This is a genomic window from Paenarthrobacter ilicis, from assembly GCF_016907545.1.
GTDB classification, from domain to species: Bacteria; Actinomycetota; Actinomycetes; order Actinomycetales; family Micrococcaceae; genus Arthrobacter; species Arthrobacter ilicis.
In genome coordinates this window covers 2,006,142-2,062,544 of the sequence record NZ_JAFBCD010000001.1, presented here as the reverse complement: position 1 = coordinate 2,062,544, position 56,403 = coordinate 2,006,142, and the positions used below count along the sequence as shown (strand labels likewise).

Here is a 56,403-nt window from a genome sequence, read left to right as displayed (position 1 = left end):
TCCAACGCCATTTTCGCCAACAGGTAGCCGCGACGATCCACGTTCCTTTTGGCGTAGTACACCACGCCGGTGCGCCGTTGCGTGGTGAGCAAAAGCCGGTATGCGTCCGTGTCACACCCAAAGGGAACAGTAAACGCGGGTTCCTGCCCGAGCTCGGCTTTCATTACCTCGCCGATCATTGAACCAAGGGCCATGGCCGTCAGCCCCAGCTTGTAGCTGTCCTCGGCCAGCGAGTAGAGGAACCCCCGGGGGTGGAAGTACGGCTCGTAGTCCTGGATGAAATAGAAGGAGCGGACGCCCACAGGCGCCCGGGCAGCCACCACGTGCGCGGTCTGCCACGAGCTTGCCACCAGGGCGTCCACTCCTTCCATCCCTTGTGTGGCGCTGCGAACCCCTGCACCCAGCGCCGGCCAGTTGCTTCTGATGGTCTCTTCGTGGCGGTCCACGTCATCTGCATTGCGGTCATAGAGATAGAGCGTGCACTGATGCCCTCGCTCCTCCATGCCGCGGACCATGCGGAAAAAGGTGGTGTGGCCGCCGGAGCCCGGAGCGGGTGGCGTGCACACCCAACCAAGCCGCAAGGCACCTCCACCAGGCAGAGCTCCGGACCGTTGCCCGTTGACGTGCCGCACCTGTACCCGCTGCGGATCCATGATGTCCTGTTCGCGCAGTGGCAACACAGGCTCTTCCAGGTTCCATTTCCCGCTGACAGCCGCCAGGGCCCTGGCAGCCACCAAGCGCGACACCGTAGGCATGCCATCCCTGCTGAGACGGTCGCCGAGCGTCCGGACCCTGCCCCTTGAGGACGTGATCCACTGGGAGTTGGCCCACTGCGATTTGGCCCGCTGCGAGTTGGCCCACTGCGAGTTCATCATGAGCGTCCAGCTCCTGGCACAACCCGGCTGGCCAACCCGGATGGTGCAGGCGATGAGTCCCGTTGGCCCAGCAGCGCCCGGACTTCCCCGGCAAGGCGCTTCCCCGGGACGAACATCAACAGTGCATAAAGAACCACGCCAACGATCGCCCCGGCCGCTACGGCTGCGAACGGATCCGTCATGGTGCGGCTGACCAGCCAGGCGCCACCGCCCGCCGCAGTTGCGGCCAGGAACGCCGGTACGCTCCCCCGCAAAAGGTCCCAGGCGCTGATACCAAGCACCGACGTCAGGGCAACGACATACAAAGGGATCACTACTGCACACGCCACAACAGCGTGGGCCACACCAGCACCGGCAATCCCCCACCGGGAAATACCGATATACAGGGCAGGAGCAAGCGCAACAAGCCAGGCGACCTGAACCCAGAAAAGCCAGACGGTCCGTCCGGCGCCAACGCTGAGGTCAGCGAAGAGCTCCACCAGGATACGGCTGGCGCCGAAGACTCCCAGTGTTGCCAAGGCAACGCCCGCAGGGGCCCAGGCCTGCCCATAAGCGGCAACCACCAGCGGATGGGCCAGAGCCACCACCATTGCCGAGATGGGGAAGGCACAGAACGACACACCGGCCACGAATCGTCCAGCTACCAACCCCAACGAGCCTTCGGTGAAGAGCCTCCCGAAGGTGGGGACCGCCGTCGCCCTGATCACCGCAGTGATCACCGAGCTGGGCAACCCGGCCAGGTTGAAGGCCAACAAGTACAACCCCAATGCCGCGGGATCAAGCATCCGCCCGATCAGTACGTAGTCCGCGTTCAAAGTGATGAACACCACCAGGTTGGCCATGGCCAACGGCATCCCCAGGCGTAGGATCTCCTTGGCCACGGAGCCATCAAAACCCGGCGCATACCGTCGCGGGGTGATGATCCAATAACCCACCAAGGAAACCAACTGCCCGCCCACGCGGGACCACGCAAGAGCCATGGCACCCCATCCGTCCAAGGCCATGGGGATTACCAACACCAGGATGGCCAGCACACTGCAAAGATCGACGACGACCCTGGGCTTCTGCAGGAACTCCCGCCACACCATGGTGGCCGGGACAGCAGAAAGGCCCTGCAGGAAGATGGTGATGGATAGGACCTGGATCACCGGCGTCGCTGCGGGGTCATTGAAGGCCCCTGCGAGCGCCGGGGCCAGTAGGAGAGCGGCAGCGGTCATGGTGGCACTGGTTACCAGGGCAATGCTGAATACGGTGGGGGCTATCTTGTCCGGGTCGCCGTTGCCCCTTGCCAGTGCAGCAGTGGCGCCCAATTCAGCCATGTTGGTTGCGATGGTCTGAACCACGATGGCAACCGCGAGCGCCCCGAAGTGCTCCGGGGCGATCAGCCTGGCCACAATGATGGTGGTGGCGAACTGGACGATCCTGCCCAGCGCCATGTTGACCGCGCCCCACACGGTGGCGCTTGCGGCACGGTTTCCCAGGGTGCGGGCAGGACTGCCGGAGGCCGTCACGATATTCCTGTCATTGCCCACAACCGCCAGCGGATCCGGTCGAGCTGCCCGCGAACATAGCGGGAGGCCGTGATGTCGGCCCTTTGTTTCCTGCCGTTCGAGGCACGGTTGATCCGTGATTGCAGGCTGTTGGCCCTGCGGACAGCCCCGGGAACATCGTGCAGGGATTCTATGAAGTGCCGCAGTTCAACCGCGGAGTCCAGGGAGCCTCCCGCAGTTTCCGTGTAACCCAGTTGCGCGGCCTCCCTGCTGAGTGCGTGCTTGGCCCTGCGAAGCTGCCTGACCCGCTCAGGGGACTTGCCTGGGAAGCGCGGATCTTCCAGGACACGGAAAGCCTCCAGCCGGTGCGCCAGGTCAACGGCGGCCGCTGCGAAGTCCACCTGGTGCATGTTGGAGCCATGCACCCGGTAGAACGCCTGGACCGGTCCGTTGATGCGGCCAACGTCCCATGAGCCGGCGGTCCTCAACCAGTACTCCAGATCGCCCGAGTGGGGGAGGTCGGACCTGTACCCGCCTGTCTCCAGGACAGCGGCGGTCCGCATGACCACTTCCGGCGAGAGGATAAAGTTCCGGCCGCGCACGCAGGCCAGCCGTATCCAACTGCTCCCACTCCATACTGTCCAGGTGCTGCGCTGGTGTTTGGGAAGGGGCGGTGGTTGATCTGTGAAGTCCTTCGGCAGGCCGTACACCATTCCCACGCCGGGGTGGGCTTCCATCAGGGCAGCTGCCCGGGCCAAGGCTCCCGGCGCAATCAGGTCATCGGCGGACAGAAGAGTCACGTAGCGGCCGTTGGCCCGGGACAGGCCGTCGTTGTAGGTGGCGATGTGGCCTTTGTTCACGTCGTGATGGACCACGGAGATCCGGGGGTCTCCCGAGGCCAGCCGCGTGGCTACTGCGAGGCTTCCATCAGGGGAGGCATCGTCAACCACAATGACTTCCACCTCAACGCCCTCCTGGGAGAGTGCACTCCCCACGGCGTCCGGCAGGAAGTGGCCGTAGTTGTAGCAAGGGATCACTACTGTGACCAGCGGACGGCTGGCCAGGGGTGCAGGACGCTCCAGCTTCATAGGGCGCCCTCCAACGCAGGGAAATCGCCGCGCCGTATGACCCGTGCAGGAACCCCGGCCCACGTCTCATTTCCGGGAACATCGGTGAGTACTGCCGCTCCCATGCCGATGGTGGCCATGGGGCCGATGGTCCGGCGCTCGCGGACGCTGGCGTTCATGCCGATGTAGGCGGCGCGCCCAATGCTGACGTTTCCTCCCAGGGATACCCCTGAGGCGAAGGTTGCGAAGTCGGCGATCACATCGTCGTGGGTGAAGGTGACTCCCGGCATGGCCACTACGTGGTTGCCTATGGTGACTGACGCCGTCATGCTGACGTGCGCCAGGATAATGCTTCCCTTGCCGATCCGGCATCCTTCGGGCACGTGGACGGAGGGATCGATGGCGGTGGCATAGCGGTCCTCGGCCAGTCCCAAGGACCGCAGCCTCATCACCACGCTCTCCCTGCCGGAGCCGGACCCGATGCAGACCAGAAGCAACGCGTGGGGGAACTTCAAGGCGTCGCGGATGGGGCCCAGCACGTGGGCGCCGTCCACCACGCGCCCGAGCTTGTCCTCGTCGTCGTCGAGGATCCCGATGACGTTGAATGGTCCGCTGCTCCTCACCATTGCCAGGACCTCCCGCGCCAGCCCGCTGGCGGCTATCAGGAGAAGTTCGCTCATTGTCCCTGTCCCGCCGCTCGAAGTACCGAATCGATGACCCGTACCTGGTCGCCCAATGCGAGCTGGTGGTACAGCGGAAGGATGAGGGTGTGGTCGGTCAGCCATTCCGTGGCGTCCAGTGCTGCGCTGCCGGTGTCTTTGGTGCTGTAGGCGGGCTGCCGGTGCGCTGCCATGATGCCGCGGCGGGCGGAGATGCCGTCCTCCGCCAGGTGGCTGATGAGGGCATCGCGGGACAGCGGGAACTGCGAGTCAACTTCCAGCCAGCATGACTGGAAGTTGGTGATCCCGTACTCCGGATCTGCCACCAGCCGCAGCCCGGGAACTCCGGCAAAGGCCTCGGCGTACGTGGCCGCAAGCTCCCTCCTGCGCTGCACGGCCTGGTGCAGCCGGCCAAGCTGGATGATTCCGACGGCGGCCTGAAGGTCGGTCATGCGGTAGTTGAACCCGACGTCGAGGTACTCTTCGGCGGGTGCAAGGACGCTGGCGTGCCGATCGGCGGCGGATACGCTCATGGCGTGCTCCCTGAGGAGGCGTGACCTGTCTGCTATGTCCTGGCGGGAGGTGGAAAGCATTCCGCCCTCACCTGTGGTGAGGATTTTCCGGGGGTGGAAGGACCACGCCACCACTTCGGCTCCTGCACCCACGGGGCGCCCATGGTAGCGGGACCCAATGGCGCAGGCGGCGTCTTCCACCACGATGATGCCCAGTGGATCGCACAAAGCCCGGATGGGTTCCAGATCCAGGGGAACCCCGGCCTGGTCCACGGCGATGACCGCGGTGGTTGCCGGTGTCAGCGCAGCCTGAATGGTACCGGCGGTGACGCAGCCGGTGCGGATGTCGACGTCGGCAAACACCGGCCGCGCACCCACGTAGGTCGCCGCGTTGGCAGTGGCTATGAACGAAAAGGACGGAACCACCACGTCATCGCCGGGACCTACCCCGGCGGCCGCGAGCGCCAAGTGCAGGGCGGACGTGCAACTGGAGGTGGCAACAGCAAACGTCGCCTGCTGTTCCCTGGCAAAGGCTTCTTCGAATTCACGGACTTTGGGGCCCTGGGCAACCCATCCAGAGGCAATCACCTCCGCCACTGCCTGCGCTTCCTCTGCCCCCAGCCACGGCTTCATCACGTCAATCCGCGCCAGGCTGGTCCTGGCCCCGGTCATCGTGCACCTGCTGCGGGAACTTCTGAAGCAGAAGCCGTCCGGCCGGCTGCTATCTCCCCGCGGAGGGGACGCCACCATGACACCAGGGACCTCAAGCCGTCTTCAAGCCCAATTGCTGCTTCGAAGCCCAGGTCCCTGCGTGCGGCAGAAGTGTCGGCCAATCGTCGCGCCACACCGTTGACGGCCCGTTCCGGTCCGTGCTCCAGATGCAGGGGCGAGTCCATGACGTGAAGCAAGGTCCGCGCCAGTTCCGCCAGGCTGGTTTCTGTTCCGCTGGCTACGTTGTAGGTGCCCTCGTTGACGTCGCTCATGGCTGCCAGGACATTGGCGCGCGCTACGTCCGCGGTGTGGATGAAGTCCATGGTCTGTTGGCCGCTGCCAAAGATCAGTGGCGGCAGACCATCAACGATCCGTTCCATCCACCGGACAAGGACCTCCGTGTACAGGCCGTGGACATCCATTCGGGGACCATACACGTTGAAGTAGCGCAGCATGACGCAGTTCAGGCCGGACATGGCACGGAAGCTTCTGGCCATTCCTTCGTTGAAGGACTTGGCGGCTCCGTAGAACGTGTCGTTGTTGTGATGGTGGTGGTTCTCCGCGGTGGGGAATTCCTCGGCCATGCCGTAAACGGAGGCACTGGAGGCGGCGATCAGCTTGGACACCCTGTGCTCGGCCGCGGCTTCGAAGACGTTGAAGCTGCCATCAACCAACACTTCAAGTGCCAGTCGCGGCTCTTCCGCGCACTGGGTGATGCGGATGGCCGCCTGGTGGAAGACGAGGTCCTTTCCGCGCGTCATGTCATGGATCAGGTCACGGTCGCGCAGATCTCCTTCCACCAGGTTTACCCGGCCGCCGTCGAGGGCGGGCCCGAGGTTGGCACGGCGACCTCTGACGAGGTTGTCCACAATGTCAATGTGCCCCGCACCGGCGTCGAGCAGTTGATCCACCAAGGTGGAACCTATGGTGCCGGCTCCACCGGTCACCAGGATGGTGGCACCCAGCAGCTCTTTCACCGTGCCACCTGCAGATTGACCTCGTTGCCGGCCACCACTGTGGATTGTCCGTCTGAGCTGAGGCTTTGGTTGACAGCTTCGAGGACCGACAGGACACGGAGTCCCGATTCGCCGCTGGTCCGGGGAATGGAGTGGTTGCGGATGGAGGCAGCCAGTTCAGCCACCACCTGTCCCAACGGCTCACGTTCCTGAAGGGCAGGCGACCACGTATCGCCCAGGCGGTAGGAGATGGCGGTGGTACGTTTGTCCGCTGCAGAGCGGGGCTGGTGTTCCAGGCTGACCCCGCGATCGTAGACGCTGAGGCGCTGTTGGGGATTGAGGTCGTCCCACACCAGGGTGCGTTTGGATCCACCGATGATCATTTGCCGGATCTTGGTGGGACTGAGCCAGTTGACGTGGATATGGACCATCGCGTCGTTGGGCAGTCCAAAGGTCAGGTGGCCAACGCAGTCCCTGCCGGTCCCCAGTGGGTCCGCGCCATGGGCTGCTATTTCGGTGGGGTGCAGGCCGCCGGGAAGCACGAAGTCCAGGATGGCGAGATCGTGCGGTGCCAGATCCCAGAAAACATTCACATCCGGTTGCACCAGGCCCAGGTTAATCCGGACTGAATCCACGTACAGGATGTCCCCCAGTGCGCCAGTGGCCACGAGTTCCTGGATTTTGAGGACAGCCGGCGTAAAGCAATAGGTGTGGTCAGCCATCAGGACCAGTCCACGCGCCTTGGCTTCCTCCACCATTTCCATGCCCTTGGCGCGGCTGTCAGCCAGGGGTTTCTCCACCAACACATGCTTGCCGGCACGCAGCGCTGTCATCACCACGCCGTGATGGGTGTGCGCCGGAGTCGCCACGGCTACTGCGTCCAGGTTGTAGGTGTCCAGCAGTTCATCCAGGGATTCCACCACGGGGACATTCCCCACCGCTTCGGCGAGCTTCATGCCGCGTTCAACGTCAAGGTCGCAGATGGCCACGAGTTCCCAGTCCGGGCTGGCTTTCAGGTTCCTCGCCAGATTGGGTCCCCAGTATCCGGCGCCCACCACTGCTATTTGCAATTTTTGCTTCAGGACATGGCCGTTCAAGGGTCCTGACGGGATGGTTCGTATGCTCATTTCCCACTCAACTTCTGTGCTGGTTGCCGGGCCTGGTTTTGCTTGTTGCTCTGTGTTTCGGTGTGACTGCCGCTAGTAGGCGCCTGCGGGGCGTGTCATGGCCCGGAAGGTTCGCCACATGATCATCAGGTCCCCGGCAATCGACCAGTTCTCCACGTAATAGAGGTCCAGCCGGACGGCCTCATCCCAGGGGAGATCGGAGCGGCCATTGATCTGCCACAAACCGGTGATTCCGGGTTTGATGAGGAGCCTGCGGTGGGTGTGCTGTTCATAGGCGTTGACTTCGCGGGACAGCGGAGGGCGGGGGCCAACGAGGCTCATCTCACCCCTGAGCACGTTCCAGAACTGGGGAAGCTCGTCCAGCGAGTACTTCCGCATCCAGCGGCCGCACCGCGTGACCCGCGGATCGCCGCGGATCTTGAAGAGAACCCCGGCGCCCTCATTCTGCTGGGCCAGGTTTTCCAGGTGGGACTCGGCGTCGACCACCATGGACCGGAACTTCAACATGGTGAACGTTGTGCCACGCCTGCCGATACGTTCCTGGCGGAACAGGACCGGGCCGGGGCTGTCCGAGCGGACAATGACCGCCAAGGCAAGCAGCAGCGGCGCGAGCAGCGCCAGCGCCGTCGCCGCCACCGCCATGTCCATGAGCCGTTTCAAGGTGTGCTTGCCGCCTGAGTAATGGGGAATGTCCACGTGCATCAGCGGAAGGCCTTCCACCGGCCGCCAATGAATCCTGGGACCGGCAACATTGGTCAGGGTTGCCGCCAGGACCAGTTCTGCGGCGTTCTCCTCCAACCGCCACCCCAGTTCCTGGATGAACCGGTGGCCGCCCGGCACAGGGCCGGCCACGATGACCGCATTGGCGCCGGTTTGTTCCACCGTCCGGGCGATTCCGTAGATGGAGGACAGCACAGGTACCCGAAGGTGGTCAACGGAGATCACGGTCCCCCGCCGGGCGCCGGGAAGGCAGGCTCCCACAATGCTGTAGGCCGCTCCGGACTTCTTGTTGATCTGCTTGATGACATAGCGGACATCCTGGGCTTCACCAACCACCAAGGCCCTGGACAAACAGCGGCCCTTGGATTTTTCCCGGCTCAACCACCGGCGGAAACTCCACCTGCTGGCCGTCAAAGCCGCCAAGCCAACCGGCAACGACACCACCACGAAAGTACTGAAAGCCTCGATCCGGACAATGACGGCCAGCAACGCCAGGAAGCCGAAAACCCGGACGGTGGCGGAAAGGACCCGCTTGTACTCCTCCGGCCCAATGCCCAGGACTTTAGGATCGCGGGTCCGGTAGATCTCCAAGGCCGCCATCCACGCAGCCCCCAAGAGCAGGGCGATGGCCGGATGCACCACGGGGCCTGCGTCAGAGGTGTTGCGGGCGGTGTCCAGAAGCATTCCGGCCGTGACGGCAGCCGCCACCAGCACCGTGTCTGCCAGGCGAAGGCTGTGGGTCAATACCAGCGTCCATGGTTTCCGGACTTTGTCACTGCTGGTGGCAGAAAGGTCACTGGGAACGGCAGCAGCGCTGGCTTGGGTGACTGACGGCGCGGGGTCCATGGTGATGTCCGGTCCCCGCGCCGCCAGTCCCGCCTTTTCAGTCCGCTGTGCAGCAGCGGACTTGTCAATCCAGGGAGACAACGGCGGATTGACGTCGATGGCAGCAGGGACAGCAGGGAGGGGCGTAGCGCCATGGGGGACCCTTGCACCCTTGGATGCCGTGGCCCTGCCCAAATGCAAGACGGGAACTTTTACCATGTCAGCCTTCTCCTGCAGACCTGCCATTGCCTACCTATCAGTGAAGCTTTGGCCTGGTGACGACGCACCAGTAGTCGGTACTCAAATTTGCCGGTATTTACCTGCAGTCCCTACGTGCGAGTACTCGGCTTGGTGGGCAGGGACTACGTGTTCCGGTACCCGGACGGAGCCACGGCCATGGCGGTTCGGGGCCTGGTTCCAGGGCCTGGCGAGCCGTTTTTGGGCAGAAGAAAACCGGCCACATCATGTGGCCGGTTTGGGGTGGTCCTAGTCCTCCGCTGTCTCCAGGTCTTCGTCCAGCGATTCGTCCTCGTCTTCGTCTTCATCGTCAAAAACCTGAAGCGGGGTCACCTCGGAGAATGCCTCGTACAACGCGTCCTCGTAGACTTCGAAAGCATCCGCTACGGCGAAGAAAGCTGCTTCGACAGTGGGGTCGCCTTCTCCCCTCCGCGCCGAAGCTGCGGCAAGATGTTCTTCCAAGGCGGCGGTCAGTGATTGAAGCGCGACACGCGGATCGATGCTCATGACTTCACGTTAGCCCGAAAAAGACGAAAATGGAGAGGGATGAGAGAACAATTTCCGGGCAGCTCCGTGGAGCGCCAACGAGATTACGCCCGTCAGTACGAGTACCTCGTACTGACGGTTGGACCTGACGACTCACTGCCCGACGCCAGGCGAAGGCTTGCCGAGCACTCCGAATACGGGAAGTGGGAACTCGAACGCAGCGTGCTGTACTTGGGCGGCGGCCGGCGTTTCTGGCTCCGGCGCAAGGTCTACTCGGTGCAGCGGACCGTCTAGGCCTTTCCGGCGTCGGGCTGGGGCTCCAAGGGGCCCAGCCAAGCACTGGCTACGGTGTTGTGCGCGGATTCGTCATTGGAAGGATGGAAAATCCCTGCCAGGACGTCACGGTACAAGCGCTCCATTTCCGAACCCCTGAAGTAACTCGAGCCACCGGTGACCCGGATGGACAAGTCCACTACGTAGCGGGCGTTCTCCGTTGCCCTGGATTTGATGCCCACCAACTTGGGGAACCACTGCGCCCCATGATCCACCAGGGCATCCACGTCCCGGGCCACGCTGGCGATCTGCGGCTGGATCCCGTCCATGGCAAGGGCAGCGTCGGCTACCTTCCACCGGATATCCGGGTCCTGCGCCAGGCTCCGTCCCCCGTACTTGGCGGACACCCGCCGTTTGACGTTGTCCACTCCCAGCCAGAAGGCGCGCTGGGCCACTCCTGTATAGACTGCAGCAAGCAGGGTCTCGAAGCAGGCGAAAATAGCGAAGATCAACAGGTCCCTGTTGGGGCCCACCGGAAGTTTCCGGAAGATGCGCTCCGCCGGCACCACTGCACCGTGGAGCAAGGTGGTGTTGGAAGCACTGGCCCGCATGCCCAGGGTGTCCCAGTCGCTGAGGGTTTCATGGCCCGGGTCCTCGCGATGAACGAAACCGAACACCAACTCCCCCGCACCGTCCCGGGCACCGGCATCTTTCCCGAAGGTGCCCAGGCGGGTCCACCCTTTGGAGAGGCTGGTGAAAATTTTGCGGCCGGTGAAGCTGTAGGCGCCATCCTCCAAGGGCTCGGCCACGGTGCCGGAGTCAAACAACATGGAGTCGTTGCCGGCTTCCGATATGCCGAAGGCAAAGATTTCCCCCTTGCCGGCCTCGCTGAGGACAAAGTCCAGGGAGTCGTCGCCCCGCGCCGCCATGACACGCGCGACGCCGGTCCACACCAAGTGCATGTTCACCGCCAACGCGGTGGCCGGCGCAGCCGTCGCCAGGCGCTGCTGCAGCGCCGCTACCGCTTCGAGCCCCAGCCCAGCACCGCCGTCGGACTCCGGCACGAAGACCTTGAGGTAACCGACAGCAGCCAGCTCCTCCAGGTCCTCATGGAAGAACTGATTGTTCTGGTCATAGCCCGCTGCCCGCCCACGGAGCCGTTCGAGCAGTTCGTCGGGCAGTATTTCTTCGGGTGCCATGGTCGGACCCCTAGTAGTTGGTCAGGAGGGTGTTGAGCACCCGAGCGCCGAACTGGAGGGACTCCGCCGGAACCCGCTCGTCAACGCCGTGGAACATGCCCGTGAAGTCGAGCTCATCCGGCAGCATCAAGGGTGCAAAACCGTATCCGGTGATGCCGATCTTGCTCAGTGACTTGTTGTCCGTGCCTCCGGAAAGCGTGTAGGGCAGGACCTTGGCGCCGGGATCCTCGGAGTGGAGGGCATCGATCATGGAGTCCACCAGGTTGCCCGCGAACGGAACTTCCAAGGAGACGTCCTTGTTGACGTAACTGATGTCGATTCCATCGCCGGCGAGCTCCTTGATGGTCTGGAACACCAGTTCCTGCTGCCCGGGCAGGGTGCGGCAGTCAACAAAGGCTTCGGCAGACTCGGGAATGACGTTGTGCTTGTAGCCGGATCGCAGCAAGGTGGGGTTGGAGGTGTTTTGCAGGGTGGCGCCCACGAAGCGCGCAACTGTGCCCAGTTCCTTGAGGAGGATATCCGGATTGTCGGGGTCGAATTCGACGCCGGTCAGTTCCGTCACGCCGTCCAGGAACTGGCGGGTTGTGGGAGTCAGTTCAACCGGCCAGTTGTACTCCCCGATCCGGGTGACAGCAGCAGCGAGCCGGGTGATGGCGTTGTCCGTGTTGATCTGCGAGCCGTGGCCGGCCCTGCCGTGGGCAACGAGCCGCAACCAGGACAGCCCCTTTTCTGCCGTCTGCAGCAGGTAGGTGCGTTGGCCGCCGATGGTGGCGGAGAAGCCGCCCACTTCGGAAATGGCCTCCGTTGCGCCGTCAAAGAGCTCTCGGCGATGCTCCACTGCATACCGGGCGCCGTAAGTGCCTCCTGCTTCTTCGTCAGCGAAGAAAGCGAAAATGATGTCGCGTTTGGGCTTGCGTCCGGTCCGTGCGAAGTCGCGCATGACGGAGAGGATCATGGCGTCCATGTCCTTCATGTCCACGGCTCCGCGGCCCCAAATCAGTCCGTCCTTGAGTTCCCCACTGAACGGGTCAACGCTCCATTGATCCTTGAGGGCAGGAACAACGTCAAGATGGCCGTGGACCACCAGGGCGTCAGCTGATGGGTCCTCACCGGCCATTCGTGTCACCACGTTGGCGCGGCCCGGGGCGGACTCGAAGATTTCGGCCTCCAACCCCACCTCCGTGATCAGCCCGGCCGTGTACTCGGCGGCAGCGCGCTCACCCGGGCCGGTATCGTCACCGAAGTTTGAGGAGTCAATGCGGATCAGTTCCTGGCAGATCCGTACGACTTCGTCTTCGGGGCGGATGACAGACATGTGGAGATCTCCTTGCTTTGCCGGGGTGCAGCTTCCCAGGACGCACGCCAAGGATTGGCGCTGCTATCCCTGTTTCCTCCAGCCTACTCACCAGCGGCGGCCCGCGTCAGGACTTCGTTGCGCTGTGGGTCATGTCCCGGGATTCGTCAAGAGCCGATTTTTCAGCCACCCGAAAGCGTGTTAGAGTTTTTCTCGCTGCTTCGGAGGAATGTGAAGTGCTTTAGTGCACGGAATGCTTCATCTGAACACCACCTGCGCGGGTGGCGGAATGGCAGACGCGCTAGCTTGAGGTGCTAGTCCTCGAAAGGGGGTGGGGGTTCAAGTCCCCCTCCGCGCACCACAACAAAGTCTGGGATCCACGGATCCCAGGCTTTGTTTCGTTAAAAAGAGTGGCTGGCGGCCCGGGCCGCCAGCCACTGGACGGGGCGGCCGACTGAACAGGGCGGCCGACTGAACAGGGCGGCCGACTGGACAGGGCAATCGGCCGGACAGTTGTCAGGCGGCCAGCGCAGTCACGCTTCCCGTAAAGTGCCGCCGTCCACTGCGTGGGTTCCACGCCACGTAGTCTGACCGTTCCCAGGTCCCGGACGCTGTCTGTGTGGTGGCGATGTCCAAAGCGACCCGGGCCGGAAGAAAGACGGGCGCCTCAAAAGCCACGGTCCACGTGAAGGGGCCGCTTTTCGCCGACCCTACGTCCGCCAGGGCCCGTGACGCCAAGTACATGCCGTGGGCAATGGACCCCCGCAGGCCCAGGGCCTTTGCGGAAAGCACGCTCAGGTGGATCGGGTTGAAGTCCCCCGACACGGTGGCGTAGCTCCTGCCGGTGTCCAGGCCCAATTGCCACAGGGCAGTGGGATTGGGCGGCCTGAAATCCGCCGGCGCACCGGTCACGGCACCCGCCTTGTCGATGCCCGGCAGGAACACGCCCTTCGCCAGGTACGTTGACACGCCGCGCCAGAGCAACTCACCGCTGCTGCTGGAACGCACCTCAGCCAGAATGTCCACCTGCGTTCCGGCTCTGTGCGCTGACAGGTTCTCTGCCCAGGATCTGATGTCCAGGGTTTCCGGGAACTGGATGGGCACCAGTTGATCCACCGTGTTCCTCAGGTGGATCATTCCCAGGAGGGGAAGGGGGAAATCGTCCCGGCTCATGACGCTCATGGACACGGGAAAGGCCAAGGCGTGCACATAGCCTGCGGGAAGCACGTCACTTGCTGTCTCCCCCACCAAGTGCTGGAAAGCCGTGAGGTTTTCGACATCCGCACGAATGCCCTTCACCTCGTGGCTGAAGGACGGCAGCTTCCGGCTGCCGTTCGAGTTGCCCAAAACCCGACGACGGGCGGCGGCTGCGGCGGCATTGACGTACAGCTTGGGCAGGGACGGCAACTCCCCCAGCAGCAGGGGCTCGGGGACGGTCATGCCCCCACCAACTGCTGGCCACAAACGCGCAGTACACCGCCGGAAATTCCCCCGGCAGCATCGCTGGCAAGGAAGGCGATGGCTTCGGCAACATCCTGTGGTTGGCCCCCCTGCTTGAGGGAGTTCAGCCTGCGGGCTGCTTCACGGATGGCCACCGGCATTTTGGCAGTCATCTCGGTCTCAATGAATCCGGGGGCAACTGCGTTGATGGTTCCGCCACAAGCGGCCAGGAGTGGCGCCGTGGCCCTGACCATGCCCATGACGCCGCCCTTGGAGGCCCCGTAGTTGGTTTGGCCCCTGTTGCCGGCGATGCCACTGGTGGAGGCAACCGACACGATACGCGGCGAATCCTTGAAGTGTTCCGACGCCAACAGGGCTTCATTGATTCTGAGCTGGGCCGCGATGTTGACGTTGATCACGGTCTGCCACCGCGATTCGTCCATGTTGGCCAGGAGCCTGTCGCGGGTGATGCCTGCGTTGTGCACCACGATGTCCAGGCGGCCGTGGCGTTCCACCGCGTGGTCGATGATGCGGTGGCCGGCGTCGTCCCTGCTGATGTCCAGTTGGAGGGCTGTACCCCGGATCTCGTTGGCCACCGCTGCCAGATGATCGCCTGCTGCAGGGATGTCCACGGCAACCACGGTGGCGCCGTCCCGATACAGGGTCCGCGCAATTGCGGCACCGATTCCGCGTGCTGCCCCCGTCACCACAGCCACCTTGCCTGCCAGGGGTTTACCGGCGTCGGCGGGCAGATGACCGGAGGTGGTGCCGACCGTCAGGAACTGACCGTCCACATACGCCGAGCGCCCGGACAGCAGGAACTGCAAAGCTCCAAGAACGGACGGGCTGGTGGTAGCGAGGTCTTCGGCCAGGAGGATGCCGTTGGCAGTCGCTCCCGCCCGCAGTTCCTTTCCGAGCGAGCGAACCATGCCATCAATCCCCTGCCGGGCTGCAGCGACAGCCGGAGTGGCCGCCGACTGCGGGGTCCGCGAAACAGTGATGACGCGGCCGTTGGTGGCCAGGTCGCGAAGCGAGGCGGCCACCGGCAAGACGGTTTTGCCGAGGTCGCCGGGGTGCTGGACGGCCTCGAGGACCATGATGATGGCTCCCAGTTTTTCCTTCGGCAAGGCGTGGCGCCTGATGTCCAGGCCCCAGCCCACCATGGTGGTGGCCAGGTCATCAGCGCCCGGCCCATCGCCTGCCACCAGGACAGGCCCGGTCACCAGGGGCGCTCCCGGCTGGTACCGGCGGAGCTCCACTGGTTGCGGCAAGCCCAGTTTCCTGGCAACGCTCTTGCCAAGCCCGCGGTTGACGAGTTGTGTATAGGTATCAGTCACTGCTCCCCCTCAGGCCGCTTCCAGAATGGCAACGACGCCTTGGCCGCCTGCTGCGCACACGGAGATCAGGCCGCGGGCAGGGCGGCCGTCAACGGTGCCCTTCTCATGCAGCATTTTCGCAAGGGAGGCCACAATCCTGCCACCCGTGGCAGCGAAAGGATGGCCCGCAGCCAAGGACGATCCGTTGACGTTCAGCTTGGCCCGGTCCACCTTGCCCAAGGCACCGTCGAGTCCCAGCCTGGTACGGCCGAATTGTTCGTCCTCCCATGCTGCCAACGTGCTCAGCACGGTCCCGGCGAAAGCCTCATGGATTTCAAAGTAGTCAATGTCCTCGAAGGTCAGGCCGTGGCGGGCAAGCAACCGCGGCACGGCGAAGACGGGAGCCATCAGCAGGCCGTCCTTTCCATGGACGAAGTCGACGGCGGCCGCCTCGCCGTCCACAACCGTAGCCAGGGCGGGCAGGCCGTGGGAGTCTGCCCAGTCCTTGCTGGCCAGCAGGACCGTGGAGGCACCGTCCGTCAACGGTGTGGAGTTGCCGGCGGTCATGGTTGCCTCTGCTCCCAGGTTCTTGCCGAACACAGGTTTCAGGGCGGACAGCTTTTCCAGCGAGGTATCGGCGCGGAGGTTGGAGTCCTTGGAAAGCCCCCGGTAGGGCGTGATCAGGTCATCAAAGAAGCCCCGCTCATATGCAGCCGCCAGATTCCGGTGGCTGTGGAAAGCCAGCTCGTCCTGGGCCTCACGGGCGATTTTCCATTCAGCCGTGGTCAGCGCCTGGTGTTCGCCCATGGAGAGTCCCGTCCGGGGTTCCCCGGTGGAAGGAGCATCCGGCGCAAGATCCTTGGGCCGGAGGCGGCTGAGAACTTTGATCTTCTGCACGGGCGTCTTCGCGCGATTGAGGTCCAGCAGGATCTCGCGGAGCCCCTCGCTGACGGCGATCGGGGCATCGGAAGCTGAGTCCACGCCGCCGGCAATTCCGGAGTCAATCTGGCCCAACTTGATCTTGTTGGCCAGGCCCAGGACCGTTTCAAGGCCGGTGGCGCACGCCTGTTGGAGATCGTAGGCAGGGGTTTCGGGAGACAACGCGGATCCCAGTACTGCTTCACGGGTGAGGTTGAAGTCCCTTGAGTGCTTCAGGACGGCGCCGGCGGCGACTTCTCCAATGCGTTCATCCTGAAGGCCGAACCGTGCAACCAAGCCGTCCAAGGAGGCCGTGAGCATGTCCTGGTTGGAGGACTTCGCATACGCGCCCCCGGACCTGGCGAAGGGAATACGGTTGCCGCCTACAACCACTGCGGCCCGCAGCGGCGTGGTGGTGGCTTGTTCCCGGGGTGCGCCCTGGGTGGCATCTGCTGCAGCCATGGTGGTCTCCTTCGATCGTGGCCAGTTACTGATACCCAGCGTACCTGATACGCTGGGTATCGTGAACATCCCCCACGAGATATCCAGTCCCCTGAAGCCGGCCGGCGAGGATGCGGCAATAGACGGCCGCACGGCGCGCTGGAATTCACACCGCCAGGAGCGGCGTGGAGAACTCATCAAGGCGGCCCGCAAGGCAGTCCACCGGCTGGGCAGCGAGTCTTCCATGGAGGACATCGCCAGTGCCGCTGGAACCTCCAAGTCAGTGTTCTACCGCTACTTCGGAGACAAAGCGGGCCTCCAGCAAGCCATGGGAGAAGTGGTACTGGGGCAAATGCAACGGCGCCTCCAGGAAGCTGCGCAATTGGCGCAGACTCCCCGGGAAGGACTGTTTGCCATGGTCTCCGCGTACCTTCAAATGGCCGAGTCCAGCCCCAACGTCTATGCCTTCATCACCAGGCTGACTCCCGGAGAAGCGTCAGCGCAGGACGCCATTGCGGCCTCGGGCGCCCTGGGAAACTTCTTTTCGCAGATCACCGGCATGCTGGCAACGCCCATGCGGGAACATCTGGCCCCGGAAAACCAGGCCGTACTGGTCTACTGGCCAACGGCTGCGATCGGGCTGGTCCGGAATGCCGGGGAAATGTGGCTTGGCAGTCCGGAGAGCGCTGACAAGCCGGACCAGGCCACCATGGCCGCAAGGATCACCGACTGGCTTTGCCTGGGCATAGCCCCGGAACTCAAGACCACCACCTGAAATTCAACAACTTATCCCCTGTCCGGAACCACAGAAGGAAAACACCATGACTGACGTAGTGGCCAAGGCCGCATCGGCCTCCCAGTCCACCAGCAGCGATGACGCTGCACCCGGCGCCGAACCCGCCGTTGATGTGGCCGCCCTGGGCGAGCAGCTCTTGGGCAAATGGGCCCACATCAGGCACCAGGCACGTGCCGTTGCCGGCAATCCTGCTGTTCAGAAGATCGAAGGACTCCACCACACTGAACACCGTGCGCGGGCTTTTGAGCAGCTGAAGTTCCTGGTGGAAAACAACACCGTGCACCGCGCCTTCCCCACCCGGCTGGGCGGCGCGGATGACCACGGCGGAAACATTGCGGGTTTTGAGGAAATCGTCACCGCTGATCCTTCGCTGCAGATCAAGGCAGGAGTTCAGTGGGGGCTCTTCGGCTCTGCCGTCATGCACCTGGGCACCACTGAGCACCAGGACAAGTGGCTTCCGGGCATCATGAGCCTTGACATTCCGGGCTGCTTCGCCATGACGGAAACCGGACACGGTTCCGACGTTGCCAGCATCGCCACCACAGCAACCTATGACGAAGCCACCGGCGAGTTCGTCATCAATACCCCCTTCCGTGCGGCCTGGAAGGACTACATCGGCAACGCTGCCAACGATGGCCTGGCCGCCGTCGTCTTTGCCCAGCTGATCACCAGGAACGTCAACCACGGTGTGCACGCCTTCTATGTCGACCTGCGGGATCCCGACACCAAGGAATTCCTTCCGGGAATCGGCGGCGAAGACGACGGCATCAAGGGCGGACTCAACGGCATCGACAACGGGCGCCTCCACTTCTCCAATGTCCGCATCCCCCGCACCAACCTGCTCAACCGCTACGGTGATGTTGCCGCGGATGGCACGTACTCATCGATCATTGCCAGCCCGGGACGCCGCTTCTTCACCATGCTGGGCACGTTGGTCCAGGGGCGCGTGTCACTGGACGGAGCGGCTGTGGCAGCAAGCAAACTTGCGCTGAAAACCGCCATTCAATACGCCACCGAGCGTCGCCAGTTCACTGCTTCCTCAACCACGGATGAGGAAGTCCTGCTGGACTACCAGCGGCACCAGCGCAGGTTGTTCACCCGGCTGGCCACCACCTATGCAGCCAGCTTTGCGCACGAACAACTCCTCCAGAAGTTCGACGACGTCTTTTCCGGAGCGCACGACACAGATGCCGACCGCCAGGACCTGGAAACCCTCGCCGCAGCGCTGAAGCCGCTGAGCACGTGGCATGCCCTGGACACTCTCCAGGAATGCCGTGAAGCATGTGGCGGCGCGGGGTTCCTGATCGAAAACCGGTTTGCGTCGCTTCGCGCCGATCTTGATGTCTACGTGACGTTCGAGGGCGACAACACCGTGCTCCTCCAATTGGTGGCCAAGCGTCTCCTGGCGGACTACGCCAAGGAGTTCCGCAGTGCCGATTTCGGTGTCCTGGCCCGCTATGTGGTGGACCAGGCTGCAGGCGTGGCGTTCCACCGGACCGGCCTGCGCCAGGTTGCGCAGTTTGTTGCCGACACCGGCTCAGTCCAGAAGGCGGCGCTTGCCTTGCGGGACGAAGAAGGCCAGCGCACGCTGCTGGCGGACCGCGTGCAGTCCATGGTGGCTGAAGTGGGTGCTGCCCTCAAAGGTGCCAACAAGCTTCCACAGCAACAAGCTGCGGCATTGTTCAACCAGCACCAGCATGAGCTCATTGAGGCCGCCCAAGCCCATGCCGAACTCCTGCAGTGGGAAGCCTTCACTGAGGCCCTGACCCATGTTGCCGATGACGGCACCAGGCGCGTCCTGACCTGGCTCAGGGATCTCTTTGGCTTGTCGCTGATTGAGAAGCATCTCTCCTGGTACCTGATGAACGGGCGGCTCTCCATGCAGCGCGGCCGGACCGTGGGTGCCTACATCAACCGCCTGCTCGTGAAGATCCGCCCCCACGCAGTGGATTTGGTGGATGCCTTCGGTTACGGGCCCGAGCACCTGCGTGCGGCGATTGCCACGGGGGCCGAGGCCAAACGCCAGGATGAAGCCCGCGAACATTTCCGCCACCAACGCGCCAGTGGTGACGCTCCCGTCAACGAAAAGTCCCTCCCGGGAGCCAAGGCTCCCCAGCAGGCCAAGTAACTGACATCAGACGACGACGGCGCCGCTCCCACCAAAGGGGGCGGCGCCGTCGTCGTTGGCTGGACCGGCCGAAGCGGCAGGGTCAGCGGAGAACCGACCTGTACACCTCAAGGGTTGTTTCGGTGATCGATTCCCAGGAAAAGTGCTCCTCCGCCCGGAGGCGGCCGGCCCGTCCCATCTCGCGTGCCCGCGCGGGATCGGCTACCACCTCGTTCAGGGCGGCGGCGAAATCGCTGACGAACTTTTCCGGATCCAACGGCGTACCCGTGCCATCCGTTACCTGCTCCAGTTCCACCAGAAGGCCCGTTTCGCCGTGCTGGACAACCTCGGGAATGCCACCCGTGGCGCTTGCCACAACAGCGGCTCCACAGGCCATGGCTTCAAGGTTCACGATTCCCAGCGGCTCGTAGATGGAAGGGCAGGCAAAGGCCGTGGCGTGGCTGAGGACCTGGATCAGCTCCCTGCGCGGCAGCATGCGTTCGATCAGCACCACGCCCTCGCGCTGGGACTGGAGTTCCTCGATCAGGCGTGCCGTCTCGGCAGCAAGTTCCGGCGTATCGGCCGCACCGAGGCACAGCACCAGCTGGACGTCCGCCGGCAGGCTCGAGGCGGCGCGCAGGAGATAAGGGACACCCTTCTGGCGGGTGTTGCGCCCGACGAACACCACGCTGGGCTTCGCCGGATCAATGCCCAGGGCCCGGATGGCATCGTCCTCTTCGTCGCGCTCCCAGAGGGAAACATCAATGCCATTGTGAACAACCCGCACCTTGGCCGGGTCCACGTCCGGGTAGCTGCGCAGAATGTCCTGTCGCATGCCCTCGGAGACGGCGATGATGGCAGCGGCGGCCTCATAAGCGGTCTTCTCCACCCAGGAAGACAACGCGTAGCCGCCTCCCAACTGCTCAGCCTTCCACGGACGCAACGGCTCCAGGCTGTGGGCGCTGAGCACATGGGGAATGCCGTGCAGCAACGAAGCCAGGTGTCCGGCCATGTTGGCGTACCACGTGTGCGAATGGACAAGGTCCGCGCCGGCAACGTCAGGCACGATCCTCAGATCCACGCCCAACGTCTGGACGGCAGCGTTGGCCGAGCCCAGGTCCTCAGGTGTCCCATAGGACTCAACAACCGCACCGTGGTAATCCGTGTCACGCGGGGCGCCGAAGGCCCGCACGCGAAGATCGACGTGCTTTGCCAGCACCCGGCTGAGCTCGGCCACGTGGACACCGGCACCGCCGTAAATTTCCGGAGGGAATTCTTTAGTCACAATGTCTATTCGCACGCTAACCAACGTAGTCGTTCCGGCGTATGTGTTCTAGTGTGAAGGGGTCCGGAAAATCGGACTTTTGGGGGATACGAAGACGTACGGGGAGCAGTGACCATGGCGTTGAAGAAAGTATTGGCAATAGTTTTGGCAGGCGGAGAAGGCAACCGCCTCATGCCGCTGACGGCGGACCGGGCCAAACCCGCGGTTCCGTTTGCCGGCGGTTACAGGTTGATTGACTTTGCACTGTCCAATCTTGTCAATTCGGGATATTTGAAAATTGTTGTCCTGACGCAGTACAAATCACACAGCCTGGACCGGCACATCTCCGAGACCTGGCGGATGTCCACGCAACTTGGCCGCTATGTGGCCTCGGTTCCTGCGCAACAGCGGGTAGGCAAAAGCTGGTTCCTTGGCAGCGCCAATGCCATATACCAATCACTCAACCTCATCCACGATGACGCCCCGGACATTGTGGTAGTGGTCGGTGCCGATCACGTTTACCGCATGGATTTCTCCCAAATGGTGGAGCAGCACATAGCCAGCGGAGCCAAGGCCACAGTTGCCGCGGTGCGCCAGCCACTCTCCATGGCAAACCAGTTCGGCGTGATCGAAGTGGACCAAAACGACCCCCAGAAAATTGCGGCCTTCGTGGAAAAGCCCGCCAGCACCCCCGGACTGGCAGCAGATCCCACGCAATTTCTGGCGTCCATGGGCAACTACGTTTTCAACGCGGATGCCCTTGTTGAGGCCCTGCATGTTGACGCCGAACGACTCGACACCAAGCACGACATGGGCGGGGACATCATTCCGTACTTCGTGGACCAGGGCGAAGCCGGGGTCTATGACTTCACGCTCAACGACATCCCCGGAGCCACGGAGCGGGACCGGACCTACTGGCGCGACGTCGGCACCATCGATTCTTTCTACGACGCCCACATGGACCTTATCTCCCCCGTTCCGGTCTTCAACCTCTACAACTCCGAATGGCCGATCTTCACCCGGCAGAGCATTTCGCCGCCCGCCAAGTTCGTGCGTGGCGAAAACAACACCGTGGGTACCGCCCTGGACTCGATTGTTGCCAGTGGCGTGGTCATCTCGGGCGGCATTGTTGAAGGTTCCGTGTTGGCTAACGATGTCTACGTCGCTGCGGGAAGCCGCGTGCATGACTCGGTCCTGATGGACAAAGTACGCGTGGGTGAGGGTGCCGTCATCCGTCGCGCCATCCTGGACAAGAACGTCAAGGTTCCGGCAGGTGCCGCGATCGGGATCGACCCCGCCCTGGACAGGGCCCGTGGCTACAAGGTCACCGAGTCAGGGATTACCGTCCTCGCCAAGGGCCAGACCGTTCCTGAGCCCGGCGAGGCGGAACTTGCCCTCTCGGCCGAGCACCGCAGAAGCCTGCCCGAGGCCGTGAAGGCAGCAACCCACGATGATCCGGACATCCGCGGCTCCGCCGAGCGGGTGGCAGCAGGTATCCAGTCACGGGTGGCTGACGCGGCCTCGCAGGCAGCGTCACGCTAGCCACGTTGCCTGCGGGGGCGGTTACTGACTGTTCCCGCAGGCAAACCGGCGTCCAGGGTGCTTCCAAGGCTGTAAAATCAGGTCAATGAGCTCCACCGATCTGACGCCTGAAGAGATCCAGGCCTGCCTCAAGGTTCTGACCACGATCCACGTCTACGACGAAGAGCACCCGGACTATGTAGCCGTCCGACGTGCTACCGGAAAGATGTTCAAGGCCGTCAAGCGGCACCGGCGGGTCACCAAGCGGGATTCCATTGCCGAGGCGGACCGCGCGGTCCTGGCGCTCACTGCAACTGCCGCTCCTGACCGGATCGATGACGAGACCCGCGGCAACAAGCTCGCCACCTCGGCCACGGGAGAGATTGCCGGGCACCTGATCCGCTCCCGCCCGTGCTACATCTGCAAGACCCACTACACCCAGGTGGATGCCTTCTACCACCAGTTGTGCCCGGAGTGTGCAGCCTTCAGCCACAGCAAGCGTGATGCCCGCACCGACCTCACTGGTCGCAGGGCACTGTTGACCGGTGGGCGGGCCAAAATCGGCATGTACATCGCGCTGCGGTTGCTCCGGGACGGCGCACATACCACCATCACCACACGTTTCCCCAAAGACGCAGCCCGGCGCTTCGCCGCAATGGAGGACAGCGCCGAGTGGCTGCACCGCCTGAGAATTGTGGGCATCGATCTCCGCGATCCCGCCCAGGTCATGGCGCTGACGGACTCCCTCAACGAGGCCGGCCCCCTGGACATCATCATCAACAATGCCGCCCAGACAGTGCGCCGGTCAGGCAACGCCTACAAGCCCTTGGTGGACGCCGAGGATGAAGCGTTGCCCTCGGCCTTGGAGCCGGCCAACGGTGGCCCCGAACTGGTGACGTTCGGCCATGCCCATGACAAGCACCCGCTGGCCCTCGCCAGCAGCGTCACCGAGCACCCGGTGCTTGCCGGAGACGCCATCACGTCCCTGGCCCTTTCCACGGGATCGGCGTCGCTGGAGCGGATCGAGTCGGGTACAGCGATCGACGCCGGTGGCCTGGTTCCGGACCTTGCCGCCATCAACAGCTGGACCCAGGTGGTGGACGAAGTGGATCCCCTGGAAATGCTGGAGGTCCAGCTGTGCAACGTTACCGCGCCGTTCCTCCTGGTCAGCCGGCTTCGTGGAGCGATGAAGCGCTCCACAGCCCACAGGAAGTACATCGTCAACGTGTCCGCGATGGAAGGCCAGTTCTCACGCGCCTACAAGGGCCCCGGGCACCCGCACACCAATATGGCCAAGGCCGCCCTGAACATGATGACGCGCACCAGCGCCCAGGAAATGCTGGACTCCGATGGCATCCTCATGACCGCTGTAGACACTGGGTGGATCACCGATGAGCGCCCGCATTACACCAAGGTCAGGCTCATGGAAGAAGGTTTTCATGCACCCCTTGACCTGGTGGACGGTGCTGCACGTGTCTATGACCCGATCGTGATGGGCGAAAACGGCGAGGACCAGTACGGTGTCTTCCTGAAGGACTACAAACCGTCCCCCTGGTAGACACCGCCTGGTCCATGATGGCCCGATCCTAGGCCAGCCGGGTGATCTCCACCGACACGGAGAGGCCCGAGCCACCGCCACCGGACAAGATGCCCTTCAGCGGTGGTACGTCGCGGTAATCCCGCCCCTTGGCGACGGTGACGTGGTAGTCCCCTGCCGGTTTGTGGTTGGTGGGATCCCAACTGCGCCATTCACCGTCCCACCACTCCAGCCAGGCATGTGATTGCCCGGCAACGGTCTCGCCGATGTCGGCCGAGGCCCGGGGGTGGATATAACCCGAAACGTAACGGGCCGGGATGCCGCTGCAGCGCAGGGCTCCGATGGCCAGGTGTGCCAGGTCCTGGCACACACCTTGACGCTGCAACCACGCCTGCTCGGCATTGGTGGTCACACCGGTGGTTCCCTTCATGTAGGTCATCTCACCAGCCATCCAGCCGAAAACCGCCATGGCTGCCTCGTGGGGATTCTTGCCCTTGACGATCTCCGGAACGATGCCCAGCACTTCCTCGCCGGGACCGCTCAGCCTGGACTGCGGCAGCCAGTCACTGAATTCGTCCTGGATCTTCCCTGAAGCGATGACGTCCCAGCCCACAATGTCGTCCTCGGAGGCAACGCGCTCGGTCCGGTGGACCTCCACGGTGGCTGTTGCCAATACCTCGAGGCTCTCGTGCGGCATTTGCATGTCAAAGGCGGTGACCCTGGTACCCCAGTAGTCCCTGTAGGTACTCACGGAGGCTTGGTTGGGCGAGACCTTGGTGGAGGACTCCAGGACAACCTGCTGGCTGTCGGTCAGCGGAGTCATCCGGGCCTCGTTGTAGGACAACGTCACGCGGCGGTTGTATTTGTAGGCCGTCTTGTGGACGATGCTCAGCCGGGTCATGAAACTTCTCCCACCCAGGCGTGTTCGTCAGCCTGATTGAAGTACTTACGGGAAATGGCATCGGATGCCTGGGTCACTGCCTTCTGCACGCGTTCCATGTGCTCGGGAAGCTCCGACATGAGATCGTCCGTGCGATGGAACTCAAGGAAGGTGCGCGCTTGGCCCACGATGCGGCGGGCATCGTTAATGAAACCAACACGCTGGGCCGAGGGGTCCAGTTTGGCGAGGCATTCATCGGCGTCGCGCAACGCGTACACGATCGAACGGGGAAACAGGCGGTCCAGGAGGAGGAATTCCGCAGCGTGCTGATCCCCGAAGGCTGCCCGCCGTGTGCGGATGAAAGACTCGTAGGCGCCGGCGCACCGGAGCATGTTCACCCATGACATGCCTGCTGATTGCACGTCGCGCGTGGAGAGCATCCGAGCCGTCATGTCGGCGCGCTCAAGGGAGCGGCCCAGCACCATGAACAGCCAGCTCTCGTCGTGGCTGACAGTGGTGTCCGCAAGGCCGCGAACCATAGCCGTCCGCTCCAGGACCCAGTTGCAGAAACGGTATGTTCCCACCACGTCTTTACGGTGCTGGTTGAGTCCGTAGTAGGTGGTGTTCAAGCTTTCCCACAAGGACTGGGAGACGGTTTCGCGTGCACGGCGGGCGTTTTCCCTGGCTGCGCCAAGTGAACCGGCTATGGAGGACGCGCTCTGCTTGTCGTAGGCCAAGGCGTGCAGCAGTTCAGGAAGGCCGAAGTCTTCGCTCTGCGGCTTGGCGCCCATGACGGCCAGGAGCTCACGGGCCACGCTGCGCTGCTCATCCAAGGGAAGGTGGTTGAGGCGCTCCAGGTGCACATCCAGGATGCGCGCGGTACCGTCAGCGCGTTCTACGTAGCGTCCAATCCAGAAAAGGGACTCAGCAATACGGCTCAGCATGGAACTGTGCCTCCTTTGCGTGGTGCGGGTGAAGGATCAAAGTGGGTAGGGGCGGCGTTCACTGCTGTTGCTCCGACTGCCTGTCGCGCCAGTTGCTTTCGACCGGCCACACGGACACCTGCTCACGGATGGTGACGCTTTGGCGGGGAATTTCTTCCACCGGCATCTGGGGCGAGTTCGCCAACACCCATGTATCCTTCGACCCGCCACCCTGGCTGGAGTTCACAATCAGGGATCCCTCTTTCAACGCAACGCGGGTGAGGCCGCCCGGCAAAACCCAGACGTCGTCGCCGTCGTTCACTGCGAACGGCCGAAGGTCCACGTGCCGGGGACCGAACTTGTCGCCGGAGAGCGTCGGCACCGTTGAGAGCTGAAGGACGGGCTGCGCGATCCACCCTCGCGGATCGGCAATGACTCGCTTGCGCAACGCGTCGAGTTCTTCCTTGGAAGCATCCGGACCGATCACCAGGCCCTTGCCGCCGGAGCCGTCAACAGGCTTGACCACCAGTTCATCGAGGCGGTCCAGCACATGTTCCCTGGCTTCCTTTTCCTCGAGCCGGAAAGTGTCTACGTTGGCAATGATCGGCTCTTCGTGCAGGTAGTACCGGATCAGGTCAGGGACGTAACTGTACACGAGCTTGTCATCGGCCACTCCGTTTCCCACGGCGTTGGCGATGGTCACTCCCCCGGCGCGTGCTGCGTTGACCAATCCCGGGCACCCGAGCATCGAATCGGAGCGGAACTGCAGGGGGTCCAGGAAGTCATCGTCAATGCGCTTGTAGATAACGTCCACCCGCTGCTCACCCGCTGTGGTCCGCATGTAGACGCGGTTGCCGCGGCAGATCAGGTCCCTGCCTTCCACCAGTTCCACACCCATGAGGCCCGCCAGGAGGGTGTGCTCAAAATAGGCGCTGTTGAAGACACCCGGTGTCAGGACCACCACGGTGGGATCGTCGACGCCGGCAGGTGCGGTTTTGCGAAGGGCCGACAGGAGACGGCGCGGGTACTCCTCCACGGGACGGATGTGCTGCTGGCCGAAGGCTTCGGGGAGGCCCTTGGCCATGGCCCTGCGGTTTTCCAGGACGTAGCTGACCCCGGACGGAACGCGGACGTTGTCCTCCAGGACCCTGAAGGTTCCCGCGGCGTCCCGGACCACGTCGATGCCGGAGACGTGCACCCGCACGCCGCCGGAGGGCTCGAACCCGTGGACGGCGCGGTGGAAGTGCGCGCTGGTGGTGACCAGTTGCCTGGGTATCACCCCGTCCGCCACCACTGCCATGCGCCCGTAGACGTCGTTCAGGAAAGCCTCGAGGGCTTTGACGCGCTGGGCGACCCCGCGCTCCAGGACATCCCATTCGTCAGCCGGTATCACGCGGGGAACAATGTCCAGGGGAAACGGACGCTCCTCGCCGGCATAGTCGAACGTGACACCACGGTCGAGGAAGGTGCGGGCCATGGAATCCGCCCGGGCGGTGACATCGGCCAGGGACAGTTCGTGCAGGGCCTCCGATACCTGACCGTAGGATCTCCTTGCTTCGTGGCCCTGGGTGAACATCTCGTCGTAAGCGCCGCTGCGGGCAGCGGCCTCGGAGTAATCCTGAAATAGGTCAGACATGGGAAATAGACAATCACCTTTTTGGGTCCAGCGCATTTCGTGCTGATTATGTCGCCGTTTCCAGGGGTTCCCGGTTCGCCTTCCGGGCCCGTGTCCGGCAGGGTTGTGGCATGCCCTTTTCCAACTCCGCGCACCCCGTGTTCCGGCTGGGGGCCGGACTGGCGACGAGTGCCGTCGCCACTGCGCTGGCGTTCGCCCTTCACGCCGTCCTGCCGGCCATTCCCGCCATGACGTCAGCTGTGGCCTTGGGCCTCTTGGCCGCCAACATGCCGGGTACGGCAGTATTTACCGCCGGACGGGCAAGGCCGGGGTTGGATTTTGCCGGCAAGCACCTGATGCGTGCCGGAATTGTCCTGCTGGGCCTCAAAGTCAGCATTGGTGACGTCCTGGGCCTGGGCGTTCTGTCTTTGCTGCTTATCGTCGTCATTGTCCTGGTGAGTTTTGCAGGGACCTACGGCCTGGCCCGCCTGCTGCGGCTGCCCGGTGATGCTGCCCTCTTGATTGCCACGGGTTTTTCCATCTGCGGTGCTTCCGCCATCGGAGCCATGGCAGCTGTCCGCAGGATCAAGCATCAGGACACCGTCTTGCCCGTTGCTTTGGTGACCTTGTGCGGGACTCTGGCCATTGGCGTGCTGCCCTTGCTGATGCATCCCCTGGGCCTGAATGCGGAGCAGTTCGGAGCATGGACCGGCGCTTCCGTGCACGATGTGGGACAGGTGGTTGCCACGGCGCAAACTGCCGGGACAGCGGCGCTGGCTGTCGCCGTCGTGGTCAAACTGACCCGGGTAGTACTGCTGGCGCCCATTGTGGCGGCGGCTGGGCTGCATCAGCGGTACGTGCACCTGCGCCGGCGCAATGGCCGTGGGCTGGAAGGGGGCGGGGCCGGACAGTTTGAGGCAGCGGAAGGTAAGTTCCCGCCAATAGTTCCCCTCTTCGTGATCGGGTTCATTGCCATGGTTGCTGTCAGGTCGTTGGGGTGGGCCCCACCGGGAGTTCTGGAAGCCGCTGCCACGGTGCAGGACATCCTCCTGGCCATGGCGCTGTTCGGCCTTGGCTCGGCAGTGCGTGTCCGGCATTTGGTCCATACCGGCGGGAGGTCCGTGGTGGTGGCCTTGGGCTCCTGGCTGCTCATCGGCTCCCTCGGCCTGGGGGCCGCGTGGATCATGATTAGATAGCTGTGTGTCGAATCACAACCTGTCACGCGACGAAGCCGCCAGCCGCTCATCCTTGATCACCACCCACAGCTACGACGTCCTGCTCGACGTCCGCGATGCTGAAAATCCCGCCACCAGCGGATATCCCAGCATCAGCACGATCGTGTTCTCCGCGGACCCGGGAAGTTCCACTTTCCTGGACTTCATCCACGGCTCGGTGGCTTCTGTAACGTTGAATGGCCGGGAACTGGACGTGGACCACGTGGTGGACCAGGACAGGATCGTCCTGGAGGAACTGGCTGCCCACAACACAGTGACGGTCAGTGGCACAGCACTGTACAGCCGTTCAGGTGAAGGGATGCACCGTTTCTTTGATCCCGCGGACGGCCAGTGCTATCTGTACACCCAGTACGAACCGGCGGACAGCCGGCGGGTCTTCGCCAACTTCGAACAACCGGACCTGAAGGCGGCCTTCACCTTCCACGTCTTGGCCCCCGCTGAGTGGGAAGTGGCGTCCAATGGCGTGGAAGTGGCCAGGACACCGGTGGAGGGAGACCCCGCATCGGCGCGGTGGGACTTTGCCACCACGGAGCGGATGTCCACCTACATCACCAGCGTGTTGGCCGGTCCATACTTCAAGGCCACTGATCACTGGGGTGCAACGCTCGACGGCGGTGAGCGGCTCGAGGTTCCGCTGGCCCTCTACTGCCGTGCATCCTTGGCTGAATTCTTCGACGCCGACGAGATCTTCAGGCTGACCAAGAACGGCCTGGCCTTCTTCAACTCACTGTTCGCCTATCCCTATCCCTGGGGAAAGTACGATCAAGCCTTCGTCCCCGAATACAACCTCGGTGCCATGGAAAATCCAGGGCTGGTCACGTTCACCGAGAAGTACGTCTACGCATCCCGGGCAACCGACGCCCAGTACCAGGCCCGCGCCAACACCCTCATGCACGAGATGGCCCACATGTGGTTTGGCGACTTGGTGACCATGAACTGGTGGGATGACCTGTGGCTCAAGGAGTCCTTCGCCGACTTCATGGGAACACTTGGTGTGGACCGCGCCACCGATTGGGATACGGCCTGGATCACCTTTGCCAGCAAACGCAAGGCGTGGGCCTATGTGCAGGATCAACTGCCCACCACCCACCCCATCGTGGCGGACATCCCTGATCTCGAAGCGGCCAAACAAAACTTTGATGGAATCACCTATGCCAAGGGCGCCTCGGTCCTGAAACAGTTGGTGGCGTACGTCGGGTTCGAAGCCTTCATTGACGGCTCCCGCCAGTACTTCCGTGACAACGCTTTCGGCAACACCTCACTCGAGGACCTGCTGGTGGCACTCAGTGCAGCGTCCGGCAGGGACCTCACGCAGTGGGCCCGCCAATGGCTGCAGACCTCCGGAATCTCCACCATTTCACTGGACATCGTGGACGACGACGGTGTCCTGGGAACCGTCGCCGTCAACCAGGACGCCGTGGACCCACTGACCGGCGATCAGCAACCGCGGCCCCACAGGATGCGGTTGGGACTCTACGACGCAGATCAGACGGGGGCTTTGGTCCGCACTGACAGCGTGGAAGTGGACGTCACCGGACCCAGCACCGTTGTGACAGAGCTGCAGGGGAAGAAGAGGCCGGCCCTGTTGCTGGCCAACGACGACGACCTGAGCTATGCCAAGGTGCGGCTGGACCCTGTTTCCGAGGCCACGGTCCGTGCGGCCCTGGACAGGATCCAGGACCCCATGGCGCGCGCCTTGTGTTGGACGGCGCTCTGGGACTCAGCCCGGGACGGCGTCACGCCTGCCGCGCGCTACGTGTCCGCAGTGGAGCAGTTTGCCGCCTCCGAATCAGGGATCGGGGTGCTGCTCAACGTATTGGGTAACGCGGCCGCGGCCATCGAGAAATTCGTCCCGGCTGAAGGGCGGGAAGGAGTCCGCAGCGACTTCCTGGGCGTCGTCGCAGACCGGCTGCATTCCGCTGAACCGGGCTCGGACCACCAGGTGGCGTGGGCCAGGACGTTGGCCGATGTTTCCCGCCACGGCGGCAGCCATTTGACGCTGGTCAGGGCCATCCTGGATGGCACCACGGTGGTCCCTGGCCTGTCTGTGGATGCCGAGCTGCGGTGGAGCTTGTGGCAAGCGCTGGCGGCCAACGGCAAGGCCACCCCGTCCGAGCTGGACAGCGAGTTGGCCAAGGACCGGACTGCGACCGGCAGGGAGGGCCACGCCCTGGCATCGGCCGCGTTGCCTGAAGCAGCCGCCAAGGCCGCAGCCTGGGAAGCGGCAGTCACTGATGACCAGCTCTCCAACGAGATCCTGAGCGCCACCATTTCCGGCTTCTCCCTGGGTCCGGCCGCGTTGCGGGAACCCTACCTCGAACCCTATTTCGAATGCCTTGACCGGGTGTGGACCGAGCGCAGCATCGAGATCGCCGGGAGGATCGTCCGCGGCCTCTACCCGTCATCCCAGGACCTGGATCCCCGGCACTCTCCCGAAGGCCACCCCCTGGTGGTCAGGACAGACAGCTGGCTGCGGGATCACCCTGATTCACCGCGGGCGCTCAAGCGCATCCTGATAGAGCAGCGGAGCCATCTGGTCCGGGCACTGACGGCGCAGGCCGCTTCCTGAAGGATCCGTTCTAGGGGACGCGGTGCAGCCACTCTTCTGTTCCGAACTTCTCCGCTACCCGCTTTCGTCCATCAGCAAGCTCGGCCTCGGTCAGAGTGGACACGGTAGCGCCGTAGCGCTCGGTGAAGACGTCCTGCATGGCCTGGATGATCGCTGACCGGGCCACACCGGTTTGCCGGCGAAGGGGGTCCACGCGCTTCTTGGCGCTGCGGGTTCCTTTGTCGGACAGCTTCTCCTTGCCAATGCGCAGCACCTCCACCATTTTGTCGGCGTCGATGTCGTAGCTCATGGTGACGTGGTGCAGCATGCCACCGTTGGCGAGGCGCTTTTGTGCCGCTCCCCCGATCTTTCCCTGGTCTGTGGCAATGTCGTTCAGAGGAACGTAGAAGGCTTTGATGCCCAACTTCTCCAAGGCGGCCATCACCCACGCGTCGAGGAAAGCGTAGGAGTCCGCAAAACTGATTCCATCCACCAAAGTCTGCGGCAAGTACAGCGAATAGGTGATGCAGTTGCCGGCTTCCATGAACATGGCACCGCCTCCGCTGACCCTGCGCACCACATTGATGTTGTGCCGTGCCACGCCATCAGGGTCCACTTCGTTGCGGACGGACTGGAAGCTGCCGATCACCACGGACGGTTCCTCCCAGTCCCAGAACCGCAGGGTGGGGTTCCGCAGGCCTGCCCCTACCTCTTCAGCGAGAACCTCATCCAGGGCCACGTTCAGTTGCGTGGGAAGGACCGACGGTGGGATGACTTCCCACTGGTGGTCCCCCCACCCGGTAGCCTTCGACAATGCCCGCCGGACAGTCACAGCGATAGCCGCCGCGGAGAAACCGAACAGGACAGCATCCTTGGGGAGACCCGATTGAACGGCATCTGCAATCTCGGCGGCGGTGGAGGATTCCGGCAGGCCCGTCAAGGCGGCGTTGATGTCAGCCAAGGCCTCATCGGGTTCCAGGAAAAAGTCGCCGCTCAGGGACACGTCGGAAAACTTTCCCTGGTCCACTTCCAGGTCCACCACCACCAATTTGCCACCGGGGACTTTGTATTCGCCGTGCAGCCGGTCTGCGCCGTGGTGGTTCTGGATTTCTTGGTTCGGTGTTTCCTGCGGATCCTGGGAAGTCATGGTTTCCATCTTGCCGGAAAACGCAAAAGCCCGCATTGCCGGTGACGGCAATGCGGGCTTGAAAGCTGTGGGGCGAAGTGGTTACTTCTTGCCGCCGAAGCCCTTGAAGCGTGCATTGAAGCGCTCGACGCGGCCAGCGGAGTCCATGATGCGCTGCTTGCCCGTGTAGAACGGGTGGGACTCCGAGGAGATTTCGACATCGATGACCGGGTAGGTGTTTCCGTCTTCCCACTCGATGGTCTTCGAGGAAGACACGGTGGACTTGGTCAGGAACTTGGTACCGGAGGCGAGGTCGTTGAAGACAACAGCTTCGTACTTCGGGTGGATATCAGACTTCATAATGGGACCTTTTGTTCACGCAACTGGATTTTGCCAGTTGCCAGGTATGAATGGAGTGGGCCGGCTGCTGCAACGTCAATTCCAGCTTCCGGGCCAACAATCAAGCATAGCCGATGTCGCACGCCCGCACGAACCGGCGTTAATCGCGGTGGCGCAGTTCCCAAAAGGCCACGGCAGATGCTGCAGCAACATTCAGGCTGTCCACTCCAGGCCGCATGGGGATCTTGACGGCAAGGTCGACGGCGGCCAGCGTCTCGGGGCTCATCCCGGCACCTTCGGTACCAAGCACCAAGGCAAGTTTGGGAATGCGCTTGCCGGCCACCTCATCAACATCCAGGGCGTCATCCGTCAGCTCCATGGCAGCCACCCGGAATCCATGGTCCTTCAACACCTGGAGATCGTTGGGCCAGCTTTCCAGCCTCGCCCAGGGGACCTGGAAAACCGTGCCCATGCTGACCCGTACGCTGCGCCGGTAAAGCGGGTCGCCGCACCGGGGGGAAACAAGTACTGCGTCTACGCCCAGAGCAGCAGCTGAACGGAAAATCGCTCCCACGTTGGTGTGGTCCACAATGTCTTCGAGCACGGCAACCCGGCGGGCAGCGTCAAGGAGTGGCCCCAAGGCCAGTGGGGCAGGCCGCTGCATGGCAGCCATTGCACCCCGGTGGAGATGGAACCCCGTGATCTCCTCCAGCAATGATGCCTTGCCGATGTAGACCGGAACATCGGGATGGAGCTGGAAGATGTCGTCGAGGTCTTCGAGCCACTTTTCTGCCAGAAAGAATGACCGTGGCCGGTGCCCGGCAGCCAATGCACGCCGCAGAACCCGGGACGATTCAGCGATATACATTCCCTCGGCCGGTTCCCTGAGTTTCCGAAGGTGCACGTCCGTCAGCGAGGTGTAGTCGCTGACGCGTGGGTCCGAGGCAGATTCAAGGTAGTGGAAGGTCACGGGTGACTATTTCATCAGGTTGGCGATCATGAAGCCCAAGGCAACAATGCCGAGGACAAAAATGACTGACCTGAGGATTGTGGGCGAGAGCTTCCGTCCCACCTTGGCGCCAACAAGCCCACCAATCGTGGAGCTCACTGCGATCAGCAGGACCACCAGCCAGTTGATCCTGTCGAAGGCAAAAATCAGGTAGGAAAATGCGGCCACCAGGTTGACGCCCAGGACCAGGATGTTCTTCATTGCATTGGCGTTCTGCATTGTGCCCGCAAGGAAGACACCGAGGATGCCCACCAGGAGGATGCCCTGGGCGGCCACGAAGTAGCCGCCATAAACACCGGCCAGAAACACCAGGACCACCAGGAGGACCCCGTGGCTCTTGTCGCGGACGGCGTGCTCGGGGTTTTGTTCCCTGGCACGTACCCAGGCTTGAAGTTTTGGTTGGAAGACCACCATCAGCAGGGCTACCACCAACAACACCGGGGCGGCGTAGTGGAAGACGGTCTCCGGAAGGTGAAGTAGAAGCCAAGCACCGGTGATACCGCCCAGCAATGAGGCCGGAAGCAGTTTCATCAATTGCCTGCCGCGGCCAGCCAATTCACGGCGGTAGCCCCACGCGCCGGCAGCGTTGCCGGCCACCAGGCCCATCGCGTTGCTCATGGAGGCCACCACCGGGGTGATGCCCAGGGCGATGAGTACCGGGAAGGTCACCAGGGTGCCGGAACCCACCACGGCATTGATGGTGCCGGCCCACAAGCCGGCAAAAAAGATCAGGATGCTGCTAAGAATCTCCATGGTTTTTCAGGCCCGTTTCTTAGCGACGCGCAGTGGCCGTGTAGCGGCCTGCATTTTCCGTGATGGTGAGCGGAAGGCCGAAAGTATCGCTGAGGTGTTCGTCCGTGAGGACCTCGGTGATGGGTCCCGCGGCCACAACTGCTCCGTCGCGGAGCAACATCGCGTGGGTGAAGCCCGGCGGAACTTCCTCAAGGTGGTGGGTCACCAGGACCATGGCGGGAGACGCTTCATCGCTGGCCAACTGGCCCAGCTTGTGGACCAACTCCTCGCGTCCCCCGAGGTCAAGGCCTGCGGCAGGCTCGTCCAGCAGCAGCAGTTCGGGATCAGTCATGAGGGCACGGGCAATCTGCACCCGCTTGCGTTCACCTTCCGAGAGGGTGGCAAACGTGCGGTTCAGGAGTGGTCCCATTCCCCAGTCGTTGAGAAGTCCGAAGGCGCGGCGCTCATCGTCACGCTCGTAGCCTTCGCGCCACCTGCCGGTGACGCCGTAGGCCGCAGTGACCACTACATTCAGCACAGTTTCGTGTTCAGGGATCTGGGTGGCCAGGGCTGCGGAAGATAGGCCAATGCGCGGGCGCAGTTCGAAGACGTCCACCCGCCCCATGACTTCGTCCAGGATCCCGGCTTTGCCGCTGCTGGGGTGCAGGCGTGCCGACGCAACTTGAAGAAGGGTGGTCTTGCCCGCACCATTGGGTCCCAGAATGACCCAGCGCTCCCCTTCGCTGACCTGCCAGTCAACTTTGTCCAGCAGGGTCTTTTTACCGCGGACAACGCTGACGGAAGCCAAATCCAGAACATCACTCATAGCAGTAGACACTAGGTCAAAAATCCATGCGACTAAAAACGGAGTCAACCGTCCGGGCACGCGACGAAATGAATTCGGGCGGTTACCAGTGGCTCAGTAGGATTGAAGCCATGATCCCTCACGCGGCCGCGGTTAGTTACGGCCTGAATCTGTCCCCGGAGAATCTCGACGCAGTCCGCGCAGCGCTTACCGGCGCCGGCGCAACGGTGACTTCCGAATCAGACGATGGAAACGGCCACTTCCAGGTCCACACCGCCGAGGTGAGCACCCCCCAGGACCTGCAGCGGGTGCGCCGTCAGGTTGCGGAAGCGGCAGTCACCGATGTCGATACGGCGATCGTCCCCGCAGCATTGCGCCAGGCGGGACGCAAGTTCCTGATCATGGACGTGGACTCCACCCTGATCCAGCAGGAAGTGATTGAACTTCTGGCGGCCCATGCAGGAAAACGCGAAGAGGTCGCAGCTGTCACTGAAGCGGCCATGCGGGGTGAGCTGGATTTCGCCCAGAGCCTCCACGCCCGGGTTGCCGTCCTGGCAGGGTTGCCGGCCGCCGTCGTCGAGTCCGTACGCCACGAGGTTCGCCTGAGCCTTGGGGCGGCAGAGCTGGTGGCCGCCTTCAAGGATGCAGGCCACGTAGTGGCTGTGGTGTCCGGTGGGTTCAATCAAATTCTGGCACCCATCGCAGATGAGCTGGGGCTGGATTACTGGATGGCCAATGAACTGGAAATTTTTGATGGCCATCTGACCGGCAAGGTCCTTGGCGACGTCGTTGACCGGGCAGCGAAGGAAAAATATCTTCGTGCGTGGTCGGAGGCCGAGAGGATCGACCTTCAGCACACCATCGCGGTGGGCGATGGCGCGAACGATCTTGACATGCTGGGCGCAGCAGGGCTGGGTATCGCATTCAACGCCAAACCTGCTGTCCGCGAGGCGGCCGATGCCGCCATCAACATCCCCTACCTGAATGTGGTGCGGTACATCGCTGGTGTTTAGCTTGTGAATTCTCCTTAGTGTTCTTGGTCCTGTAATCGTGACGCTGAATATCGATTAATTTTCGGAATTGATACATTTGAACGGCACTTCCCGGGTGGAATATGTCAGGGTCTCTTAATATGTGAATATAAGAGCTCCGAAATGACACTCCAGAAAAGGAAGAGTCCTAATGAGCTCACTAGATGATGCCATGAAGCAGCTGCTGTCCATTGAAGGCGCCACGGGTGCCGCAATCGTCGACTACTCCAGCGGAATGGCACTCGCCCAGGGTGGCAGCCCGGGCTTTGACCTTGGTGTTGCCGCAGCAGGAAACTCCAATGTGGTGGCCTCCAAGTTGCGGACCATGGCTGACCTGAAACTGGACAGCACCATTGAAGACATTCTGATCACGCTGGACTCGCAGTACCACCTCATCAACGTCCTGAACTCAGAGGGCTCCAAAGGACTCTTCGTCTACCTCGTGCTGGACCGCACGTATGCCAACCTTGCGTTGGCGCGGCATAAGCTCAAGGGCATCGCCAACGGCGTCAGCATCTAAGCCGGGACATTCCCGGCGCATGGAAGGGGCGGTCGCGCAGTCGACCGCCCCTTCCATCTGCCGTTTCGGAAATCGCAGGGACTCCTAAGCCTTCAACCTCCGTGCGTCGCTGGCCTCCGTTTCAAACTTCCGCCCCAGCATGTGGTGCACCAGCACGTCCTCGTTGGTGTTCTCATTGGCCTCGATGGTGACCATCCCGCCGTCCCTCATGACTCCGATCCTGTGGCACCACCCCACCAGCTCGGACAGGTCCGCGGACAACAGAATGATGGCAACCCCCAACTGGCTGAGTTCCTTCAGCATCCTGTAGACCACCTCCCTGGCTCCAATATCGATCCCGCGGCTTGGGTGGCTCAAGATCAGCACATCGCATCCAGCGGACATCCACTTGGCCAAGTGCACCTTCTGCCGGTCGCCACCGGACAGGGTATCCAGGGAACCGTGGATGTTGGTTGTATTGATCCGCATTCGGCGCACCACGTCAACCACTTCGCGGAGCCTCGAGATTTCGTCGTGAAGGGAGGTCCCGGTGGGATGTCCGGCGGCCTGGATTCCTTCGGTGATACTCAGGTGTTCGTCCAGTAAGTCGTCGTCGGACAAGAAGCCAATTTTCAAGCGCGAGGCGTCCTGGACGCTCCGTAACGTGGCTGGCTGACCCTGAACGTGGAAGCTGCCGCTGGTGCTGGGCCGAATGCCTGCCAGGGCCTCCACCAGCTGGTATACGCCTGAGTGGTGTGTACCCGCCAGGCCAAAAAGCTCCCCTTTGCTGACGGCAAAGGAGACACCCCTGACGGCGTTTCCCACACCCAGGTTGGTCACGCGCAGCGCTTCCTGGCCTGTGGCGTTATCACGGGGTCTTTCCACTGGATCCAGCTTCTGCTGGAGCAACAGGAAGGCAAGTTCGTCGACGTCGGTCGTGCCGGCTTCCAGGATGCGGTGGACTTTTCCGTTCCTCAGGACGGCTATGCGGTTCGCGATGGAGCGGATCTCGTCCAAGCGGTGGGTGATGTAGATGATGCCCCGGCCCTGTGCGGTCAGCATCCGGAGCACCCGGTGGAGAATGGCAACCTCATGGTCAGGCAGGGAGGCGGCCACCTCGTCCATGATCACCAACTGCGCCTCCTCGGCAATCATCCTGAGGATCTCCACCAGCGCTTGGTGGGCGCGTATCAGCGTACCCACCTTGGCGTCAGGGTCCACTTCTACCCCGGCATGTTGGATCAACGCAGCAGCTTGGTCCCTGAGGGCAGTGTGCGGTTTTCCCGCCTGGAAGGTGTCCCGGAAGATCGCCTCGGCCACTGTCAGCCGGGGATCGAGCCGGAAGTTCTGGGGAATCAGTCCCACACCGCAGGCACGTGCCGCTTCCGGACTATCAGGCGAGTACTTCTCCCCCGCCAAGGTAATGCGCCCACCGTGGTGCGTTTGCGCGCCGGCCAGCACCCCCATCAGCGTCGACTTCCCTGCCCCGTTGGTGCCTATGAGGCCCAGGATCTCCCCACGGTTCAAAGAAAAGGTGACTCCTTTGAGGATGTGCCGCTGATCATAGGAAGCATGAATGTCATCAGCATCCAGTAAAAGGTCCATGGAAACTCCTGATATTTCGTGCGGTGCGGTGAGGAATGGATCATCCGGCACACGGCGGATGGTGCACCACAAGGGAACCAGCAGAGTCAATCAGACAGCGAACTTTAATGCAAAAGAATTTCTATGAAACGGTTTTATGTATTTCGTGACGCCAAAATAGAAAGTTTTATTGAATTGACATAATGGTCACTGCACCAAGGAGCTGGGGGCTGTTAAACGAAGAACGACCCGGGCAGGCCCGGGTCGCTCTTCACATCAGCTGACAGGTGCTATTCGGACTTCTTGAAGTAGTCGGACCCACCGACGTATTCCGTGTGGCCGGAGGGGACGTCAGCCGTCACCATGGCGGCCACCTCGGCGGCGAACTCCTCCACCGAGTAGAGCTTTCCTGCCTCGGCGCGGCGGGCCTCGATGGCGCCCGGGTTGGAGCGATCCAGCAGCGTTGCCGTGACCGTGCCCTCGATCATGTCGCCGGAGACCACCACCAAGGAGATCCCCTTGTCCGCCAAATGCGGCAACAGGTCCCGGAGCGCGTCTTCACCGGCACGCTTGCTCTTGGCCACGGGCTCATACTCAGGCATGGTGGGGACTGTCTCCACAAAGTGGGCCTGGTGGCTGGTGACGAAGACAACCCGTGAACCTTCCGGCATCAAGGGAACAGCAGCATTGAGCATGTTGACCTGGGCATCACGGTTCAGCTTGAGGGCATAGCCCTCTTCCATGCCGGACTCCATGCCGCCGGAGGCGTTAAGAACCAGGACATCAAGGGAGCCAAATTCCTCCATGGCTTTGCTGGCCAAAGCGTGCACACCCTCATCGGTGGTGAGATCCGCACCCACAGCAGCAGCGCGTCCACCTGCTGCCTGGATATCGGCAACAACCTTGTTGGCGCGCGGCGCCTTCTGGCGGTAGTTCACGACGACGGCTGCACCGTCGCCGGCGAGGATCTTGGCAACTTCGGCGCCGATACCGCGGGATGACCCCGTGACGATCGCGGTCTTGTTATCCAGCTTTCCCATTCGAGCTCCTTTTGTTCACTTCGTCCAAAAATCCGGGACCTGGGTTCCATCATGCCAGCGCATTGTTGGAATCCAGTTGTAGTACCCGGACAAAAAATACCGCGGCCTGCAGTTTTTAGTGGCCCATCCCCAGGCCGCCGTCCACCGGGATCACGGCGCCGGAAATGTAGGCGGCTTCGTCACTGGCGATCCAGCGGACTACGTCAGCAACCTCGGACGCTTCAGCGAAGCGGCCCGCGGGGACGTTGGCCAAGTAGGACTTCTGGGTTTCCTCCGGCAATTCGGCGGTCATGTCCGTGTTGATGAAGCCCGGAGCAACAACGTTCGCGGTGATGCCCCTGCTGCCCAGTTCCCGGGTGAGGGAGCGGGCAATGCCCACCATGCCTGCCTTGGATGCAGAGTAGTTGATCTGTCCGGGGGCACCGTAAAGGCCCGAAACGGAGGAGATCAGGACAACACGGCCCTTCCGCAAGCGGATCATGCCTTTGGACGCACGCTTGATGACCCGGAAAGCGCCCGTGAGATTGGTGTCCAGGACAGAGGTGAAGTCGTCCTCGCTCATGCGCAACAACAGTGTGTCCTTGGTGATGCCGGCATTGGCCACCAGCACTTCAACCGGGCCATGAGCGTCCTCGACAGTCTTGAATGCGGTATCTACTGACGCCTCATCAGTGACATCGGCTTTGACGCCCAGAATTCCTTCAGGCAGTTCTGATTCACTGCGGTAGGTGACAGCAACCTTGTCTCCGTTGGCAAGAAAGGATCGCGCTATGGCCAGGCCGATGCCTCGGTTGCCGCCGGTGATGAGAACGCTGCGTGCGGCAGGTGTTTCGGACATGTATATGCTCCAGGTTCCGCGGCAGCACGTGCCGCTGTGACAAGGGATTTCCTTGTCGATCCTATCTTCCATGGCTGGAAACCCGCAGGTAGCTGCGGCCTACGTACGGTTTGGGCGGGCAAGCAGTTGGTGAGAGAATTGAAAGAGGCCTTTGGAGCGTGATAAGTCAACTGTGACCCCAGACAGCAGTCCCTTGCAGCGAGTGCCCGGAGAACCGGACGCTGTTTCCAGTGACCCTGAAGTGCACAGCATCACAGATGCTGCCGGTGCCCATTCAGAGGACATGCGCCAACGCATGATCAAGTACGCGGTAGCCATGGGCATCCGCATGGTGTGCATTGTCATGATCTTCGTGGTGGACGGGTGGTTCAAAGTCATCGCGATCGCGGGGGCCGTTTTCCTGCCCTGGTTTGCGGTGGTCATCGCCAATGGGAGCGACAAGGCCGAAATCCACAGCGACTCTTTGCTGGACGACGTCGCAATGCCCGAAATCCAAGGTCCGTCCCAGCCCGCCCGGACTTCCGCGAATGCAGCAGCTGACGAGTCCCCCGTGGTGCTCCAGGGCGAACTCGTTGAGGACGACGACACCATGAACCAACCAGCTCCCTCCGGGGACGGTGCAAGCGATGCCGGCGGGGCCGGCGATGAACGGGCAACACGATGAACATCTTCAACCTCGCCGCAGCAGGCAGCACCGGCCAGGAATCCATGGGGGCGGCGGACCACGCCATCTGTTCGCGCAAGGGATGCAAGGACCAGGCCCAGTGGCAGCTTCTGTGGAACAACCCGCGCATCCACACGCCTGACCGCCGGAAAGTATGGCTCTCCTGCAGTGAGCACCGTCCTTGGCTTGAGGACTACCTGCAGACGCGGAGCCTATGGAAAGAGACTCTCCGGTTTTCGGCGGAAGCCACCACGAACGAGGCCAACTGAATGTACCGTTTCCTCTTCTCCAGCAAGTGGCTGGGGTACTTTGTCCTGGCCGTGATCTTCGCCACCGCGTGCGTCTTCCTGGGGCGTTGGCAGATGGATCGACGCGCAGAGACGTTGGCTGAAATCAATCGTGTGGTCAGTAACTACTCGGCAACGCCTGTCCCTTTCGCGGAGGTCAAGGAGCAGTTCGCCACCCTGGATCCAGAAAAGGAATGGACGCAGGTCCAGATGCGGGGCACTTACGATTTGGACGGCCAGCGGGTTGTACGCAACCGTCCGCTGAACGGACAGCCGGGCTACGACGTCGTGGTTCCTTTCAGGCTGACCACCGGGGAAGCCGTGGTCATCGACCGCGGGTGGCTCCCCATCGGCAACAACACCCCCGGCCGGCCCGATGTGATTCCGGCACCGCCAACAGGCGAAGTAACCGTGGTGGCCCGGCTTAAGCCCGCGGAGCCCAAACTGGACCGGGGCGCCGTCGACGGTCAACTTGCCTCCATCGACCTGGCAAGTTTTGCTACGGAGCTGCCGTACGGGATCGCCACCGGAGCGTACGCCCAGCTCGCCAGCGAGAACCCCGCTGTCCAGCCAATGCCCACGCCGTTCCCCAAACCCGCCACCGAAGAAGGCACCCATCTGTCCTATTCGTTGCAGTGGTTCGCGTTCGGGGTGTTGATGTTCATCGGCTTCGGCTACGCTGCCAGGCAGCAGGCACGCAACGCTGCAATCGACGCCGAAGATGAAGAGAACGAAGTGATTATTGCCGCAGGAGGCACGCCGAAACCCCGCGCACATGCTCCGCGGCGGAACAAGCGGCCAACTGCTGAGGAAGAAGAAGACGCAATCCTGGATGCCCAAGGATACTAAGAACCGCGGTCCTGCCTTGAGGGCGGGACCGCGGCGATGGCCTTAGGCCCGGGTGAAGCGGCGTCAGGCGAGCGTGATCAGGTCCAGGTAGTCTTCGTTCCAGTGGTCCTCAACGCCGTCCGGAAGCAGCACTACGCGTTCGGGGTTCAGTGCTGACACCGCACCTTCGTCGTGGCTGACCATGACGACGGCGCCACTGTAGTTCTTGAGGGCGCCGAGGATTTCCGCGCGGCTGGCGGGGTCCAAGTTGTTGGTGGGCTCGTCAAGGAGAAGGACGTTGGCGCTGGAAGCCACGATCGTGGCAAGTGCCAGACGTGTCTTCTCGCCACCGGACAGGACGCCCGCCGGCTTGTCCACATCGTCACCGGAGAACAGGAACGAGCCAAGGATCCCGCGGACCTCGGCATCCTTCATGTCGGGAGCCGATGAGCGCATGTTCTCCAGGACCGTCCGGTCCACGTCAAGCGTTTCGTGCTCCTGTGCGTAGTAGCCCACCTTGAGGCCGTGCCCCGGAATGATATCCCCGGTATCGGGCTTGTCCACGCCCGCAAGCATCCGGAGAAGGGTGGTTTTGCCGGCACCGTTGAGCCCCAGGATGACCACCTTGGAGCCGCGGTCGATGGCCAGGTCCACATCGGTGAAGATTTCCAACGAACCGTAAGACTTGCTCAAACCCTCGGCCGTCAACGGTGTCTTGCCGCAAGGGGACGGATCCGGGAAGCGCAGGGCTGCTACGCGATCATTCTCACGAACAGCTTCGAGTCCACTCAGCAACCGCTCGGCCCGCTTGGCCATATTCTGGGCAGCCACGGCCTTGGTGGCCTTGGCGCGCATCTTGTTCGCCTGGTCGATCAGGACCTGGGCCTTCTTTTCCGCGTTCGCGCGTTCGCGCTTGCGTGCACGCTCATCGGTTTCGCGCTGCGAGAGGTAGCGCTTCCAGTCCATGTTGTAGTAATCGATCTGGGCGCGGTTTGCGTCGAGGAGGTACACCTTGTTGACGGTGGCCTCAAGCAGTTCGGTGTCGTGGCTGATCACAATCAGTCCACCCTGGTGGTTCTTGAGGAAGTCCCGGAGCCAGGTGATGGAATCAGCGTCCAAGTGGTTGGTGGGTTCGTCAAGGAGGAGCGTCTCGGCATCGGAGTACAGGATGCGGGCAAGTTCCACGCGTCGTCGCTGACCGCCCGAAAGTGTCTTCAGCGGCTGGTTCAGGAGCCGCTCCGGCAGTGCCAGGTTGGAGGAGATAGCCGCGGCTTCCGCCTCGGCTGCGTATCCGCCGCCGGAGAGGAACTCGGCCTCCAACCGGTCGTACCGATTCATGGCCTTGCGCTGGACGGAAGCGTCATCGCTGGCCATGTCCTCGTGCGCCTTCTTGAGCTTCCCCACCACGACGTCCAGGCCGCGGGCAGAAAGAATCCTGTCCCGGGCCAGCTGCTCCATGTCCGGGGTACGCGGGTCTTGGGGCAGGTAGCCGATTTCTCCGCTGCGAGTCACTTTGCCGGCGGCGGGAAGTCCCTCTCCGGCCAGAACGCGGGTGAGGGTGGTCTTACCGGCACCGTTGCGGCCCACCAACCCAATCTTGTCCCCTTTGTCCACCCGGAAATTTACCTGGTCCATGAGCAGGCGTGCGCCGGCGCGTAGTTCGAGGTCCTGGACGGTAATCAATTCGGGTGATGCCTTTCAATGGGGAACGCCTACGGGGACCGGTGGGTCCGGGAAGTGCGGCGGAGGCGGCCGTGAGAACGGCCTGTTTAAGTCTACCGGTCCCCCGGCCACACCCAAACACGGGCCCTTGCACGCGTTGGTGTGGCCTCCATCAAAAATCCATCTCCTGCTTTGTGGAGAGGCTCCAAAAACGGCCGTTCCAGGCGAACGTAATCTCAAAACAGCTGAAACAGCAATCTCATCACCCAGCTCCACTCCCGAACAGGACCACCGTCATGCAGAGCAATTCCGTCACCGATCCACACAGCACAGTCCAACGGCATCGGTGGACTGCCACGGACATCGGGCTCATCGCGGTCTTCGCAGCACTGGTAGCGGCATCGGCCATTGTCCCCGGCGTTCCCGTGGGAGCCCTCGGAGTCCCCATTACGCTGGTGACCCTCACCGTCATGCTCAGCGGACTGGTTCTGGGCGCCGGGCGCGCATTTGCCGCCGTCGGATTGTATGTCCTGCTCGGACTGGCGGGGCTGCCGATCTTCAGCGGCGGCCGCAGCGGCCTGGGCATCCTGGCAACAGCATCCGCCGGATATATCATTGCTTTCCCCCTGGCAGCGGCCGCCACGGGCTATTTGGCAAGCGTCGTCATTCGGAAGACTGTCCGTCAGCGGGGACTCTGGCTGTTCGCATCGGCCATGGTCAGCAGCGTTGTGATCATCCACGGGCTGGGCATCCTGGGGATGATGATCAACGGCAAGCTGGATTTCAGCAAGGCTTTCCTGGCGGACCTGCCCTTCTATCCGGGAGACATTATCAAGAATGTGCTTGCCGTCATCATCGCGCTGGCTATCCACAAAGCATTCCCGGATGTGTTGGTAAGGCGTGCCAAGTAAAGCGGGCACAATCAGTTGATGAACTCGATCAGACTCAACAACGTTTCGGTGCGCGTGGCATTGGACGGTTCCCCCGAGCCCAAGACCCTGCTGCACGAGCTCACTCTGGATCTCACCGAGCGACGCATCGGAGTGATTGGCGCCAACGGGTCCGGAAAGTCCACACTGCTCCGGTTGCTCAATGGATTGGTGATGCCGAGCCAAGGGACTGTGACTGTTTATGGTGACACCACTGTCTCCGCGGTCCGCCGTGTCAGGGCGAACATCGGGTTTGTCTTTACCGATCCACTGTCCCAGTTGGTGATGCCCACGGGGCGCGAGGACGTTGAGCTTTCACTACGCCGTGCCGTAAAAAACTCCCGGAAGCGGGCCTCCCGGGCAGCGGACGTTCTGGCACGCTTCGGCTTGACCGGCGTGGCAGATCAGAGCATTTATGAGCTCTCCGGTGGAGAGCGGCAACTCCTTGCCTTGGCAGCCGTCCTGGCTGTGGATCCCAGAGTACTCGTGCTGGACGAGCCCTCCACCCTCCTTGATCTCCGGAACCGTGAACTACTGCGCAGGACCTTGGCCGGACTGGACCAGCAGATCATCATGTCCACCCACGATCTTGACCTGGCCCGCGATATGGACCGCATCCTGGTGGTGGAAGGGGGCAGAATCGTTTTCGACGGCGAAGCATCCGCGGGCGTTGACCGTTACAGGGAGCTGTGCGCGGCGGACGTTGATCTGCCGGGCACTCCCGGGGGTGGCGGGGTGGCGATATGAGGGGCCACGGCTTCCTGATCGCCAATTACATTCCGGGAAACTCCGTCATCCACCGGACGCCCCTGATGGCTAAGTTCCTCCTGGTGGCAGCCTGCGGAGCCGCGTCCTTCCTGATCGTGGAGTGGGCAGTATCCCTGATCATCTTCGCTCTCATGTGTGGCCTGTTTTTGCTGACGGGGGCCGGTATCCGCCGGCTGGCCCGGGCTGTCTGGACGGTGGCGCCGATCTTGCTGGCAATCGGGCTGTTCCAGTGGTGGCAACTCGGCGGACCGACAGCGGCGCGCATTGTGTTGAACGTGCTGGTCTGTGTTGTTGCCGCCTCTGTGCTGACTGCCACCACGCCGGTACAGGATCTGTTGGATGGCGTGGTGTGGTTGGCCAAGCCATTGCGCCGCTTCGGTGCCGACCCCGAGCGGTTCGCCCTGACCATCGCCGTGATGCTCAGGAGCATTCCGTACATTGCAGGCGCCTTCGCCGATGTCCGTGACTCTGCGCGTGCCCGGGGCCTCGAACGTAACCCCAGGGCGCTGGTTCTCCCCGTGTTCATCAGCACCGTTGCGTACGCCCGGCAGACCGGTGACGCTTTGGCTGCCCGTGGCCTCGGGGAGGCCGAGGACACAGACGGCAACAGCTAGAGCGGTGCGTACCGCAGCAAGGCAGCGGTTCCCATTCCGCCGGCGATGCTGATCATCGCCAATCCCAGGGATTCTTCTCCGGAAGCCCGGAAACGTTCCCGCGCTTGGGCGAACAAGCGCGTCACCAGCACCGCCCCCGATGCACCGTAGCCGTGGCCCAAGGCCAAAGCTCCGCCTTCCAGGTTTGCCCGTGCCGGGTCAAGGCCCAGATGGTGCAGGCAGGCGATGGTCTGGGAGGCGAAGGCCTCGTTGAACTCGATCAAATCGAGGCAGTCCGGGTGCACCTCCCACGCATCAAGCAATCGTTCCGCTGCGATGGCTGCCCCTATGCCCAGAAGCTCCGGATCCACCCCGGCGGTATCTGCGCCCAGAACCACCAAGGCGTCTGACGCGCCCAGCTCACGTGCACGCCTCAGGGAGGTGACGACGACGCCGGAGGCGGCATCGGCGTCGAAGCACGAGTTCCCTGCCGTGACCGAACCGCCGGGGACGAAGGCAGGCGGGAACCTCGCCATCATGGACTCCCGCAACGAAGGGCGGGGACCGTCGTCGGCCGTCACAGCTACTCCACTGTCCGTGAGCGGAACGATCTCCCCATGGTGTTTTCCGGCGGCAGCCGCCGCCAACGCACGGCTATGGCTGCGGAAAGCGTACTCATCCTGCTGTTCCCTGGTAACCCTGAACTTTACGGCGACGTTTTCCGCGGCAACCCCCATGTCCGGATCTCCAAACCCAGGCGGCACGAAGGTGGCCCTGGAGTAGAAGTCCAAGCCGCCGTCGGCGTTTCTGTTGGCACGTGCGGGCGCCGTACTGATGCTCTCGACTCCGCCGGCCAGGAACAGCGGGTCACCCCCGGCAGCCACCAATGTGGCGGCCAACGCGATGGCGTCCAAGCCTGAGCCGCATTGGCGGTCCACGGTGAGGCCGGGGACCGTGATGGGAAGTCCCGCCTGGAGCGCAGCAAAGCGCGCTACGTTTCCGCCTCCACCCACGGCATTGCCGATGATGACGTCTTTCACCCCTGAAGGATCAAGCTTTGCCCTGGATAACAGCTCGCGAAGGACCGGAGCCAGGAGGTCGGGTGCCTTCAGGTGCCGGAATTGCCCGTTTGCCCGGCAAATCGGGGACCGGACCGCTTCAATGATCACCGGCTGCAGGGATTCGTCAATGACTTGTATGGGTCCCGTGGTGTCAGCCAAGGATCTGCGCCCGGGGATCGTGGTTCTTGATCCAGTCCAGAAGGACCTTCCGGCTGACCTTCCCGCGGTCGGTCATGGGCAGTTCGGACAAGAGGTAATACTGCAACGGCCACTTGTCCCGTGCCAGGAGGCCGTCGAGCCCCGTCCGCAGTTGCGTTGCTGTTACCGCGCCGCAGGCAGGCACGACGCCGGCAATCACCTTTTGTCCGCGGATATCGTCCGGGGCTCCAGCAGCGACGGCCGCCTCGACTCCCGGTACGGAGGCGACGGCCAGCTCAACCTCGTGGGGATAGACGTTCCTCCCTGATGTAAGGATCATGTCTGACCTGCGGCCCAGGATGTGCAGGACTCCGTCCTCCAGGTAGCCCTGGTCACCTACGGTGTACCAGCCGTCAAGGCAGCGGAACGCGCGGCCATCGTCGCCCCATAAATAGCCGTTGCTCACCATGCCGCTGCGGACGCTGATGTTGCCGTGGCGCCCGTCCGGGAGGAGGGAACCCTCGTCATCAAGGATGGCCAGCTCTACTCCCGGAAAAGGCGAACCTATTCCGGTGCCCCCGGCATCGAGGGGCTGACCCGCAGCAAGCCGTGTTCCCGATACGAAACTCAGCTCCGAGGCGCCGTAGTACTCATGGATGGCAGCGTGGGGCGCCCAGCGGCGGGCCGCCTCCAGTGTCCGGGCATCCAACTTTGAACCAGCGCAGATGATGCTCCGGATACCGGAGGCATCAACGTCCCCGGCCAGGCCACGTTCACTCAGCAAGCGGAGCATGGTGGGTGCCAGGACCAACCGGGTGATGCCGTCATGGCTGATGGCCGCGTGTGCGTCGCCTACATCGAAGGATTCCAACGTATGGAAAGCGGATCCGGCATAAAGGCATTCGGACAGGGCATAAAGGTTCAAGCTGGCAGAAAGGGGTCCAGGCGCCAAGGTCCTGTCTTCGGGCAGCAGGCCAAAAAACTCCATGGACGCTTGGAACGACAACTGCCACGAATGACGCGAGCGGGTGAAGGCCTTCGGAATGGAGGTTGTACCGGATGTCAGGCCAATGAGGAAGGTGCTGGAAGGCTCGCCGTCCGTAAGTCCGGTTTCGGTGACCTGACCCTTATCCACGATGCGGGATGCCAGCTCGTCAATCATCGCCCCGGGCCATTGCGGGTCCAGGACCGCGCAGCGCCCCTCCCCCGCCACGGCTGCTGCGAAGGCGGCCACGAAGTGCGTTGAGTTCGGCTCGGCAAGAACCGTAGTACCCGCTGCTCCGCCAAGAAGGCCCGCGGCAGCGTCACGAAGTCCGGCCCAGGTGAGCCGGGCGTTACCCACCACGACTGCGGTGTCGTGGGGGCGCTCATCGGCCCAGAGCTGAAGTTTGTCCAGGAAAGGCATCCCCGTAATTTTACGGCAGTGTTCGGCACCGGGCAGCAAAAGTGACGTCTATTCTGACTGTATGAGTTTCAATGACGGTGCACAGCTTGACCCTTCCCAAGTGGAAGACCGACGCGGCAGTGGGATGGGCCGCGGGACCAAGATCGGCGGGGGCATAGGCGGCGGCATTGTTGTGCTGCTCTTGGCCCTGTTCGGCATCAACCCCAGCATTCTTGGAGACCTGACGGGAAGTGGAAGCCAACCGCCCGCCGTCGGGGGCAGCAGCCCCGGTGCGGGAGGCGTCCAGGAATGCCAAACCGGCGCCGATGCCGACAAACGCCTGGACTGCAGGATCACGGGAACGGTGAACAGCCTCAATGCCTTCTGGCCGTCATACCTTGCCGACTACAACGTGAAATATACCCAACCAGGCACTGTCATCTTTGATCAGGCCACCAACACCGGTTGCGGCCCCGCCACCACCGCAGTAGGCCCGTTCTACTGCCCCGCCGATGTGAAAGCGTATTTTGACCCCGGATTCTTCGACGAACTGGTGACCCGCTTCGGCTCTTCCGGTGGGCCCTTGGCACAGGAATACGTGGTGGCCCATGAGTTCGGCCACCATATCCAGAACATCCTGGGCAACCTCGACAAGGCACAGCAGGACCCCCAGGGCCCCCAGTCCGGCGGTGTCCGCGTGGAGTTGCAGGCCGACTGCTACGCGGGCCTGTGGGTAAGGCATGCCACGTCCCAGACAGACGCCAGCGGGAAACCATTCCTTGATCCGATCACCCAACAGGACCTGCAGGACGCTTTGTCCGCGGCCTCCTCCGTGGGTGACGACCGGATCCAGCAAGCTGCCACCGGCCGTGTTTCACCGGAGTCATGGACCCACGGCTCCAGTGCACAGCGGCAGAAGTGGTTCTCGCAGGGTTACAACACCGGCGACATCAACAAGTGCGACACCTTCGGCGTGGCCAACCCGTAGCGGGCTGATTGCTTAAAAAGAATGGTTCCGGGCGTTGCGCCCGGAACCATTCTTATTTGCCGATATTCCCGCTCAGCGGGGAAGGAAACGAATCAGATATTGAAGCCGAGGGCCCGCATCTGGTCCTTGCCGTCGTCGGTGATCCGCTCGGGACCCCATGGCGGCATCCATACCCAGTTCAGGCGCCAGTCATCAACAACGCCGTCAAGGGACTTTCCTACCTGCTCCTCAAGCACGTCCGTCAGCGGGCAAGCCGCTGTGGTAAGTGTCATGTCGATCAGGAGGGCACCGTCCTCTTCGGAGTACTTGAGTCCGTAGAGGAGCCCAAGATCCACGATATTGACGCCCAGTTCGGGGTCGATGACGTCCTTGAGGGCCTCTTCGACGTCCTCAAGGCTGGTACGCGCCGCATTGATTTCGGTCATGGATTGATCCTAACTAGGCCTGTACGGCAGGAGCAACGGCAACGCCGGCGCCAGGCGCGTAGCGGTCGTAGCCCTCTTCTTCGAGGCGGTCGGCCAACTCGGGACCGCCCTCTTCAACAACCTTGCCGTCAACGAACACGTGGACGAATTCAGGCTTGATGTAACGCAGGATGCGTGTGTAGTGGGTGATGAGCAGCGTGCCCATGTTGCCCTCGGCGTGCGCACGGTTGACGCCCTCCGAGACAACCTTCAACGCGTCGACGTCCAGACCGGAGTCGGTCTCATCGAGGATGGCGAACTTCGGCTTGAAGAGTTCCAGCTGAAGGATCTCAACACGCTTCTTCTCGCCGCCGGAGAAGCCCTCGTTGACGTTGCGCTGAGCGAAGTCGGCGTCGATGCGCAGCTGCTGCATGGCAGCTTTGACGTCCTTGGTCCACGTGCGCAGGGCCGGTGCTTCGCCGTCGATCGCAGTCTTGGCGGTGCGGAGGAAGTTGGTCATGGTGACACCAGGAACCTCAACCGGGTACTGCATGGCCAGGAAGAGGCCGGCGCGGGCGCGCTGGTCCACGCTCATCTCCAGCACGTCTTCGCCATCCAGGGTGATGCTGCCGCTGGTGACGTTGTAGCGGGGATGTCCGGCAATGGTGGAAGCCAAGGTGGACTTGCCCGAGCCGTTGGGGCCCATGATCGCGTGGGTTTCGCCGGTCCTGATGGTCAGGCTGACGCCCTTCAGGATCTCTTTGGTGCCCTGCTCCGTCTCAATGCTGACGTGCAGATCCTTGATCTCAAGAGTAGACATGCTCTTCTTTCTTTTTCGTTCGTAAGTCTGGCAATCCGGGCGCGCTCAGTAGTTTTGGACCGAAGCGCCGTTCACAACATTGGTCACGTCCACGTAGACGTCGTCACCGTCGATAGTGACGGCGAAAACGGGCACGGGATCGTAGGCAGGCAGCTGAAGGGGTTGTCCGCTGCGCAAATCAAACTGGGAACCGTGCCCCCAGCACTCAATGGCACAGCCTTCAACCTCCCCTTCGGACAAGGAGATATCCGCATGGGAGCAGGTGTCTCCCACGGCGTGGATGACGCCCATGGAATCCTTGACGATTGCGACCGGGTAGTCATCGATCAGTACCCGCAGTGCCTGCTTGACCTGGATGTCATTGGCATTGCATACCAGTTCACCCTTGGTTTGTTCGCTCATGTTGTGTCCGGACTGCCTGTCTTGGTAAGTGGTGGACGTTAGTTGTCGGTCTCGGAGAACTCGCGCTCTACGGCCTCGGTCAACCGGTCCTCGATCGCAGGAACGTTGATTTTCTGGATGATCTCGTTGAGGAAGCCACGGACAACCAACCGGCGGGCAACATCCTCGGGGATGCCACGTGCCATCAGGTAGAACAGGTGCTCATCGTCGAAACGGCCGGTTGCACTGGCGTGCCCGGCGCCGGCAATGAGGCCCGTCTCGATTTCGAGGTTGGGCACGGAGTCCGCCCGGCAGCCATCGCTGAGGACCAGGTTCTGGTTCTTCTCGTAGCTGTCGGTGCCTTCCGCGTTCTTCTGGATCAGCACATCGCCGACCCACACGGTGTGGGCACCCTTGCCTTGGAGTGCTCCCTTGTACAGAACATTGGAAACACAATTGGGCTGCCCGTGATCAACGAATGTCCTGTGTTCAAGGTGCTGTCCGGCATCAGCAAAGTACAAACCGAAAAGCTCAACCTCGCCACCCGGAGCGGCAAAGCGTGCGGTCGGCGTGACGCGGACCAGGTCACCGCCCAGGCTGACAACAATGTGCTTGAACTTGGCATCACGGCCGATTTTGGCCTGCTGCGAGGAAGCGTGGACCGAGTCGTCGTTCCACTCCTGCAACGAGACCACCGTGAGCTCGGCTCCGTCCTCAAGAATGATCTCAACATTCTCGGACACCACTGCTGTTCCTTCGTGGCCAAGTACCACCAAACCCTTGGAGAACTTCCGGGCCACAATAACCACATGCTGGGCAGAAGCTTCAGAGCCAGAGCCGGCAAGGGTCACGGTGATTTCGGAGTCCAACGGCGTCTCTGAAGGAACCGTGATCACGGTGGCTTCCTTGAAGTTGGCCCAGGCGTTGGCAGACACGCGGTCCTCAGGGATGCCGGCCTGACCAATCCGCTGATCGTCGCGACCCACGGTCTCCACAGTGACTCCTGCCGGAGCCGTGACAGAGACAGTCGGAGCTGCGCCCGTGAGTGCTTCCGAGTGCAGGCCGCGGAGACGACGAAGCGGTGTGAAGCGCCAGTCCTCTTCGAGCCCGGTCAGGGCTGTGAAGTCCTCCAGGTTGAAAGACGTCAGGCGGCCCGCACGCGAACTGTCGGGAACACCGACGCCGCCACCGTGCGAGTGGCTCTTGGCCGACGCCCCGGCGAGAGGACCCGCGGAGGGCTGTGCCGCCGTCGAGCCTTTTGCGTTGATGGGCGAGAGGTTCTCGCCCTCTTCGGTGAAGCCATCAATGAACGGCTGTGCTGAAGGAGCGCCAATGCGCGCCTTTTCAGTAGTGATATCAGTCATTATTAACCGACGGATCCTTCCATCTGAAGTTCAATCAAGCGGTTCAGCTCAAGGGCGTATTCCATGGGCAGTTCGCGGGCGATCGGCTCAATGAAGCCGCGCACGATCATGGCCATGGCCTCGTCCTCGGGCATGCCGCGGGACATCAGGTAGAAGAGCTGCTCTTCGCTGACCCTGGAAACGGTAGCTTCGTGCCCCAGCACAACGTCATCTTCACGGATGTCGATGTACGGGTAGGTGTCGGAACGCGAAATGGTGTCCACCAGAAGCGCGTCGCAACGGACAGTGTTGGCGGAGTGCTTGGCGCCTTCACGAACCTGAACCAGGCCACGGTACGCTGCCCGACCGCCGCCGCGTGCCACAGACTTGGACACGATGGAGCTCTTGGTGTTCGGAGCGATGTGCACCATCTTGGAACCGGTGTCCTGGTGCTGGCCCTCGCCTGCGAAAGCGATGGACAGGGTCTCACCCTTGGCGTGCTCGCCCACAAGGTAGACGGCCGGGTACTTCATGGTGACCTTGGAACCGATGTTGCCGTCAACCCATTCCATGGTGGCGCCCTCTTCGCAGATGGCGCGCTTGGTGACCAGGTTGTACACGTTGTTCGACCAGTTCTGGATGGTGGTGTAACGGACGCGGGCGCCCTTCTTCACCACGATCTCCACAACGGCAGAGTGCAGCGAATCGGAGGTGTAGATCGGTGCCGTGCAGCCTTCGATGTAGTGCACGTAGGAATCTTCATCGGCGATGATGAGCGTGCGCTCGAACTGGCCCATGTTTTCCGTGTTGATGCGGAAGTAAGCCTGAAGGGGGATATCCACATGGACGCCCTTCGGCACGTAAACGAACGAGCCGCCGGACCACACAGCCGTGTTGAGTGAAGCGAACTTGTTGTCGCCCACCGGAATGACCGTGCCGAAGTACTCCTGGAAAATCTCCGGGTGTTCCCTCAACGCGGTATCGGTGTCCAGGAAGATGACGCCCTGGGCCTCGAGGTCCTCGCGGATCTGGTGGTAGACAACCTCGGACTCGTACTGCGCTGCGACACCGGACACCAGGCGGCTGCGCTCAGCTTCCGGGATGCCCAGCTTCTCGTACGTGTTGCGGATGTCCTCGGGAAGGTCTTCCCACGTTGCAGCCTGCTTCTCCGTGGACCGCACAAAGTACTTGATGTTGTCGAAGTCAATGCCCGAAAGGTCTGCACCCCACGTAGGCATGGGCTTGCGGTCGAAGTACTTCAGACCCTTCAAGCGGAGATCGAGCATCCACTGGGCTTCACTCTTCTTCGAGGAGATGTCACGGACAACCTCCTCGTTGAGGCCACGACGGGCGTTGGCGCCGACGTCGTTCTTGTCAGCCCAGCCGTACTCGTAGTTACCGATTCCGTGCAGTTCGGGATTCTTCTCCAGAATCTCCGAGATCACAGTGCCGTCGGCTACTGCATTCTCTGCTGTTCCTTCAGCTATTTGACCCGTCATTACGGCCTTTCTTGCTGGTTGTTGGATTCCTGGTACGGGTTGCCGGACTGCACTTCGGTGCCCGAAGGCACCGGGGCAGCCAAGCGCCCGGTAGGTATGTGGGTGGTGCAGACGTGTCCGCCCTGAGCCAAGGTGGAAAGGCGCCGGACGTCGACGCCCACCAAACGGGAAAACACCGTGGTCTCGGTGTCGCAAAACACCGGAAACTCTGCTGCCAGGCGCTGGATGGGGCAGTGACCCTGGCAGAGCTGCACGCTGGACAGTGCGGCAGGCAGTGGAGCCTTCGCGTCTATGGAATGCGCCGACGCTACGAAGCCGTCCCGGCTTAGTGCTTCTGAGAGCGCCATGGCGCGCGCTGTGATGTCCTCGCCTGCGGCTTCCACCTCGGGGGCATAACGGCGTTCCATGTCCGCGAAACGCTCTTCGGCGTATTCCCGGACGGATTCCTCGCCGGCGACTTCCTGGAGGCGGCGCAACGCAGAGCTGGCAATGTTCAGGTAATCGTCGCCGAGAGTGGATTGCCCCTGGGAACTGAGGACATAACGGCGGGCGGGACGTCCTGCGCCCGAACCGGCTTTGGCCACCCGTTTGACCTCAATCACGCCATTGCGTTCCAAATGATCGAGGTGGCGGCGGACTGCTGCGGGTGTGAAGCCAAGGAGGTCGCCCAGCTCGGCTGCGCTCACAGGACCGTTTTCCAGGACGGCATTGAGTACGCGGTCACGGGTGCGGTCATCCGCGTCCGGCAGTGCCGGCGGAGCTACGATGGCTCCCGCCGCTGCAGCATGCCGATTTGTGGGCATGGAAAGTGGACTGCTCATGGAATACACAACACAATCATGTCGTAATTTGTTTCATGCATCCAGTAAGGCGAGGCTGACCTCTGCTGGCCACGAAGTGTGACCGTACTACTTCACGTAGAATACTCTGGTGCGATCCACTGATTCCCCTGTCCTCAGCATAGAAGGACTCATTAAGGATGTAGGCCCCCTGGCCTCCCTTGACGGCAAAATGCTCCGGGTGGTCAGTGGCCTGTCCCTCACGGCGGAGCGCGGCCAGGTCACAGCGCTCCTGGGCGCCAATGGTGCCGGCAAAACCACCACCCTGGAATGCGCCCAAGGACTCCAGAAGCGTTCCGGTGGAGAGATCCTCCTGCTCGGCGCCGATCCGGATACGGCCGGAGCTGAGCTGAGGTCCCGCGTAGGTGTGATGCTCCAGGATGGTGGCCTGCCGCCGTCGGCCCGGCCCATCCCGCTCCTGAAGCACGTAGCGGCAATGTACAAAAACCCCATGGATCTTGACGCGTTGATCCATCGGTTGGGAATCGACCAGTTCAGCAGGATCAACGTCCGCCGCCTCTCCGGTGGCCAGAAACAGCGGCTGGCTTTGGCCGCTGCCTTGGTGGGCAATCCCGAAATCCTGTTCCTCGATGAGCCCAGTGCTGGGCTGGATCCCCAATCGCGGCAAATGGTCTTCGATCTCATCGCGGAGCTCCGTGACGCGGGGATGGGAATTGTCCTCACAACACACTTGATGGACGACGCCGAGCGCCTGGCGGATTACGTCTACATCATCGATGCCGGGCACAACGTTGTTGAAGGCACCGTCGGCGAACTTCTGGCCCACGACCACGCTGCGGACACCACGGTGGCCGAGCGGACCCTGCATTTCGATGCGACGCCCGGGCTCGATTTCGGCGCTGTACTTCGGAACGGCCTGCGCGTCTCGGAAACCCGGCCCGGCAGCTATGCCGTAACAGGTGAACTCACCCCGGGGGATCTGGCAGCACTGACCGCCTGGTGGGCGGAACGGAACATCATGCCTGCGTCACTTCGGCTCGAAGCGAGAAGCCTCGAAGACGTATTCCTGGACATTTCCGGAAGGGACCTCCGATGAGCAAGCTGCTCTCCCCCAACGCCGGCCCGGCTTCGCTTCCGCGCCGTATCCTGCAGCAAGGCCGCTACGAGACCGGCACCATGCTGCGCAACGGTGAACAACTCATCCTGGCGATCGTCCTGCCCCTCATGGCCCTGATCGGACTGGTGGTGACACCTTTGCTGGACGGTCTTGGCGGCTCACGCATCGACGTTGCCACCCCTGGCATTCTTGCACTGTGCGCCATGTCCACGGCCTTCACCGGGCAGGGCATCGCCACGGGCTTCGATCGCCGCTATGGCGTCCTGAGGTTCCTGTCCACCACTCCCCTGGGGCGCGGCGGACTGATCGCCGGCAAAATCCTGGCAGTTCTTGTGGTCCTGTTCCTGCAAGTGATTGTGGTGGGCGCGATTGCCGGACTGCTGGGATGGCACCCACGAATTGAGGCGTGGCTGCCCGGCCTGGGCCTGCTGATCCTGGGGGCGGCATCGTTCACCGCCCTTGGACTGCTGGTAGCGGGCACCGTTCGTCCGGAGGCCACCCTGGCAATCACCAACCTTGTATGGATTCTCTTCGGCGCCTTGGGCGGAATTGTTGTTCCGGCTGAGCGTCTGCCCGCCTTGGTGCAAAGTGTGGTGCACTTCCTGCCATCCGGCGCTCTTGGCGAAGCGTTGCGTGAAGCATTCCTCCACGGGAGCGTCCCGTTCCCGGCCGTCCTGGTCCTCCTGTTGTGGACCATCCTGGCCGGCGCCGCAGCCGTCCGCTGGTTCAAGTGGAACTGAACACCCTGGTTCAAGTGGAACT

The 56,403-nt window shown here is 62.6% G+C and carries 52 protein-coding genes, 1 tRNA gene and 1 pseudogene (1 of these 54 cut by a window edge); 19 read left to right on the top strand and 35 right to left on the bottom strand.

The features are described from left to right. The 9 genes from JOE60_RS09380 to JOE60_RS09340 form a co-directional block, all read right to left on the bottom strand. Positions 1-875, bottom strand: the 5' portion of a protein-coding gene (locus tag JOE60_RS09380; protein ID WP_167266477.1) for a glycosyltransferase family protein. Its footprint begins 469 nt before the window's first position; only the first 875 of its 1,344 coding nucleotides appear in the window; the start codon lies at positions 873-875; the stop codon falls past the left edge of the window. Then, on the bottom strand, positions 872-2,386 hold the full coding sequence (locus tag JOE60_RS09375; RefSeq protein WP_167266481.1) for an oligosaccharide flippase family protein: 1,515 nt from the start codon (positions 2,384-2,386) through the stop codon (positions 872-874). Before JOE60_RS09375 ends, JOE60_RS09380 begins: the two co-directional genes overlap by 4 nt. Continuing rightward, a complete protein-coding gene (locus JOE60_RS09370; protein ID WP_167266486.1) occupies positions 2,383-3,453 on the bottom strand; it encodes a glycosyltransferase family 2 protein in 1,071 nt (356 codons plus the stop codon). Before JOE60_RS09370 ends, JOE60_RS09375 begins: the two co-directional genes overlap by 4 nt. Continuing rightward, entirely contained in the window at positions 3,450-4,112 is a 663-nt protein-coding gene (locus JOE60_RS09365; protein WP_167266491.1) for an acetyltransferase, read from the bottom strand. The genes JOE60_RS09370 and JOE60_RS09365 overlap by 4 nt, the downstream gene beginning before the upstream one ends. Beyond that, entirely contained in the window at positions 4,109-5,275 is a 1,167-nt protein-coding gene (locus JOE60_RS09360; RefSeq protein WP_167266494.1) for a DegT/DnrJ/EryC1/StrS family aminotransferase, read from the bottom strand. The genes JOE60_RS09365 and JOE60_RS09360 overlap by 4 nt, the downstream gene beginning before the upstream one ends. Continuing rightward, a complete protein-coding gene (locus tag JOE60_RS09355; protein WP_167266497.1) occupies positions 5,272-6,291 on the bottom strand; it encodes an NAD-dependent epimerase/dehydratase family protein in 1,020 nt (339 codons plus the stop codon). The genes JOE60_RS09360 and JOE60_RS09355 overlap by 4 nt, the downstream gene beginning before the upstream one ends. Continuing rightward, the gene (locus tag JOE60_RS09350) at positions 6,288-7,397 is read right to left on the bottom strand and encodes a Gfo/Idh/MocA family protein (RefSeq protein WP_167266502.1); all 1,110 of its coding nucleotides are present in this window, start codon (positions 7,395-7,397) and stop codon (positions 6,288-6,290) included. The genes JOE60_RS09355 and JOE60_RS09350 overlap by 4 nt, the downstream gene beginning before the upstream one ends. A 72-nt stretch (positions 7,398-7,469) precedes the next feature. Beyond that, positions 7,470-9,161 (bottom strand): sugar transferase, encoded by a 1,692-nt coding sequence (locus tag JOE60_RS09345; protein WP_167266506.1) that lies wholly within the window; start codon positions 9,159-9,161, stop codon positions 7,470-7,472. 267 nt (positions 9,162-9,428) lie between these two features. Then, complete coding sequence (locus JOE60_RS09340) at positions 9,429-9,686, bottom strand: hypothetical protein (protein WP_167266511.1); 258 nt, start codon at positions 9,684-9,686, stop codon at positions 9,429-9,431. A 39-nt stretch (positions 9,687-9,725) separates the two neighbouring features. Between JOE60_RS09340 and JOE60_RS09335 the strand changes: the two genes are divergently transcribed. Further along, on the top strand, positions 9,726-9,959 hold the full coding sequence (locus tag JOE60_RS09335) for a DUF5703 family protein (protein WP_011774832.1): 234 nt from the start codon (positions 9,726-9,728) through the stop codon (positions 9,957-9,959). Here the strand turns inward: JOE60_RS09335 and JOE60_RS09330 are convergent. After that, on the bottom strand, positions 9,956-11,137 hold the full coding sequence (locus JOE60_RS09330) for an acyl-CoA dehydrogenase family protein (protein ID WP_167266516.1): 1,182 nt from the start codon (positions 11,135-11,137) through the stop codon (positions 9,956-9,958). The two genes, JOE60_RS09335 and JOE60_RS09330, sit on opposite strands and share 4 nt — an antisense overlap. A gap of 10 nt (positions 11,138-11,147) precedes the next feature. Next, positions 11,148-12,452, bottom strand: coding sequence for a M20/M25/M40 family metallo-hydrolase (locus tag JOE60_RS09325; RefSeq protein ID WP_167266519.1), 1,305 nt, complete (start codon positions 12,450-12,452; stop codon positions 11,148-11,150). Between the two features lie 254 nt (positions 12,453-12,706). Between JOE60_RS09325 and JOE60_RS09320 the strand changes: the two genes are divergently transcribed. Continuing rightward, positions 12,707-12,792, top strand: a tRNA-Leu gene (locus tag JOE60_RS09320). A gap of 155 nt (positions 12,793-12,947) precedes the next feature. Here JOE60_RS09320 and JOE60_RS09315 read toward each other — a convergent pair. Genes JOE60_RS09315 through JOE60_RS09305 form a run of 3 tightly spaced genes read right to left on the bottom strand, consistent with a single transcriptional unit; the run spans position 12,948 to position 16,567 of the window. Continuing rightward, positions 12,948-13,871, bottom strand: a complete 924-nt coding sequence (locus JOE60_RS09315; protein WP_167266522.1) for a MaoC/PaaZ C-terminal domain-containing protein — start codon at positions 13,869-13,871, stop codon at positions 12,948-12,950. After that, entirely contained in the window at positions 13,868-15,208 is a 1,341-nt protein-coding gene (locus JOE60_RS09310; RefSeq protein WP_167266526.1) for a 3-oxoacyl-ACP reductase, read from the bottom strand. Before JOE60_RS09310 ends, JOE60_RS09315 begins: the two co-directional genes overlap by 4 nt. 9 nt (positions 15,209-15,217) lie before the next feature. Further along, the gene (locus JOE60_RS09305; RefSeq protein ID WP_167266529.1) at positions 15,218-16,567 is read right to left on the bottom strand and encodes an acetyl-CoA C-acetyltransferase; all 1,350 of its coding nucleotides are present in this window, start codon (positions 16,565-16,567) and stop codon (positions 15,218-15,220) included. Between JOE60_RS09305 and JOE60_RS09300 the strand changes: the two genes are divergently transcribed. Beyond that, complete coding sequence (locus JOE60_RS09300) at positions 16,566-17,321, top strand: TetR/AcrR family transcriptional regulator (protein WP_167267063.1); 756 nt, start codon at positions 16,566-16,568, stop codon at positions 17,319-17,321. The genes JOE60_RS09305 and JOE60_RS09300 overlap by 2 nt on opposite strands. Positions 17,322-17,367: 46 nt before the next feature. Continuing rightward, a complete protein-coding gene (locus JOE60_RS09295; RefSeq protein ID WP_167266532.1) occupies positions 17,368-19,470 on the top strand; it encodes an acyl-CoA dehydrogenase family protein in 2,103 nt (700 codons plus the stop codon). A gap of 82 nt (positions 19,471-19,552) precedes the next feature. Here the strand turns inward: JOE60_RS09295 and glgA are convergent, their stop codons facing one another. Next, entirely contained in the window at positions 19,553-20,749 is a 1,197-nt protein-coding gene (glgA, locus tag JOE60_RS09290) for a glycogen synthase (protein WP_167266535.1), read from the bottom strand. A 93-nt stretch (positions 20,750-20,842) separates the two neighbouring features. On the opposite strand from glgA, the gene glgC reads away from it, so the two are divergent. Then, entirely contained in the window at positions 20,843-22,255 is a 1,413-nt protein-coding gene (glgC, locus tag JOE60_RS09285; RefSeq protein ID WP_204814897.1) for a glucose-1-phosphate adenylyltransferase, read from the top strand. Between the two features lie 85 nt (positions 22,256-22,340). Further along, positions 22,341-23,792, top strand: a complete 1,452-nt coding sequence (locus tag JOE60_RS09280; RefSeq protein WP_167266540.1) for an SDR family NAD(P)-dependent oxidoreductase — start codon at positions 22,341-22,343, stop codon at positions 23,790-23,792. A gap of 28 nt (positions 23,793-23,820) precedes the next feature. On the opposite strand, the gene JOE60_RS09275 is transcribed toward JOE60_RS09280, so the two are convergent. Genes JOE60_RS09275 through JOE60_RS09265 form a run of 3 tightly spaced genes read right to left on the bottom strand, consistent with a single transcriptional unit; the run spans position 23,821 to position 27,210 of the window. Beyond that, positions 23,821-24,672, bottom strand: coding sequence for a transglutaminase family protein (locus tag JOE60_RS09275; protein WP_167266545.1), 852 nt, complete (start codon positions 24,670-24,672; stop codon positions 23,821-23,823). Continuing rightward, on the bottom strand, positions 24,669-25,595 hold the full coding sequence (locus JOE60_RS09270) for an alpha-E domain-containing protein (RefSeq protein WP_167266549.1): 927 nt from the start codon (positions 25,593-25,595) through the stop codon (positions 24,669-24,671). The genes JOE60_RS09275 and JOE60_RS09270 overlap by 4 nt, the downstream gene beginning before the upstream one ends. 58 nt (positions 25,596-25,653) lie before the next feature. Then, positions 25,654-27,210 (bottom strand): circularly permuted type 2 ATP-grasp protein, encoded by a 1,557-nt coding sequence (locus JOE60_RS09265; RefSeq protein WP_167266553.1) that lies wholly within the window; start codon positions 27,208-27,210, stop codon positions 25,654-25,656. A gap of 110 nt (positions 27,211-27,320) precedes the next feature. Between JOE60_RS09265 and JOE60_RS09260 the strand changes: the two genes are divergently transcribed. Both JOE60_RS09260 and pepN read left to right on the top strand, forming a co-directional pair. Beyond that, on the top strand, positions 27,321-28,385 hold the full coding sequence (locus tag JOE60_RS09260) for a YeiH family protein (RefSeq protein ID WP_167266557.1): 1,065 nt from the start codon (positions 27,321-27,323) through the stop codon (positions 28,383-28,385). Positions 28,386-28,389: 4 nt separating this feature from the next. Then, on the top strand, positions 28,390-30,993 hold the full coding sequence (gene pepN, locus JOE60_RS09255; protein ID WP_167266561.1) for an aminopeptidase N: 2,604 nt from the start codon (positions 28,390-28,392) through the stop codon (positions 30,991-30,993). Between the two features lie 10 nt (positions 30,994-31,003). On the opposite strand, the gene JOE60_RS09250 is transcribed toward pepN, so the two are convergent. From JOE60_RS09250 to JOE60_RS09230, 5 genes are all read right to left on the bottom strand, one after another. Beyond that, on the bottom strand, positions 31,004-32,119 hold the full coding sequence (locus tag JOE60_RS09250; protein ID WP_204814895.1) for a lipoate-protein ligase LplAB: 1,116 nt from the start codon (positions 32,117-32,119) through the stop codon (positions 31,004-31,006). An 81-nt stretch (positions 32,120-32,200) separates the two neighbouring features. Next, positions 32,201-32,458 (bottom strand): type B 50S ribosomal protein L31, encoded by a 258-nt coding sequence (locus JOE60_RS09245; RefSeq protein WP_066275740.1) that lies wholly within the window; start codon positions 32,456-32,458, stop codon positions 32,201-32,203. 139 nt (positions 32,459-32,597) lie between these two features. Then, entirely contained in the window at positions 32,598-33,407 is an 810-nt protein-coding gene (locus JOE60_RS09240; protein ID WP_167266570.1) for a TrmH family RNA methyltransferase, read from the bottom strand. 6 nt (positions 33,408-33,413) lie between these two features. After that, positions 33,414-34,199, bottom strand: coding sequence for a sulfite exporter TauE/SafE family protein (locus tag JOE60_RS09235; RefSeq protein WP_167266574.1), 786 nt, complete (start codon positions 34,197-34,199; stop codon positions 33,414-33,416). Positions 34,200-34,218: 19 nt separating this feature from the next. Then, positions 34,219-35,004 (bottom strand): ABC transporter ATP-binding protein, encoded by a 786-nt coding sequence (locus JOE60_RS09230; RefSeq protein WP_167266578.1) that lies wholly within the window; start codon positions 35,002-35,004, stop codon positions 34,219-34,221. 110 nt (positions 35,005-35,114) lie between these two features. Between JOE60_RS09230 and serB the strand changes: the two genes are divergently transcribed. Both serB and JOE60_RS09220 read left to right on the top strand, forming a co-directional pair. Continuing rightward, positions 35,115-35,996, top strand: a complete 882-nt coding sequence (gene serB / locus JOE60_RS09225) for a phosphoserine phosphatase SerB (RefSeq protein WP_167266582.1) — start codon at positions 35,115-35,117, stop codon at positions 35,994-35,996. A 169-nt stretch (positions 35,997-36,165) separates the two neighbouring features. Next, positions 36,166-36,534 carry a hypothetical protein gene (locus JOE60_RS09220; protein WP_167266586.1) on the top strand — a complete coding sequence of 123 codons (369 nt, stop codon included), beginning with the start codon at positions 36,166-36,168 and terminating at the stop codon, positions 36,532-36,534. 84 nt (positions 36,535-36,618) lie between these two features. Here the strand turns inward: JOE60_RS09220 and JOE60_RS09215 are convergent, their stop codons facing one another. The 3 genes from JOE60_RS09215 to JOE60_RS09205 all read right to left on the bottom strand — a co-directional run bounded on the left by JOE60_RS09215 (position 36,619) and on the right by JOE60_RS09205 (position 39,975). Beyond that, the gene (locus tag JOE60_RS09215) at positions 36,619-38,118 is read right to left on the bottom strand and encodes a sugar ABC transporter ATP-binding protein (protein WP_167266590.1); all 1,500 of its coding nucleotides are present in this window, start codon (positions 38,116-38,118) and stop codon (positions 36,619-36,621) included. A 269-nt stretch (positions 38,119-38,387) separates the two neighbouring features. Next, a complete protein-coding gene (locus JOE60_RS09210) occupies positions 38,388-39,137 on the bottom strand; it encodes an SDR family oxidoreductase (RefSeq protein WP_167266594.1) in 750 nt (249 codons plus the stop codon). 115 nt (positions 39,138-39,252) lie between these two features. After that, on the bottom strand, positions 39,253-39,975 hold the full coding sequence (locus JOE60_RS09205; protein WP_167266598.1) for a beta-ketoacyl-ACP reductase: 723 nt from the start codon (positions 39,973-39,975) through the stop codon (positions 39,253-39,255). A gap of 151 nt (positions 39,976-40,126) precedes the next feature. Between JOE60_RS09205 and JOE60_RS09200 the strand changes: the two genes are divergently transcribed. Genes JOE60_RS09200 through JOE60_RS09190 form a run of 3 tightly spaced genes read left to right on the top strand, consistent with a single transcriptional unit; the run spans position 40,127 to position 41,775 of the window. Further along, complete coding sequence (locus tag JOE60_RS09200) at positions 40,127-40,639, top strand: DUF3099 domain-containing protein (RefSeq protein WP_167266603.1); 513 nt, start codon at positions 40,127-40,129, stop codon at positions 40,637-40,639. Then, positions 40,636-40,908 (top strand): hypothetical protein, encoded by a 273-nt coding sequence (locus tag JOE60_RS09195; protein ID WP_167266607.1) that lies wholly within the window; start codon positions 40,636-40,638, stop codon positions 40,906-40,908. The genes JOE60_RS09200 and JOE60_RS09195 overlap by 4 nt, the downstream gene beginning before the upstream one ends. Next, entirely contained in the window at positions 40,909-41,775 is an 867-nt protein-coding gene (locus JOE60_RS09190) for an SURF1 family cytochrome oxidase biogenesis protein (protein WP_167266611.1), read from the top strand. It begins immediately after the preceding gene. Between the two features lie 63 nt (positions 41,776-41,838). Here JOE60_RS09190 and JOE60_RS09185 read toward each other — a convergent pair whose 3' ends face one another. After that, positions 41,839-43,437 carry an ABC-F family ATP-binding cassette domain-containing protein gene (locus JOE60_RS09185; RefSeq protein WP_167266615.1) on the bottom strand — a complete coding sequence of 533 codons (1,599 nt, stop codon included), beginning with the start codon at positions 43,435-43,437 and terminating at the stop codon, positions 41,839-41,841. A 275-nt stretch (positions 43,438-43,712) separates the two neighbouring features. Here JOE60_RS09185 and JOE60_RS09180 point away from each other — a divergent pair, with 275 nt between their 5' ends. The 3 genes and pseudogenes from JOE60_RS09180 (at position 43,713) to JOE60_RS09170 (ending at position 45,727) form a co-directional block, all read left to right on the top strand. After that, a complete protein-coding gene (locus JOE60_RS09180; protein ID WP_167266618.1) occupies positions 43,713-44,327 on the top strand; it encodes a biotin transporter BioY in 615 nt (204 codons plus the stop codon). 123 nt (positions 44,328-44,450) lie between these two features. Continuing rightward, a pseudogene (locus JOE60_RS09175) lies at positions 44,451-45,092 on the top strand (energy-coupling factor ABC transporter ATP-binding protein); the annotation flags it as partial. Continuing rightward, entirely contained in the window at positions 45,089-45,727 is a 639-nt protein-coding gene (locus JOE60_RS09170; protein ID WP_167266626.1) for an energy-coupling factor transporter transmembrane component T family protein, read from the top strand. The pseudogene JOE60_RS09175 and the gene JOE60_RS09170, both read left to right, overlap by 4 nt. Here JOE60_RS09170 and JOE60_RS09165 read toward each other — a convergent pair. Both JOE60_RS09165 and JOE60_RS09160 read right to left on the bottom strand, forming a co-directional pair. Then, entirely contained in the window at positions 45,724-46,926 is a 1,203-nt protein-coding gene (locus JOE60_RS09165) for a thiolase family protein (RefSeq protein ID WP_208381447.1), read from the bottom strand. The genes JOE60_RS09170 and JOE60_RS09165 overlap by 4 nt on opposite strands. Further along, positions 46,919-48,310: a class I adenylate-forming enzyme family protein gene (locus JOE60_RS09160; protein ID WP_167266630.1), complete on the bottom strand. Its 1,392-nt coding sequence runs from the start codon at positions 48,308-48,310 to the stop codon at positions 46,919-46,921. Before JOE60_RS09160 ends, JOE60_RS09165 begins: the two co-directional genes overlap by 8 nt. Positions 48,311-48,371: 61 nt before the next feature. Between JOE60_RS09160 and ypfJ the strand changes: the two genes are divergently transcribed. After that, positions 48,372-49,277 carry a KPN_02809 family neutral zinc metallopeptidase gene (ypfJ, locus tag JOE60_RS09155; protein ID WP_167266634.1) on the top strand — a complete coding sequence of 302 codons (906 nt, stop codon included), beginning with the start codon at positions 48,372-48,374 and terminating at the stop codon, positions 49,275-49,277. Between the two features lie 92 nt (positions 49,278-49,369). On the opposite strand, the gene JOE60_RS09150 is transcribed toward ypfJ, so the two are convergent. Genes JOE60_RS09150 through JOE60_RS09125 form a run of 6 tightly spaced genes read right to left on the bottom strand, consistent with a single transcriptional unit; the run spans position 49,370 to position 54,545 of the window. After that, complete coding sequence (locus JOE60_RS09150; RefSeq protein ID WP_167266638.1) at positions 49,370-49,702, bottom strand: metal-sulfur cluster assembly factor; 333 nt, start codon at positions 49,700-49,702, stop codon at positions 49,370-49,372. A gap of 13 nt (positions 49,703-49,715) precedes the next feature. Beyond that, complete coding sequence (sufC, locus tag JOE60_RS09145; RefSeq protein ID WP_167266642.1) at positions 49,716-50,501, bottom strand: Fe-S cluster assembly ATPase SufC; 786 nt, start codon at positions 50,499-50,501, stop codon at positions 49,716-49,718. A 45-nt stretch (positions 50,502-50,546) separates the two neighbouring features. Then, a complete protein-coding gene (locus JOE60_RS09140) occupies positions 50,547-50,903 on the bottom strand; it encodes a non-heme iron oxygenase ferredoxin subunit (protein ID WP_167266645.1) in 357 nt (118 codons plus the stop codon). A gap of 38 nt (positions 50,904-50,941) precedes the next feature. Further along, positions 50,942-52,246, bottom strand: coding sequence for a Fe-S cluster assembly protein SufD (gene sufD / locus JOE60_RS09135; protein WP_167266648.1), 1,305 nt, complete (start codon positions 52,244-52,246; stop codon positions 50,942-50,944). Between the two features lie 2 nt (positions 52,247-52,248). After that, a complete protein-coding gene (gene sufB / locus JOE60_RS09130; protein WP_167266653.1) occupies positions 52,249-53,724 on the bottom strand; it encodes a Fe-S cluster assembly protein SufB in 1,476 nt (491 codons plus the stop codon). Then, the gene (locus JOE60_RS09125; protein WP_167266657.1) at positions 53,724-54,545 is read right to left on the bottom strand and encodes a helix-turn-helix transcriptional regulator; all 822 of its coding nucleotides are present in this window, start codon (positions 54,543-54,545) and stop codon (positions 53,724-53,726) included. Before JOE60_RS09125 ends, sufB begins: the two co-directional genes overlap by 1 nt. A 109-nt stretch (positions 54,546-54,654) precedes the next feature. On the opposite strand from JOE60_RS09125, the gene JOE60_RS09120 reads away from it, so the two are divergent. Together JOE60_RS09120 and JOE60_RS09115 are read left to right on the top strand one after the other, a co-directional pair. Continuing rightward, positions 54,655-55,620 carry an ATP-binding cassette domain-containing protein gene (locus tag JOE60_RS09120; RefSeq protein WP_167266661.1) on the top strand — a complete coding sequence of 322 codons (966 nt, stop codon included), beginning with the start codon at positions 54,655-54,657 and terminating at the stop codon, positions 55,618-55,620. Then, positions 55,617-56,381 carry an ABC transporter permease gene (locus JOE60_RS09115; RefSeq protein ID WP_167266666.1) on the top strand — a complete coding sequence of 255 codons (765 nt, stop codon included), beginning with the start codon at positions 55,617-55,619 and terminating at the stop codon, positions 56,379-56,381. Before JOE60_RS09120 ends, JOE60_RS09115 begins: the two co-directional genes overlap by 4 nt. Positions 56,382-56,403 lie beyond the last annotated feature (22 nt).

Excerpts from the sequence above, each read along its gene's own strand:
- JOE60_RS09370 (WP_167266486.1), bottom strand. The coding sequence starts at position 3,453 with ATGAAGCTGGAGCGTCCTGCACCCCTGGCCAGCCGTCCGCTGGTCACA.
- JOE60_RS09365 (WP_167266491.1), bottom strand. The coding sequence starts at position 4,112 with ATGAGCGAACTTCTCCTGATAGCCGCCAGCGGGCTGGCGCGGGAGGTC.
- JOE60_RS09360 (WP_167266494.1), bottom strand. The coding sequence starts at position 5,275 with ATGACCGGGGCCAGGACCAGCCTGGCGCGGATTGACGTGATGAAGCCG.
- JOE60_RS09350 (WP_167266502.1), bottom strand. The coding sequence starts at position 7,397 with ATGAGCATACGAACCATCCCGTCAGGACCCTTGAACGGCCATGTCCTG.
- JOE60_RS09345 (WP_167266506.1), bottom strand. The coding sequence starts at position 9,161 with ATGGTAAAAGTTCCCGTCTTGCATTTGGGCAGGGCCACGGCATCCAAG.
- JOE60_RS09340 (WP_167266511.1), bottom strand. The coding sequence starts at position 9,686 with ATGAGCATCGATCCGCGTGTCGCGCTTCAATCACTGACCGCCGCCTTG.
- JOE60_RS09335 (WP_011774832.1), top strand. The coding sequence starts at position 9,726 with ATGAGAGAACAATTTCCGGGCAGCTCCGTGGAGCGCCAACGAGATTAC.
- JOE60_RS09330 (WP_167266516.1), bottom strand. The coding sequence starts at position 11,137 with ATGGCACCCGAAGAAATACTGCCCGACGAACTGCTCGAACGGCTCCGT.
- JOE60_RS09325 (WP_167266519.1), bottom strand. The coding sequence starts at position 12,452 with ATGTCTGTCATCCGCCCCGAAGACGAAGTCGTACGGATCTGCCAGGAA.
- JOE60_RS09315 (WP_167266522.1), bottom strand. The coding sequence starts at position 13,871 with ATGACCGTCCCCGAGCCCCTGCTGCTGGGGGAGTTGCCGTCCCTGCCC.
- JOE60_RS09300 (WP_167267063.1), top strand. The coding sequence starts at position 16,566 with ATGGTGGTCTCCTTCGATCGTGGCCAGTTACTGATACCCAGCGTACCT.
- JOE60_RS09305 (WP_167266529.1), bottom strand. The coding sequence starts at position 16,567 with ATGGCTGCAGCAGATGCCACCCAGGGCGCACCCCGGGAACAAGCCACC.
- JOE60_RS09295 (WP_167266532.1), top strand. The coding sequence starts at position 17,368 with ATGACTGACGTAGTGGCCAAGGCCGCATCGGCCTCCCAGTCCACCAGC.
- JOE60_RS09280 (WP_167266540.1), top strand. The coding sequence starts at position 22,341 with ATGAGCTCCACCGATCTGACGCCTGAAGAGATCCAGGCCTGCCTCAAG.
- JOE60_RS09275 (WP_167266545.1), bottom strand. The coding sequence starts at position 24,672 with ATGACCCGGCTGAGCATCGTCCACAAGACGGCCTACAAATACAACCGC.
- JOE60_RS09270 (WP_167266549.1), bottom strand. The coding sequence starts at position 25,595 with ATGCTGAGCCGTATTGCTGAGTCCCTTTTCTGGATTGGACGCTACGTA.
- JOE60_RS09265 (WP_167266553.1), bottom strand. The coding sequence starts at position 27,210 with ATGTCTGACCTATTTCAGGATTACTCCGAGGCCGCTGCCCGCAGCGGC.
- JOE60_RS09260 (WP_167266557.1), top strand. The coding sequence starts at position 27,321 with ATGCCCTTTTCCAACTCCGCGCACCCCGTGTTCCGGCTGGGGGCCGGA.
- JOE60_RS09250 (WP_204814895.1), bottom strand. The coding sequence starts at position 32,119 with ATGACTTCCCAGGATCCGCAGGAAACACCGAACCAAGAAATCCAGAAC.
- JOE60_RS09245 (WP_066275740.1), bottom strand. The coding sequence starts at position 32,458 with ATGAAGTCTGATATCCACCCGAAGTACGAAGCTGTTGTCTTCAACGAC.
- JOE60_RS09235 (WP_167266574.1), bottom strand. The coding sequence starts at position 34,199 with ATGGAGATTCTTAGCAGCATCCTGATCTTTTTTGCCGGCTTGTGGGCC.
- JOE60_RS09230 (WP_167266578.1), bottom strand. The coding sequence starts at position 35,004 with ATGAGTGATGTTCTGGATTTGGCTTCCGTCAGCGTTGTCCGCGGTAAA.
- serB (WP_167266582.1), top strand. The coding sequence starts at position 35,115 with ATGATCCCTCACGCGGCCGCGGTTAGTTACGGCCTGAATCTGTCCCCG.
- JOE60_RS09220 (WP_167266586.1), top strand. The coding sequence starts at position 36,166 with ATGAGCTCACTAGATGATGCCATGAAGCAGCTGCTGTCCATTGAAGGC.
- JOE60_RS09215 (WP_167266590.1), bottom strand. The coding sequence starts at position 38,118 with ATGGACCTTTTACTGGATGCTGATGACATTCATGCTTCCTATGATCAG.
- JOE60_RS09210 (WP_167266594.1), bottom strand. The coding sequence starts at position 39,137 with ATGGGAAAGCTGGATAACAAGACCGCGATCGTCACGGGGTCATCCCGC.
- JOE60_RS09205 (WP_167266598.1), bottom strand. The coding sequence starts at position 39,975 with ATGTCCGAAACACCTGCCGCACGCAGCGTTCTCATCACCGGCGGCAAC.
- JOE60_RS09195 (WP_167266607.1), top strand. The coding sequence starts at position 40,636 with ATGAACATCTTCAACCTCGCCGCAGCAGGCAGCACCGGCCAGGAATCC.
- JOE60_RS09190 (WP_167266611.1), top strand. The coding sequence starts at position 40,909 with ATGTACCGTTTCCTCTTCTCCAGCAAGTGGCTGGGGTACTTTGTCCTG.
- JOE60_RS09180 (WP_167266618.1), top strand. The coding sequence starts at position 43,713 with ATGCAGAGCAATTCCGTCACCGATCCACACAGCACAGTCCAACGGCAT.
- JOE60_RS09170 (WP_167266626.1), top strand. The coding sequence starts at position 45,089 with ATGAGGGGCCACGGCTTCCTGATCGCCAATTACATTCCGGGAAACTCC.
- JOE60_RS09160 (WP_167266630.1), bottom strand. The coding sequence starts at position 48,310 with ATGCCTTTCCTGGACAAACTTCAGCTCTGGGCCGATGAGCGCCCCCAC.
- ypfJ (WP_167266634.1), top strand. The coding sequence starts at position 48,372 with ATGAGTTTCAATGACGGTGCACAGCTTGACCCTTCCCAAGTGGAAGAC.
- JOE60_RS09150 (WP_167266638.1), bottom strand. The coding sequence starts at position 49,702 with ATGACCGAAATCAATGCGGCGCGTACCAGCCTTGAGGACGTCGAAGAG.
- sufC (WP_167266642.1), bottom strand. The coding sequence starts at position 50,501 with ATGTCTACTCTTGAGATCAAGGATCTGCACGTCAGCATTGAGACGGAG.
- JOE60_RS09140 (WP_167266645.1), bottom strand. The coding sequence starts at position 50,903 with ATGAGCGAACAAACCAAGGGTGAACTGGTATGCAATGCCAATGACATC.
- sufD (WP_167266648.1), bottom strand. The coding sequence starts at position 52,246 with ATGACTGATATCACTACTGAAAAGGCGCGCATTGGCGCTCCTTCAGCA.
- sufB (WP_167266653.1), bottom strand. The coding sequence starts at position 53,724 with ATGACGGGTCAAATAGCTGAAGGAACAGCAGAGAATGCAGTAGCCGAC.
- JOE60_RS09125 (WP_167266657.1), bottom strand. The coding sequence starts at position 54,545 with ATGAGCAGTCCACTTTCCATGCCCACAAATCGGCATGCTGCAGCGGCG.
- JOE60_RS09115 (WP_167266666.1), top strand. The coding sequence starts at position 55,617 with ATGAGCAAGCTGCTCTCCCCCAACGCCGGCCCGGCTTCGCTTCCGCGC.